Below are 57,069 nucleotides of genomic sequence, written 5' to 3'. Positions count from 1 at the left end.
GGCAGGGTGACGCTGTCGCCGGTGAGGCCGCGGGCAAACTTTTCGCCGTTGATAAAGATCTCATAGTCCAGGCTCTTCAGCGTCAGTTCCCGGTCATTGGGATTGCGGGCACGCAAAGTGAGCCCCCATTCCTGTTCAAACAGGCTGATACTGTTGAGGGCAATGCCGGATACGCTGACTTCCGGCGCCTCCAGCGACCCCAGTCGTTGACAGCCCGCCAGCACGATGGTGGCCGTGATCAGCCATAGCGAAAGTACTTTTTTCATTCCCGAACTCCTTGGCATTGGCTCTGTTAGAGGCAAGCATAGCGGGAAAGTTGCATCAATGAAGGGCAGATGATTCGTCGCGGGGGTGAAGCGGGATAGGTGCATGCCGAACGGCCCGATCTCCCGCCACGCCACCGCGCCCCTGATGGGGCGCGCATGGCGCGGCATCCTGACCGGGCCGCCGGCATGAGTGCTGATACACATTGTGTATCAGCCCGTTGATAGTGGCGCGAGCAGGCAGGGTATGGCAAGCGACAAGTGTGGAAAATTTGTATCTGCTACCAGGGTAGCGGATCGCCCCGCCAGTTAATAAAACTGCCGCTCTGTTCCGGTGTTGCCTGGTCCAGCTGAACTGTCAATTGCTCTGCCACCCAGTCTGCAGAAAACAGCTTTTCTTCCGGGACCCGGGACTGGAAGGGAGCGGATAGTGGGGTGTCAGTGGTGCCAGGATGCAATGCCAGCAGGGTGAGCTGAGGAGCCCGGCGTCGAGCCTCCACGGCAAAGGTGCGCATCAGTTGGTTCAGCGCTGCCTTGCTGCTGCGATAGCTGTACCAGCCGCCGAGATGGTTGTCGGTAATACTGCCGACCCGGGCAGAGATGGCGGCGAAGGTTGCCGGCTGGCGGCGTAGCTGTGGCAGCAGGCTGCGGGCCAGCAGCATCGGGGCCCAGGCGTTCAGTCGGAAACTGTATTCCAGGCTCTCTAGCGACAGATCTTCCAGTCGCTTTTCCGGTGACAGATTCCGGCGGGTATCGTGTAGCACCCCGGCACAATGAATCACTCGCGACAGATGCTCTGTGTGTGTTTTGACTTCCTCGGCGAGCCCTGCAGGCCCCTGTGGGTCGGTCAGATCCGCCGCCACCAGCGTCAACGTGTCATGCCGGGCGGTCAGTGCCGCCAGCGGCGAGCTGTCAGGGTCGCGGCTGCTGGCGATAACCTGATCTCCTCGCGCCAGATGAAGGCGAGTGAGTGCCAGACCGATGCCAGAGCTGGCACCGGTAATCAGTACTGGATAGGGAAGCGATGGGGGTGTCATGGACGAAGAATCGCCGTTGATCGGACAAGTTAACGTGAAGAACCGATCAGGTGTGACGATCGCAACAGTCAAAGTCGCATGGCTATGGTAGATTGCCAAAAAACCATCGGGATTGGGGGAGCGCAATGCGCCAAGTAGTAGTGTTGCTATTGATGCTGGTTGCCAGCCAGATTCAGGGGGCCGAGCTGGATCAGGAGCTGGCGGACTTCAAGCGCGACGTACTGGAAGTCAATAAGCGTCTGCTATTGCTGGAGGAGGAACTGCTGTTTCCTGCCGATACCCAGGTGGGCATCTATGTGTCCCTGGATGTGGGCCATTACTTCCAGCCGGACAGCATTACTCTGGAGCTGGATGGCGAAGTCCTGGCCAGCCATCTGTACACCGAGCGGGAAATCCGGGCCCTGAAAAATGGTGCGGTGCAGCGACTGGCGCTGGCCAACGTGAAAAACGGCGAGCACGAAATCACCGCCTTTGTGACCGGCATGGGGCCAGAGGACAGGGAAATTCGACGGGGTGTCACCGGGCAGTTTGAAAAGCGCCATGGCCGCCATTTCGTTCAGCTGCATATTGAGGATGACAAGGCCAAACAGCAGCCTCGTCTCCTGTTCCGTGACTGGCGCTGAGGCGAACATGCTGAAGTGGTCTGGCGTGGTGTTGTTGCTGATCAGCTCACTGGCCTGGGGGCGGCTGGACAAACCGCATCAGGTGCAGGAGTTGGCCTATGGGGAGGTGGCATATCTCTATCTGCAGGGGGATTACTTCGCTGCCCTGACGCGGGCACAGATGGCCCTTGAGCGCGGCGAGGTGGATGTGCACCGGGCAGATCTGGAAGTGCTGCTGGGCGCCATGTACAGCGCCTACGGTATGCCGGAGGATGCCGAGCGGGTGTTCAGTGCGTTGCTGGACCAGCAGGTCAGTGGCGAGGTGGCCCAGCGGGCCTGGATTCATCTGGCCGGGCTTTACTACCGACAACAGAAATACGCTCGCGCTTTGGAAACTCTTGAGCAGCAGGCCGGTACGCAGCCTGAGGACCTGCAAGAGGTTTACCACAGCCTGCGGGCGCGGGTGCTGATGCGTCTGGGCCGCTATGAAGAGGCGGCGGAATCCCTGGATGCCTTTGCCGCTAATCACCCGCTCAATGCCTACCTGCGCTATAACCTGGCGATCAGCTGGATCAACGGCAAGCACCCTGGTCTGGGCCAGGAATGGTTGTGGGAACTAGCCAACCTGCCGCCCGGTGCGCAGGAGGTAAACGCGATCAAGGACAAGGCCATGCTGGCGCTGGCGATTTACATGCTGCGCAGCGATCAGGAGGACCGTGCTTTGCAGCTGCTGCGCGATGCCCGCCTGGAAGGGCCGTTCGCTGATGTCTCCCTGCTGCTCTACGCCCGTGCCCTGTTGATCGAGAATCAGCCGGCCAGGGCGTTGCCGGTGCTGCAGAAACTGGACCGTAAATCGATCCAGCGTTCCACCGTGCAGGAAGCGCAGCTGGCGATCCCCTATCTGTACGAACAGATGGGCGATCAGCGTTCTGCTCGTCAGGCTTTCCAGACTGCGCTGGAACGCTTCGACGGGCTGGAAGAGTACCTGCTGGAAGTGGAGGCGCGGATTGCCAATGGTGACTGGTTTACGGAAATGGTCGGTGAGCCACGCTGGTCCACCGCCATGGACCCGGTGCCGCCGTTTTTACCAAAGCGGGTGAAGAGTTTTCCGACTTTCTACGAATGGTTTGCCACCAGGGAGTTCCAGCATGGCTGGCACAACTACCATGAGCTGATGCGCCAACGGAATCTGCTGACTCAATGGCAGAATACCTTGCCCTCCATGCAGACCATGCTCGACGCCCATGAGCGCAAGCATCAGGAAGTCAGGCCCCAGGCTCAGGCCCTGCTGCGGGAATTGTCACAGCAAGATTTTCAGGGTCGCCTTACCCGCCTGCAGGGTGATTACCGGACTGCTGTATCTGATCAGGAGCCGCTGCCTTTTGCCACTGACGATGAGCAGCGTCTTTGGCAGGCTCAGCAGGAGGCCGAACGCAAAACCCGGAGTTGGGGCAAGCGTAAACGGCCGGATATGACCGCCAAGCTGGATTTCTACAAGGGGGTTCTTTTGTGGGAAATGCAGCAGGATATCGTGCCTCGCCAGTGGCAGCGCCAGCAGGAACTGAACGACATCAGCGCCATGCTCGACCAGACCCGTGAATTGCGTAGCCGGGTCATGGTGGCGAGTAACCGGGTCCAGCGGCTGGATTTTTTCCGCCAGGAACTGCCCGCTCTGGAGCAGGAGCTGGCCAGCTTGCAAAAGCGCGGTGAGCGGCTGATGCGGCGTCAGCAATATTCCCTGCAGGCGTCCGCGTTTGAGCAGGTCACAGTGACCCGCAAGCGGTTGAAGCGTTTCAGTGCGGCAGCCCATGAAGGACTGGCCGATCTGTACAACAAGGCGTTGCGGACCCGGCGTGAGCCGCCGGCTGGTGGTTCCGAGGCGCCCATAGAGTAAGAGGGAATCGGCCTCTTCGCCTTGCCAGCAAGGCGCCAACGGTGTTGTTTGTGTCGAGACCAACGATTTAGTGGGGGTCTTGTTCGCAAGGCAACGGGTTTTATCGCAGGGCATGGCCATGGATGGATACGGGTTACTGTTACTGATGCCGGTGATGATGGTGCTGGCGGCACTGCCCAGCACCAGTGTGGCCCTGGTAGTGGTGCGTTCTGCCCGGCTGGGATTGTCGCAGGGCCTGTGGGTGGCCGCGGGTATTGTGGTGGCGGATCTGTTGTTCGCTGCGCTTGCCCTGTGGGGAATGAGCGAGCTGGCCCAGCAACTGGGTGGTTTGTTTGCCCTGGTCCGTATTGCCGCCGGGCTCTGGCTGGTGTGGTTCGGCATCAACCTGATCCGGCATCGTGGGGCTGCATTGCAAGTCGAACCGTTTGCCGGTGGTAGCAGGACCGTCAGTTTTCTCGCCGGCCTGGCGGTGACCCTGGGCGACATCAAGGCCATCGTTTTCTATGCCAGCCTGTTTCCCCTGTTTGTGGATATGCACTCGCCGGATGCGATGGATCTTGTCGCGGTGCTGCTGATTACGGTTTTCAGTGTGGGCGGGATTAAGGCTGTGTACGCATTACTGGCCCAACGGATTACCCGCCATCGCAATCCCGGTTTGCAACAACCTCTGAGCATCGTCGCTGGCGGCACCATGATCGGCGCCGGCACCTGGCTGGTCACCCGCCCGTAGACCCGTAGGATGGATTAGCCGTAGGCGTCATCCACCGTTACTCCGGTGTCGTTAAATCGTCGGAATAAAAAACATTGCCGTTGCGGTCGATGATGATGGCCGAGGTATCCGCTAGCCGGTTGATCAGCGCCAGGCCTTTTTCTACTCCCAGCACAAAGACACTTGTGGAGAGAGCATCCGCATCCAGGCTGTTGTCCGCGAGCACGGTAACGCTGGCCAGACCATCGATACTCTTGCCGGTCTGCGGTGACAGGATGTGGTGGATGCGGCGGCCATCACGGATGAAGTAGCGTTGGTAATCGCCGGAGGTGGACATGGCCAGGTCGCTGATGGGCAGGCGCATGGCCACCTTCTCCTGGTTACGAGGGTGCTGGATGCCCACTTCCCAGGGGCGACCCCGGTGGTCACCGAGCACATAACTGTCACCGCCCAGGGACAGCCAGGCATGCTTAATACCCGCCTCTTTCAACAGCGCGATACCCCGGTCGATGGCATAGCCCTTGGCGATGCCGCCCAGATCGATGCGGGTGCCGGGTGTGCGATAGCGCACCCGGTGATTCGGCAGTAACTCAATGCGGTCGGCGCCGATGTGCTCGGCCGCATCGGCTAGCTGGGAAGCGTTTGGCGCCTTACCTTCCCGGTAGTCATAGAGATGGCCGGCACTGGCAAAGGTAATGTCGAAGGCGCCGTCGGTGAGCTGATAGAAATGCAGGGACCGTTCCAGTAACCGATAGAACTCGGGGCTGATGGTTTGCGGTTTTTCATGGCCACGCTGGTTAAGCCGAGCCAGTTCACTGTCTTCCACCCAGGGCGACAGTAACTGGTTGAGCCGCTCCATTTCCGCTTCCAGTTGCTGGAAAAGGGGAGCGGCATTGCTCTCTGACCACAGGGAAACACTGGCGCGGGTGCCCATCACATCCCAATCGTGTTGTTGCCAGTCGGCGTGCACGGGGAGCGCCAGCAGCAGTAGCAGGCTGGCAAGCAGGGAGCGAAGCGGGCGAGGGCGATGCATCGGTGTATCCGGGACCAGTGTGTAGATATTGGAGCTTTGCTCGCAAAGCTCCAACGGTTGCCGTCAGGTAATGGTACCACTAACGATGGGCTCGAAGGCGGTAAGCCGGTCCATGGAGTCGCTGTTGCCCAGACTGTGATTGGGGAACTTCTCCGAGAACAAGCCCTGCTCACCATGAAGCGCCATGTAGTTCAGCCACACGGTTTCCGCTAACAGGTTGACGTTGTTGGCGGCCGGGGTGCCAGCGGTTTCCACCGAGGCATCCGGGCGCATCCAGCCCAGCTGCTGATGTTGTTCCGCCGTGCTGCCCGCCGTATTGAGGGTGGGGCGGCCATTGGGGTCGTAAACGAGAAAGAAGGACGCCGCGGTCGATGAATTATCGCCAGTCCATTCGCCCTTGCCACGTCCTTCGGCAGAGTCATCGATGCGCCCGTTGCTGGCCACGGAGCCATCACTGAACACATAAATCATCAGTGGCACTCCCTTGCGGCGAGCGTACTCCAGGCAGGCTCCCATGCACCGCCCGGCACGGCGGTCGCGGATTTCACCGGTTCCCCGTTCGCCGGTGTGATAGTCGAAACCACCCATGCTGATACAACCGGCACCGGCGTAGCCGTTGACCACCAGCTTCATCACCGAGGCCGTTTTCTCAAACTCCCGATCGTTCAACTCGGCGTCCGAGAAGATGCCGAGAATGTCCATGTCCTGGCGGATATCCAGGGTGGAAGGGTCGCCGTAGCGGTCGGTGATATCTGCCGCTTCCACATAACCACAACGCAGCAGGTTGCGCAGGTTGTCGCGGCGGTTGGTATTGGTAAGACCACTGTCGATGCGGTCGATGCGTTTGTGGCTGATGCGGGCGATGGATTCCATTACCGACACGGCATCGGCCTGATCGAGCAGTCCGACCAGTTTGCCGGTGTCTACCAGGCCGGTTACATCGGAGCGCCGGTCTACCTTGGTGGGACGGGCTGAGGCGATGATGGACGCATCCGGGGACATGGAGTTGCCACCGGATATGGAGCTGCGAGAGCCTATCAACGACAGTAGTTCGCCGTCCGCACCGGCATTGAAAATACCGTACATGGGGTTGTGGGGATTATTGGCGGTATCGTTTTCCGAGCGTGCCGGGATCACGCAGCCATTCACATTGGCGGTGGCGTTTGGTGCCTTGTCGAGAATGCCAAGCAGAAAAGGGGAGTCACTATGGAATGCCAGCCCCAGCTCGGTATTGATGGTGCCCGGGTCATTATTGGGTGCCAGGTTGCCCGGTAGCCCAAGCTTGGAATAACCCGCACTGCTGAGAAGGTCCTGTTGTCCTCCCTCGCCACCAACCAGCACGTTGGAGCCGGCAATGTTAGCGCCACCGGCGAGATCAAAACAGATGAAGGGGATCTTGCCGGCCCCGGCGGCGGCGATGCCGCAGTCGGTTTTCATGCCTTCCAGATCACTGGACAATGCCGCCATGGCTTCGCGAGGGTTACTGAACAGGCCGAACATGCCGACGCTGCCGAACGCTGCGCCGGTGAGCAAGCCGCGGCCCAGCATGTCCCGGCGGCTGACCGGTTTGCCGTGGCCCAGATTCAACAAGGGTGCATCCGGATGCAGGGGCTGGGTACGTTTTTTTAGAAAGTGACGTTTCATGATTTTCCCCTTATTGCATCAGCATGGTGGCACTGCCCAGCATGGCGGCACAGGCCGCCTTTGCCGCGGTGGCGGTGCGTTCCACGCAGTCACTGCTGCACTGTGTCAGATTGGTGTTGAACAGCAGGCTTTCCAGTTCCCCCTCCACATCGGCCCGGGCTGGCTGATCCGCCTGGCCGTTGCCGACCATGCGTTCAAACAATGGTGAAATGACCCAGTCCCGCCATTGTTGCTGGGTAATGGTGTCGGCACCAACGTTGTAGTTCAGCCCTGAGAACAGGGGTGTGATGCTGCCATCATTGGTGCGCTCGGCTTCCACCAGGGCGTTGCAGTACTCGATCGACAGCTGCGCCACGCCGACCTGATGAGCAGTGAGGAAGGCTTCAATGTTTTCCTCGCTGGGAAGCTGGGTGCGCAGGCGCTGATAGGTGTCCGGCACGTCTCCATAACCCTCTGGTACTCCGGTAAGCACACTCATGGTGGCGTTGATTTCGGCAAAGTTGCGTAGCCCTGCCAGTGGTTGTTCGCCGTATTCGTTAGGGGTCAACGGCAAGGGCTGCGGTTCAGTGTGCACATGGGTATGGCTACCCAGCCGCTCGAAGGTCAGGAAGAATTCATCGTTGTCCTGGCCCTGCTCCACCGGCAGCAAGGTGCCCAGGCGGGACAGGGTTTCTCCCTGTTCGCTGTAGCCGTCGCCGCCGATCTCTGTGTCCAGGGTGGCGAAGGCTTGTGCCACATCCGGTACCTGTCCATTGATGCCCAGACGTAGGCCGGCCAGGGGGACTTCTTCGCTGACGATGTCCTGCTCCAGGTTGATGAAGTAGGGCGCGGCGAACAGGTAGCTGAAGTTATCGAAGCGGGACACTTCGAACACCACATAGGCGCCGGGCTGGTCGATCAGATGACCGATGTAGAAGGGCAGGAAATAACGCTCGCCGACGCCGGCGTCGAAGTTGGTGCGAATCTGTTCTTCAGTGAGTGCCCGGTTATGGATGGCGGCGAAACGGATTACCCCTTCCCAGGGGCGGTCACTGGAGGCTTCGTTGCCCAGGACTAAAGCGAAGGTGTCATCCCAGGTGTTGAGCAGGGCGGGGATGACCGGATCGGTGGCGCCGTTGCGGGCACCATTGATATAGATCTGTCGGCCGTTTACCGGGTCGAAGGTCACCGCCACGTGCTGCAGGCTGGCCTGCAGCGGATCGTCAGCCGTTTCCAGCACCGGTTCGCCGTTGCCGTCAGTGGCTTCGCCGATACGCTGGAACAGCTGATAATTGCTGCCGCTTTGCGCCAGTGTCAGGTTGCGGGCATCCGGGCCGGCGGAGTAACTGATGATATGGGCATCATCCTGGCCGGTGCTGGCGGGCACCAGCCAGGCTTCCAGGGTCAGTTCGCCGGTGGTGCGGATCATGTCACTGAGCTTCTTGCTGGTGGCGGTGCTGCCCTGGGCTTTGCCGTTGTTGAGACGAATGCCCCAGCCGCCTTCCCAGGTGACGTCGCCATTGAATTGCAGGTGGATGGACGGGTCTACTCCGGAGCTGTCGAAGGCGGTGAGGCCTTCCCCGGTCTTGAATTCATAGCGGGCGATGATGTTGCTCTCGTAACGGCCGCCGCCGGCGGCCAGGGTGCCATCGTCCACATTGAGTGATTTGCTCAGCACCAGATCGTTATCGGGGGCGGTAGGGACAATGGCGTTCGCCATGGCGCGAATGGCATTTTCCATGGCCAGGGCATCACTGTCGCAGTTATCGCTCCAGCAGTTGTGGCTGTCTTCACCGAGACGCTCTACCAGACGGCTCAATTCCGGGCTGTTCAGGTCGATCTTGCTGCGCACGGCCGTGTATGCCTCGTTCACATCATCTGCAGCCAGATAGGGGCCCTGGGGGGTGTTGGCATCACTCTGGTGACAGTCGCTGCAATGGTCGTCCAGCAACGGATAGACATGGGTCTGGAACAGGCTCGGGTCCTGGGGGAAATTCTTGCTGTTGCCCGGGTCCTTGATCGGCGGTTCTTCCAGTTCCGTGGTGCCGCCCCCCAGCCCCAGACTTTCGCCAGCCCAGGCGCTGATCCAGGTACTGATCTGATCGGCGCAGAATTGCGAATCAGATTCCCAGCAGTTATGCCCACCGGCGACTTTCTGCACCATCTGCGAGGACGCTGGCTGGTTAAGGTTGATCAGCGGGTTGGCTGCTGCATAGGCCTGGTTGATATCGCCGGTCTGCAGGAAGGCAGGCTGCTGATCGCGGTGACAGGCGCCGCAGCGCTGCTCGCTGACCATATTGTTCCAGATATAGATCTTGAAAGCGGAGACGTCAGCATTGCGTGGTGCAGGGCCGTCGTAGTTGACGTTGTTGTTGCCGCCCCCATTGTTAACGTTCGGGGTGGTGTCGGAGCCGCTGCTGCTGCCGCCACAGCCGCTGATCAACGCGGCCAGGAGAGCGCTGGCAAGTGGTAAGTATCGCATCGCCTCAGTCCCCCATGCAGTAGGTGGCCGCATCGGCAAACAGCGTCTTCATGCGGTAGTTATCGTTTTTGAACTGGCTCGTCATGTTCTCAAGCTGAGAGGTGTCGGCACTGTCTGCGGGTTTGCGCAGGCACACCGCCTGAAAAACCTTCTCCGCCTGGCAAGTGGCGAAAACATCGCTGTGGGCCAGTTCCCGGCCCAGGCTGGCGGCGCCGCTGCCACTGCCGTTCAGATTCGGGTCCCAGCCCAGGTTGGCATTGGGGCCTTTTCGCCAGTAGTTGTCCCAGTTGTCGTCCGGGGTGATGTACCCCCAGGGGAAGTTGTTGCTGTTGATCAGATATTTGCCCTGCACCCGGGTGCCGGTATCCGGATCGGCGCTGGTGTTGTAGACCATGCGGCCACCATCGCCTTCCTGCGGGCCTTCCCAGTCGTAGTAGGCAAAGCCCTGGGCCAGCGGGTCCATGCCGCTGTGACAGCTGATGCAGTTGTTGCGGAAAATACGGCTGTCGCCGCCGGGGCTGCGGCTGACATCCTGACGGATGCGGTCGGAGGGGCGAGTGGTGTCCTGCACCTGTTCCAGGTCACGACAGAGATGGTTCATCAGGGTGAAGCGCAGCATGGCCCGGTTGGTGCCGGCATAGAAAAAGGCGTTGGCAGCGGCACGGGTGGTCAGCACCCCGGCAACGGCCTGTGACGGCGTGCCGTACTGGCTGGCCTGGCTGCTGGCGGAAAGCACATCGGCCAGATTGGCGTGCTGAATCTCCAGGTTGCGGTAATGGGCATTGCTGTCCGCAGACGCCGCTGGGGTGACGTTGCCCACGTAAAGCAGGTCATCGTAGAGGATTCGCCGAAAGTCCAGATCATCGCGAATGGCACCGATTACCGTGGCGGTATAGTCATTCAATGGCGCGAACACATCCTGGGCCTCATTGGTCCACGGTGTGGCGAACTGCTTGACAGTGACGTTATAGAACGCCGGGTGGTCCATGGCCAGTTCCGCCGCGTCACGGGGGCCGCTGGTAGGGTTGCCCTGGATCAGGTTGGCCATGGTAGTGAGCGTGGCAGCATCCGCCGGTACACCCGCCAGACGATTGTGAATGCGTTGTGCCTGGTCGCGACTGTTGGCCATGCCTGTCACAGGCAAGCTGAGAGCCAGCGTCACCAGAAATATCCCCCGATAGCCTTTCATGGCTGTATCCTTTTTCTTTGATACGCTGTCGTCCGTCTGTCATTGATTGGCAGTACAGATCGACCGTTTAACAGATTTCCCGTTTCCCGCAATCATTGTCCATGACATTCTGCATCAGGCTCTGTGAATTGGGGCCCAGAAAATCAACAACAGATTCGCGATACTGACACAAACCAGAAAAAAACGGACGAACGGTGAAAATAATGAGGGTACCTGTCCTGCTGGGTCTGCTTGTGGGGATAAGCGGCTGCGGAGGCATGGACGGGGGGGATCAGCAGAAGGACCCCACGGTAACCGATATCCCGGTGGCGTATGTGCAGCGTTCGCTGCCCAGGGATGACGACGGTGAGATTGTGGTTGAGTCCCTGGAAGAACCGGCAGCGTTCCAGGCCGGGGCCAGGCTGATGGTGCGTGATAGCGCTTCCTCCCGTGCTGTTACTCGTGATGTCTCCACGACGATCTTCGGTTCCGGCCACGACGTCCGTGATCTCACCATGAGCTACGACGGCAGTCGTCTGCTATTTTCCGCTCGGGCGCCGGAAATTGTCGATGCAGATGAGGATGAGCAGCCTACCTGGAACCTGTGGGAATATGATTTTCAAACGGGCGTCGCGCGACGGCTGATCAGCAGCGACCTGCGCGCAGAAGAAGGCCAGGATCGCTATCCGGCCTATTTGCCCGATGGCCGTATCGTGTTTGCCTCAACCCGCCAGCGCCAGGCCCGGGCCAGGTTGCTGGATGAGGGCAAGCCCCAGTTCACCCCGCTGGAAGAAGGCCGTGATACTTATGCCTTCGCCCTGCACGTGATGAGTGCGGACGGCGTGGAGATTGAGCAGATCACATTCAATATGAGCCATGATGTGGCGCCCCTGGTGGGCCGCGATGGGCGGGTGATCTTCCTGCGCTGGGATAACAAGGATAATGAAAACCGCTTTGATCTGTACCGGGTTAACCCGGACGGAACCGGGCTTACCCCCCTATACGGTGCCGATAGCCATGACGCCGGTAATAATCGCACTCGGGAATTCCTGCCCCTCTCGCTCATGGGCGATGGTCGTCTGCTCACCGCTGCACGTTTGCGCGAGGCCGGAGCCGGGCAGATGCAGCCGCTGGCCATCGATATTGGCAACTTCGTGAATCGTGAGGGCCCGCTGTTTGGTCGGGTTGGTAGTCAGGCAGAGCAGGCGTTGCCGGGCCCGGCCAGCTCTTTGGGTGATGCCGTGGCGGTGGAAGGGCGACTGGCGGATTTGGTGAGCATGGATGATGGCTCCGGTCGTTTTTTGATCGCCTGGTCTCCCTGTCGCTTGCGGGAGGGGCAAACCCTGCGGCCCTGTACCGCCGAGTATCTAAATCAGGGACTGCCGGAAGCACCGCCTGCCTTCGGTCTATGGATTCTGGACCCGGCCGAGGGAACTCAGCGGCCAGTGGTCACCCCGCAGGCGAATCTCTGGGTCACAGAACTGGCTGTGGCAACGTCGCGAACCCTGCCAACGCAGGCCGTGGCCAATGAGCGGGACGATGCCCTCGCTGAAGACAACCTGGCGCGACTGGATATTCGCAGTGTCTACGACATGGATAGCCGGTTTGTCAGTTTCAATAACCCTCGGCTTCCCGGTATTTCCACGCTCGAGCAGTTCCGGGATCCTTCCCTGGTGGCCCCGGAAGAGCGGCAGGTGCGTTTTCTGCGGATTACCAAGGGCGTGTTGATCCCCGACGAGGATGTCCGGGATATCGCCGGAGCCCAGTTCGGGCGGGCGGCTAATTTCGGCATGCGCGAAATTGTCGGCTATGTGCCGGTAGAGCCGGACGGCTCGGTGCGAGCGCGGGTACCCGCTGACGCGCCGCTGGGCCTGCAATTGGTCGATGCCACGGGCAAGGCGGTGTACAGCCGTCATGGTGCATGGATCAATCTGCGCCCGGGCGAAACCCTGCAATGCCAGGGCTGCCACGCCAACAATTCGCCGTTGCCCCATGGCCGTACTGATGGCATGGCACCTTCGATCAATGCGGGTGCTCCCCTGACCGGGCAGCCCTTCCCAAATACCCGCACCGATGTGGTCGGGTTTGCCGATGCCGGCGAAACCATGGCTCAGGCGCTCACCCGGCTCTATCCGGAACGGGAAATCCCGGCCATTGATATGCGCGGCTTTGATGCCTGGAGCGATCCGGCTCCGGCTGAAGACCTGTTGCTGGCCTATGCGGACCTGCAGACACTGGCGCCTGCCCCGGTGCCCTGTCAGCAGCAATGGCAGGCGGAATGCCGCACGGTGATTCATTATCAGGACCACATTCAGCCGCTTTGGGATCTGCCACGCCAGGCGGACGTGGGTGGCAGCCTGCAGGATGTTACCTGTTCTTCTTGCCATAATCGCCGGGATGCCATGAATGCGTTGCAGGTGCCGCCGGCGCAGCTGGAGCTCACTGGTGAGGCGTCTGCAGATCAGCCGTTACAGCCCACCAGCTACCGGGAACTGCTGTTCAATGACAACGAGCTGGTGCTGGAAGACGGCGCCTTGGTCGACCGGCTGGAGATCGTCACTGACGGTGAAGGCAATGTGGTTTACCAAACTGATGAAGACGGGGAGCTGATTCTGGATAACATGGGTAATCCTGTTCCGGTGACGGAAACCGTGCCGGTCTCGGCACTCATTCGGGCTGGCCAGGCGCGCAATTCCGACGCATTCTTTGATATCTTTGTACAGGGCGGTGCCCATGACGACTGGCTGAAGGTGGAAGAATTGCGGTTGCTGGCGGAATGGGCCGATCTTGGGGCGCAGCTCTATAACGACCCGTTCCGGGTGCCCGAAAACTGATAAAGCGCCAAGTCTGGATAACCTGACTGGTGCCGTTGGAGCCTTGTTCGCAAGGCGAATGGCGTAAAATTCTTGCCATGAAAACAAGCCCGGAATCGACATGCCGGGCTTATTTGATGTCCGATTGAAAGGGGAGACGCACCCGTTGCGCCTTGTAGTTGTGTTGTTATCCATGCTGGTGCTGTTACCGGTAAAAGCGGTTTCATCCGAACCGTCACCTCCCTTGCAAGTCAAGGTTGCGGAGCCCTATGTGGATATCCATACCGGGCCCGGTCGCGGTTACCCGGTTTTCCATGTGGTAGAGCGCCATGCGCCGCTGACCCTGCTGTTCCAGCGCGCCGGCTGGATCAAGGTTGAAACCGCCCGTGGCCGCATCGGCTGGGTGCCTCGCAAGGCGTTACTGTCTACCCTGGACGGCAGCGGTGAGACACCGGAACTGCAGAATCTGGGTCACGAGGATTTTACTGGTGGGCACTGGCAGGCATCGGTGCTGGCGGGAGAACTTGAAGGTGTCACCTCGCTGGCGGTGGGGCTTGGCTACCGGTTCACAGAAAACCTCACTGCCGAGGCGATGTTTACCCAGGCCAGTGGGAATTTTTCCAATACCAAGCTGATTGATTTCAACCTTCAGCATCAGCTGTTTCCGCGCTGGAGAATCTCTCCCTATACGATGCTGGGAACCGGCCGCGCCAGTATTGAACCCCGGGCGACATTGGTGCGCCCGGAAAATCGTGACGAAACGCTGGCTTTTGCCGGCGCCGGGCTGAAGGCCTACCTGGCTCGCGGTTTTGTATTACGGGGTGAATACCGAAGTTATGTGCTGTTCACCGAAGAAAACGACAACCGGAATCTGGAAGAATGGAAACTCGGTTTCTCCCTGCTTTTCTGATCCTGCCTCTATTACTCCCGGCAGGAGCAATAGCTGAAACGGCAGACGATACATCCGCTGTGCGCGACGCAGACCCGGAATCGGTACTGGATCCGCAAATCGAGCGGCGTCGTATCAAGGAAGCGGATATCGATAGCGAAAACTTCGAGGCGGGTGTGTACGCAGGCATTCTCTCGATTGAAGATTTTGGTGCTCAGCCAGTGGTGGGCGTGCGGCTGGACTATCACTTGTCCGAGGATGTGTTCTTCGAGGCAGTGCTGGGCCGCGCCGAGGCTGGAGAAACCAGTTTCGAAACCCTTAATGCGGGGGTGCGTCTGCTGAATGATGATGAGCGTGAGTTCACTTATTACCAGGCGTCGGTGGGGTACAACCTGCTACCCGGCGAGGCCTTTCTGTCTGGCGGACGAACGTTCAATAACGCCCTTTATCTGCTTGGTGGAGCCGGGATTACCGATTTCGCCGGCGAAGAGCATTTCACCCTGGGGGTCGGTGTGGGTTACCGCCTGCTGGTCAATGATTTGATCGCCGTGCGGGTGGATATGAAAGACCATATCTTTAATCTGGATGTGCTTGGCGAGGATAAGACCACGCACAATCTGGAGCTGACCGCGGGTGTCAGTCTGTTTTTCTGAAAATAAGAAATGGGGGGAGCAATAATGAAAAAGACACTGATGCTAGTGATAGGCGCGTTGGCGCTGATTTTTTCCAGCAATGCGCTTGCCGCAGAGGAAGGTGCGCCAGCACCGGACTTTACGCTCAAGACCCTGGATGGCAGCAACCTGAAGCTAAGCGAGCAGCGGGGAACCGTGATTCTGCTGAATTTCTGGGCCTCCTGGTGCGGACCCTGCCGTACCGAAATGCCGTTGCTGGACGATCTTTATCAGGAGTATCGCGACTACGGCTTCACCGTGCTGGGCGTTAACCTGGATGAGAATCGTGACCAGGCGGATCGTCTTTTGGACAAGATTCCGGTGACCTTCCCGGTGTTGTTTGATCCGCAGAACAGTACCAGTGAAACCTATGGCGTGGATGCCATGCCCACCACCGTACTGATTGACCGTAATGGTGTGGTCCGTCATCACCATCGTGGTTACAAGGACGGCTATATGGATAAATACGAAGACCAGGTGAAGGCGCTGGTGCTGGAATGAATGGAGTGGGAATGATGCGTCTCTCCGGTCTTGTGCTATTGCTGGCGTTCACCGCCAGCGGCTGTGCCGTAAAACCCTGGCTAAAGCCCTACGAGCGTGCCCGCCTGGCGGACCCGGTGATGAACGTGTCTGCCCATCCGGTGGCGGAAAGCTACATGGGCCATGTGCATCAGGCGCGGGAAAGCATGCGTGGGGCGGAAGGCAGTGCCGGTGGAGGCTGCGGATGCAACTGATGCGTACGTTGCTGGTGGGAGTGCTGATCTGTTCAAGCGCGTTGTTGCAAGCCTCGGTATTGCCGGAGGATCGGCTTGATGTGCTGTACCACCAGTACGAGGGGGGCGGTATGAAAATCAATGGCCCGTCGGTGCTGGTAAGAAAGTCGGTGGCCGACAAGGTAGCGGTGCATGCCAATTATTATGTGGATGAAGTCTCCGCTGCTTCCATTGATGTGCTGGTCAGTGCCAGTCCTTACTCAGAAGAGCGCACCGAGAAAAGTGTTGGCGTGGATTACCTGCATGGCAAGGCCATCTATTCGTTAAGTTACGCCAACAGCGAAGAAAATGATTTCGAGGCGAACTCGGTACACTTTGACATGAGCCAGGATTTCTTTGGCGATCTGACAACCCTGAGCTTTGGCTATTCGAAAGGCTGGGATGAAGTGTTTCGAAGTGATGATAATACCTTCGCTGAAGAAGCCGATCGGCAGCATTTTCGGATCAATATATCGCAGATTCTGACCCGCAATCTGAGGGCTAGCCTGGGCCATGAGCTGATCACCGATGAAGGCTACCTGAACAATCCCTACCGCTCCGTGCGTTATTTGACGGGTGGTGGCAATTACAGCTTTGAGCCGGAGCGCTATCCAGAAACCCGTACCAGTGAAGCTACCTCGTTACGGCTGTCCTACTACTTGCCCTGGCGGGCCGGCCTGCATGGCGAGTACCGGCTGTATAACGATTCCTGGGGTATTGATGCCAATAGCTGGCAATTGAAGCTGATACAGCCGCTGGGAGGAAAGTGGACTCTGGAAGGGCGTTACCGGGCCTACCAGCAAGGCCAGGCGGATTTTTATGCGGATCTATTTCCATTCCAGAATGCCCAGAATTTTCTTGCCAGAGACAAGGAACTCAGCGAATTCAGCTCTACCGTGGTGGGGGTGGGGATTGGCTTCGAATTCAGCAAATCAAACTGGGACACCTTCGACCGGGCGGGGCTGAATCTGTGGGTGGATCGCTTCAGCTTTGACTACGAGAATTTCCGCGACATTCGCGTCGCTTCCACCCCGGGCACCGAACCGCTGTACAGCTTTGATGCCACGGTAACCCGACTGCTGTTTACGTTGTGGTATTAGCTACGAGCTACGCTGGTTGGATAGGGAAAGGATGGAAAGTTCCTCGGACCTCGGTATTTCTACGAAGCCGCGGTAGGAGCCCATGCTTGCATGGCGAACCGCGCTTGCGCGGAAATCGGCCGGAGGGAGATCAGGAGTCTCAGAGCTCGACAGGTTTCAGAAAAGAATGGCGGCTAGGTTGATCTGTGCCGCCTCGCTACGCTCGGTTCGCCATGCAAGCATGGCTCCTACAGCGAAGCCCGGTTCTTTCGCCTGAATCGCGCCGCGAGCGGCGCTCCTGCAAAATTTTTCCGGCGTTGTCTCTTACAACGAGTCGGTCAGCAAAATCCCGAAGCTGAAACGGTTTTCGTAATCGTCGTAGTTGATCAGCGAATCCCCATAGCCACTGAACACCTGAACCAGCCCCTTGAAACGCTTGCTGAGCGGGAAAGAATAGTTGATGCGGCCGGCGCCCTTGTTGTCGGAGCGCAAGTTGTTACGCACCATCAGTTCCAGTACGTGGTTGCGGAATGGGTAGGCTACTTCCAGCTCGAAATTGCCCATGAACTTTTCGATGTCCGGGTTATCGTCACCGGAGGTCTCCAGGGGGTCGTCTTTCTCTTCTTCGGGAATCCGGTACCAGGGTTTCACGGACCAGTAGTAGTCGCCGGTCTTGAAGACGTAATTCATGAACACCCGGTTCCAGCTTCTCGACACCGGCACATCGCGGCCATTGGATTGGTGGTTGAAGCCGGCCACCAGCAGTTCGGAATCCAGTGGGCCAATCTGCCAGTCGATAGGCTTGGAAATAAAGATTTCCGGCTCGTAATTGGTTTCCCGAAACGGCGCGGAGATCTCGCTGTTGTAGGCCTGCCAGAAGAAGGTACCGGTGAACGCCATCCACAAGGTCACATCGTCGACGATGTTTTCCTTCAGGGGCGCCTTGAGTGAGAGCTGGAACTTCACCTCGTTGGGCTGCAGGTCCCGGTCATCCTTGTCGGGGTCATTCCACTGGCGGTTGGACCAGTAGCTGTACGGCAGCAGGTAATTGCGGCGGTGCGGGGTAATCACAAAGGGGTTGCCTCGGGTGGTGTTTTCCAGCGCCAGGCGGGCGCGCAGGGCATCCTCGTTGGTGCGATCCCCGGGCAGTTCTTCGCCGTTCTGGCACCAGCCGCGCAGCTCTTTCAGGGTGACCTGCTCATTGGCAGTCTGAGCACTTCGCAACAGGCAATCGTTCTGCTGCTGGGTTTTGCTCATGGCCTCCGTTGATTCATCCGGCACCGGGGCACTATCACTGTCTGATGCCTGGGCATTTTCCTCTTTCTCACGTTCGGATGCTTGCGGGCTTTCTTCGGCATGGAGGGTGGCGACACAGAGAGAGGCGCTGATCAATGTCAGGGCCAGCACCAGGGACTTGTACATGCAGTGATCCTTTACGTTGCCGATATTTCCGTCTGGCACGGCCAGCATCCAGTTACAGGTTGCTGACTTCCTCGTTGCTCATTGAGCGAGCCTGATCCTCCAGCATGACGGGAATACCGTCACGCACCGGATAGGCCAGACCACTGGCCTTGCACTTGAGTTCGCCGGCCTTGTCGTCATAGATCAGGGGTGCCTTGCTGACCGGGCAAACCAGGATGTCTAGCAGGTTGGTATCAATCATTGGCGGATTCCTAAGCAGTCATTCAGCAGTCTTTGGCGAGTATACCCAATGTCCACGGCAGGGGAGAGGATGCCGCCGCAACTCCGGCCTTTTTTTACGAAAAAGCTGTTAAAACAGTTAACTAGAGAGGCAAACGGTAGTTTCAAACGCTTGTTTGACTCACGGGTCACAAATAGGGGTAGAGCGGTGCAGGAGCCCTGACCTAAGATTAGCGTCCCAAATTATGGCGGGCCCATGGCCCGCCTCATTGTCACCGTTTCTTTAGGGAGATTTGAGATGCCGGATTACAAGGCTCCCCTGCGCGATATGCGCTTTGTACTGAATGAAGTCCTGGACATGGACGGCCACTACCAGGGTCTGGGTCTGGAAGAGATCAACAGCGAACTGCTGAATGCCTTTCTGGAAGAAGGCGCCAAGTTTTCCGAAAACGAGCTGGCTCCCCTGAACCGTTCCGGTGATGAGGAAGGCTGTGGTTTCGACAACGGTGTGGTAACCACGCCGAAAGGTTTCAAGGAAGCCTACGCCAAGTATGTGGAAGGTGGTTGGCCGGCCATGGGCGGCGATCCGGAATTCGGCGGTCAGGGCCTGCCCGGCTCCGCTGGCATCGCTATCTCTGAAATGACCGGTACCGCCAACTGGTCCTGGAGCATGTACCCGGGCCTGTCCCACGGTGCGGTGGCGACCATTGAAGAGCACGGTACCGACGAGCAGAAAAATGGCTACCTGCCGAAGCTGACCAGCGGTGAGTGGACCGGCACCATGTGCCTGACCGAACCCCACTGTGGTTCTGACCTGGGTATTCTGAAATCCAAGGCCGAGCCCAACGCAGACGGCTCCTACAGCATCACCGGCACCAAGATCTTTATCTCTGCTGGTGAGCATGACATGGCCGAGAACATCGTCCATATCGTACTGGCTCGCCTGCCTGATGCGCCCAAAGGCACCAAGGGTATTTCCCTGTTCATCGTTCCCAAGTTTCTCACCGACGGCAACGGCGGTGTGGGCGAGCGCAATGCGGTGACCTGTGGTTCCATCGAACACAAGATGGGCATCAAGGCATCCGCCACCTGCGTAATGAACTTCGACGGCGCCACCGGTTACCTGATCGGCCCGGAAAACAAAGGCCTGAACTGCATGTTCACCTTTATGAACTTTGCCCGTCTGGGTACCGCCATTCAGGGTGTTGCCCATGCCGAGCTGGGTTTCCAGGGTGGCCTGACCTACGCCAAGGATCGTCTGGCCATGCGCAGCCTGTCCGGCCCGAAAAACCCGGAAGGCCCCGCCGACCCGATCATCGTTCACCCGGACGTGCGTCGTATGCTGCTGACTTCCAAGGCGTTCGCCGAAGGTGGTCGTGCACTGGTGTACCTGTGCGCCCAGCTGGGTGACAAGGTGAAGCTGGAGAAAGATGAGGCGGCCCGCAAGGAAGCCGACGATCTGATGGCCCTGTTGACGCCAATCGCCAAGGCGTTCGTGACCGAAGCCGGTCTGGAAGCGGCCAACCACGGTGTGCAGATCTACGGTGGCCACGGCTTTATCCGTGAATGGGGCATGGAACAGAACGTGCGTGATGCGCGTATCTCCACCCTGTACGAAGGCACCACCGGCATTCAGGCGCTGGATCTGCTGGGTCGTAAAGTCATGATGACCCAGGGTCAGGCCCTGCGTAACTTCACCAAGGTCGTGCACAAGTTCGGCGAAACCAACGCGGACAATGCGGACCTGAAGGAACTGCTGGAGCCGCTGGCCGCTTACAACAAGGAATGGGGCGAGCTGACCCAGGCCATCGGCATGCAGGCCATGCAGAATCCGGATTATGTGGGTGCCGCTTCCGTGGATTACCTGATGTATTCCGGCTACGTGACCCTGGCCTACCTGTGGGCCCGCATGGCAGCCGTGGCACACGCTGCGCTGGAATCCGGTGCTGGTGATGAGGACTTCTACAAGGCCAAGATCAGCACGGCCAAGTTCTACTTCAAGCGCATCCTGCCGCGTGCGGCCGGTCACAAGGGCGCCATCGAAGGCGGCCTGGACTGCCTGATGGAACTGGACGCAGAACACTTCGCGTTCTGATCCGGCGTCAGTGCCAGAAAAAAAGCCCGCCCTTGTTCGGCGGGCTTTTTTTTGCCTGAAAACCGCCCAGGCTACGTAAACGGTGGTTTTTCGTTATAGTGTCGACACAAAAAAGACGTCACAGGGATGAGGGGGATATATCCATGAAGAAGGTTGTTGCACTGATTGTGGTGCTGGTTGTGGCGTGGCTGGGGGCCACGTTTTATGTGGGCATGCGCGCCGAGACGCTGGTTCGCGACGAAGTGGCCGGCCTGGAAGTGATTCCGGGGCAGAGCGATATTGTCTTTGACGTGCTTCGTTATGATCGCGGGCTGTTTCGGTCCGAGGCGGTGACCTGCCTGATCGCCCAGGGCGAGCTGGCATCCAATCCGAACATGGCGATGTTGTCCGGGCAAATCTGCTCCCTGAGCACCATTCACCACGGTCCCTTCGCCTGGACCGATGAGGGCCTGTTTGTGGGGATTGCCGCCAGTGAGGAAGTCCTGGATCTGAGTGAGCTGCCCCCGGAAATGGCGGCCATGGTCAATGAGATCTTTCAGGGCAAGCCGCCGGTGACCGGTTACAGCCGCTATGGCTTTGATGGCAGCCTGACCATGAAGGTGGCGGTGTCGCCGGTAAATCTGGAGGCACCCATGGGCAAGGTGGTGCTCGAAGAGTTGCAGCTGGACGTGTTGCGGCCAACCGCTGATACCTATCCGGTCAACACTTACCTGTCCCTGCAGGGGCTGGATGTGTCCTCCCCGAAAATGGGTTTCGCGGTGGATTCACTCACTGGCGCCGTGGATATCGTTGCCATGCTGGGCGGTGAGTTACCGCTGGCGGATATTAACCTGGCCGGCAAGCAGTTGCGCTGGTCCCAGGGGGAGCAGCCGATGCTGGCGTTTGATCTGACCCTGCAGGGCAACAGTAAGGATCACGGTGATACGCTTAGCGGCGACAGCCGCTTATGGTTGGAGAATATCAGCGGGCCAATGGTGCCGCTGCCCATGGACAGCGCTTACCTGGGCATGGACTACGCCGGTCTGGACCGGCAGGCACTGGTCAAGGTGCACGCACTCAACCGGGAGATGGATGAAATCCAGACCCGGGCACTGATGGGCGCCCTGACCGGCAATGGCGAGCAGGATATGGAACAGCAGATGGCTCGTATCCAGACCTTGCTGGCAGAAATGACCCAGGTGGCTGCGGAACAACTGCTGCATCCGGGTGACAGTGAGTTGTCACTGCAGATGCTGGTGGACCACCAGGGCGAGCGACAGCTCACCGTCGACAGCAAGGCCCGTTACCTGGGGCTGGATGGCAACAACCTGCCGGCTGACGAGCTGATGGCACTCAGTGAGGCGCAGATTCAGCAGATGCTGGATGTGCAGGTGCGCGTGGATATGCACGAGTCACTGGTGCCGGCGTCCTACGTCGCCAGGCTGACAGCCCTGGCCGAGCAGGGCGTGGTGGAAAGGCAGGGCGAGCGCTGGAGCAGTGTGATCAGCGCCAATGGCGGCGCCCTGAGCCTCAATGGCCAGCTAGTGAGCGCTGAAGAGCTGCAGGAGCGCATGAAAGCGGTTTCCGGGCCTGCTGGCACTCCGGAGGCGGCTGAAGCGGAGACGGCCCTGGACGATCCGTTGGCTTACCAAGTCGATTGATCCGCAAAACCCGCCGTTTGGCGGGTTTTTTTATTCCCCGAAAATCGGGCATGCTGTAATGACTCTCTCGCGGGGCGATTGCCTGTTCTAAGGAGGGGAGACATGGAGACAGTCAGGGTGCTTTGTTGGCGCTCAACGGCGATCCTGTTCGTTCTGCTGGGCATGATCGGTGTGGTGGTCCCGGGTATGCCGACCGTGGTCTTTCTGTTGCTGGCCGCCTGGGCGGGCAGCCATGGCTGGCCACAGCTTGAACACTGGTTGTTGCACCATCCCCGCCACGGTGGCCACATCCGTCAGTGGCGCGAACAGCGTGCCATTCCCCGCCGCGCCAAGTGCGCCGCCTCCACCATGATGTTAATCAGTATCGGCCTGATCAGCCTGTCTACGGCGCCGGATTACGTGAAAATCGCTGTTCCGCTGTTTCTCTGCGCGGTATTGCTGTGGATGTGGCGCCGACCGGAGCCGCTGGAATAGGCATAAGGCTTTATTTGAATACGGCGCAAATGAAGGCAAAAGTGCGTAAACAGCCCTCAATGTTCCCAATTTCACCCACAAAGCGTGATTCTTGCGTTAGCGGCGGCGCCCATGAACGGCGGGTCACAAATAACCCTGTTACCTGAGGCCCTGCCTGCCTAAAATTTGCGCCCTGCCAACTTTCGGGAGATGTGCAAATGGCGACCTATAAAGCGCCCCTCGAGGACATGCGTTTTGTTCTCAACGATGTGTTCAAAGCGGATCAGCTGTGGGCCTCCATGCCTGCCACCGCCGAGGTTACCCGCGACCTGTCCGACGCCATTCTGGAAGAAGCGGGCAAGATGACCGAAGGCCTGCTGTTCCCGCTGAACCGTAACGGTGACGAGCAGGGCTGCACCTGGAACGACGGTGAAGTGACCACCCCGGACGGTTTCAAGGATGCCTTCAAGACCTTTGCGGAAAATGGCTGGAGCGCGTTTTCCGGTAATCCGGAATTCGGTGGCCAGGGCATGCCCAAGTCCCTGGCGGTGCTGTTCGAGGAAATGATGCACAGCGCCTGTTCCTCCTTCGCCCTCTACCCAGCGCTCACCAGCGGCGCTTGCCTGGCCATCGATGCCCACGCCAGCCAGGAACTGAAAGAGCAGTACCTGCCCAAGCTCTACAGTGGTGAGTGGAGCGGCACCATGTGCCTGACCGAGCCTCACTCCGGTACCGATCTGGGTATTCTGCGCACCAAGGCCGAGCCCAACGACGACGGTTCCTTCAACATCACCGGCACCAAGATCTTCATCACCGGTGGTGAGCACGACATGACCAGCAACCACATTCACCTGGTGCTGGCGAAGCTGCCGGATGCCCCGGCTGGCTCCAAGGGGATTTCCCTGTTCCTGGTACCCAAATTCCTGCCCGACGCGGACAACAACGCGGGTGAGGGCAACGGTGCGACCTGTGGCTCCATCGAACACAAGATGGGCATCAAGGGCTCGGCTACCTGCGTGATGAACTTCGACGACGCCAAGGGCTGGATCATCGGCGAACCGAACCAGGGGTTGGCCTGCATGTTCACCATGATGAACTACGAGCGCCTTTCCATCGGCCTGCAGGGCCTGGGCCTGGGTGAAGTGAGCTACCAGAGCGCGGTGGACTATGCCCGCGAGCGCCTGCAGGGCCGCAGCGCCACCGGCGCAAAAAATCCCAATGGCCCGGCGGACCCGATCATTGTTCACGGTGACGTACGGCGCATGCTGATGAACATGCGTGCCATCAATGAGGGTGGCCGTGCGCTGGCTGCCTACGTGGGCATGCAGCTGGACACTGCCAAGTTCAGCGAAGACGCGGACGCCAAGAAAAAGGCGGAAGACCGGGTGGCCCTGCTGACACCGGTAGCCAAGGCCTTCTTCACCGATCGCGGTCTGGATACCACTATCACCGGGCAGCAGGTCTTCGGTGGCCACGGTTATATTCGTGAGTGGGGCATGGAGCAGTTCGTGCGCGATTGCCGGATTTCCCAGATCTATGAAGGCACCAACGGTATTCAGGCGCTGGACCTGGCGGGCCGTAAAGTCGCCCGTAACGGCGGTAAATCCGTGGATGCGTTCCTGGCCGATGCCCAGGCCTGGGTTGAAGAAAACAGCGGTAATGGCCAACTGGCTGCCATCAGCAGCGAGCTGCAGGCGGCACTGGCCCTGCTTAAGGACGCCACCCACGAACTGCTGTCCCAGGCAGGCAATAACCCGGACGCGATCAGCGCTGCCGCGGTGGAATATCTGGACCTGTTCGGCTATGTGCTCTACGCCTGGCTCTGGGCGCAGATGCTGGCGGCCACCGATGGTCGTGATGATGACTTCGCCAAGGCCAAGCGCATCACCTGCCAGTACTACTTCCAGCGCATTCTGCCCAAGGCCCATGCCTTGTATGCTCAGATCAAGAGTGGCGCGGATACCATGATGGGTCTGGACGGCGAGTTGTTCTAAATAGCTACGAGCTACGAGCTACAAAAAAACCGCACCCTCACGGGCGCGGTTTTTTTTGGGGTGGCGCGGGGCCAAAAGGCTGATCGTTAGCTGGATGCTTTCCTGAAGCTAGAAGCTAGCTGCTCGTAGCTGCCCTTACGGAAACTGCATATTCAGCGGCGAACTGCCCTGTAGTGAATCCGCCCGATTCGGATCATCTATGAAAGGGTTACGGTTACCCTGCACCTGCTCGATCACGTTGTTGCGGCGACGTTCCTCGTCGTCCACCGGGTCATCCCGGTGCCAGCGTTGGTACATCTCCAGGGTGCCAAGCAAGGGGATGTCATATCTGTCATACAGATACAGCATGGCCCTGGCCACATCTCCCTTGGCGGACTTTGGTGGCTCGAATACCTGAAAGGCTTGCTTGTAACCACACTGCGGATCCGTGGCTGTGGTGGCTGGCAGATCGCCCAAGAGGGTTCTGCGACGGTCAAGCTCTGCATGTCGAGTTACCGGAAATAGGCTGTGGCGGTCCCGTGAGACCTCGACAAACTGGTGACTGCTCTGGCACAACCGGCTGGTTCGGCAGCCGAAATGTTGCGCAAGCCGGCGCTCGTCATAGATGTGTTCTAAAGAAACCCGATCATCGGCCTGGAACGCTTCCTGGCAATACAGCGTTTTGCCGCCGTTGGCGTATACCTGCTCGAGAAACATCTTCTCAGGTGTGTCGCCAAAGCTGGTAGCTACAGGCAAGAAGAATGCCAGCAGCACCAGTGAAAACTTATTCATATTGTGAGCCCCGTCACATGTCTGCTCTTGCCATCTTAGCCCCCAAAGCCAGAGTGACATCTAATTATAATGTATACCGGGGTGATGAAAGGTGCCAATGGCAGGACTAACGGTTGTCTAACAAGAATGTTACGCAGTCCTGAACATGTGCGCTGATCGCACTCTTTGGTGGTAGTTGCTCCGGGGCCAGCAGGGCGCATAGTTGGAACTCCGCCTTGACCATGCCCAGGAACTGACGGGCGGTGTGTGGGGTAGGCAGCTTGGCAGGCAGTTGTCCCTCTCGCTGCAGGTGTTTCAAATATTGTTCCAGCTCACTCAGTAGTAATTCCGGCCCGGCCTGGTAGACCGTGCGTCCGAGATCCGGAAAGGTCGGGGCCTGGGTGATCAGTAGGCGGTATAACTCCAGATTGAGCGGCTCCAGCAGGGCGAACACAAAGTTATTTGCCAGCATCGTCAGCCCCTCGCGGGCAGACATGCCAGTGACATCGATAGAGCGGATTTCTTCGACCAACTTGTCGGCGTGATAACGAATCACCGCGCCGAATAGTCCTTGCTTGTCACCAAAATAGTCATAGAGACTGCGCCGGGAGCCGCCGGCCTGGGTGATGATCATATCCAGAGTGGTGCCTTCATATCCGTGCTGAAGAAAAGCATCGGTGGCGGCTTCAAGAATAGCTTCTCGGCGTTTCTGGCCGCGTTGGCTAAGGGGCTGCTGCTGCATTAAAAGGCCGAAGAGTTAATTTTGAGAAATGGTACTGAGCATGCGGTGTGTTAGCAATAAACCCTGTCTATTGTGCTTTGCCGGCCTTGGCTGAGTGTCGGCAGCCGCTAAGGTGATGTCGGTGATATCGATCCCGCAAGGCTCGCGGTAAAGAGTGGCTGAATGGCTAACGTGGCAAGGCAATCCAGCTGAGTACGCCCTGTTGACGTTCTCGCCAGCGAAAGGGCACCTCGGTACCGTGCTTCCATTGCGATGTCAGCGTTGTCAGCAGGGTGAGTGAGCGCGGGTTGCGGCGGGCGGCGTCATGGAAGTGAAAGCGTTTACCGGTCAGGGGGTAGAGCGCCTTGAACAGACATTCCTTGGCGGAAAAGATCAGGGTGATCCGGTTCGCCCGTTGTATCGGGGTGAGCCCTTTCAGGTTGTCCCTTTCCTCGCTGGTCAGCAATTCACGGCACAGGCGGTCTGCGCGTTCTGCAGTTAGCCATTGCTCGGTATCCACTCCCACTGCCAGCCAGTGCCGGGCATCTGCCACCATGACCTCGGCCGTGCCCTTGCTGTGGGTAATACTGCCTACGGTACCGCCAGGCCAGACGGGGGCTCTATCGGCGCCCATGCCCGGAATCCCCTCGAAGCCCAGAATCCGAAGCGCCTCCCGGGCGCACCAGCGCCCGGCCAGGTATTCGGTTTTGCGCTTGTCGACCGAAGATGTCAGCGAGGCCGGTAAAGGAATATCCGTCCGCAGGAAGCTGTCATCACGCAATTTTTCGATTTCATAGTGGCAGCCAACACGGACCAGTCCATCGGCAATTTCCTCGCGATGAATATTGGATAGGCATTGTGGGCGCTGATATTCCGGCATGATTTATGGGCTGTCGATGGCTTTGCTGCACTATAGCAAACTCGCGGCGTAAAGAGGGGGCGCGGTGCGTTGAGAAGTAAGTGCCGGTAGACTCGGTGCGGTATCTGCGCACAGACGTACTGATTATTGAAAGGAGAGTCTCATGGCCGGAACCAGCTTGCTGGCATTGCTTGATGATATTGCCACCATTCTCGATGACGTATCGGTAATGACCAAGGTGGCAGCAAAGAAAACCGCCGGTGTGCTGGGGGATGATCTGGCGCTGAATGCGCAGCAGGTGTCCGGTGTGAAAGCAGACCGGGAACTGCCTGTGGTTTGGGCGGTGGCCAAGGGATCTTTCGTCAACAAACTGATTCTGGTGCCGGCCGCGTTGCTGATCAGTGTGTTCCTGCCCTGGCTGATTACACCGCTGCTCATGGTAGGGGGCGCTTACCTCTGTTATGAGGGCTGTGAAAAACTGCTCCACAAGTTTCTGCATGGTCGAGATGAGAAAGAGGCAGAGCATCAGCATCGCCTGCAGGCGCTGAGCGATGAAAGCGTGGATCTGGTGGCCTTCGAGAAGTCCAAGATCAAGGGGGCAATCCGCACAGACTTTATTCTCTCGGCGGAAATCATCGTGATTTCTCTGGGGGCAGTGCAAAGCGCCACTTTTGGCGTACAGGTGGCGGCTATCTGCGCCATTGCAGTATTGATGACGGTGGGCGTGTACTCGCTGGTAGCGGGCATCGTGAAGCTGGACGATGCCGGCCAGCATCTGATGCAGACGCCCGCGGACAGGACCGCTGCAGGGGCCCGTATTGCCTTCGGGCAAGCCATTCTGACGGTGGCGCCGTGGCTGATGAAGACCCTGTCCGTGGTTGGTACCGCCGCCATGTTCCTGGTGGGTGGCGGGATTCTGGTGCACGGTATCCCCGGCTCCCATGACTGGATTCACGCTTTGCAGGAAATGGCGGGAGCCGTGTCATGGCTGGTGCCGTTGCTGATCAACCTGGTGGGCGGCGTACTGGCAGGAACTATCGTGCTGATGGCGGTTTCCGGAATCAGCAAGCTCCTCGATAAATAAGCTGTCAAAGCGTTGAGTATCAAATGATTGCGAGCGCTGAGCGTGTTCGTGCGTTTACATGCCCCGTCAGACTCTGTTGGGTGTGAGCATGATCGTTTCGGGAAAGTGGATTATTATGCACCCGGGGAAAAATAAACGAAGATGCGCGTCACCGGATTGATAAGGCGGCGCTGCCATTAAAAGTGACATCGCTGCTCGCGGCCATCACCATCAGTAGGCTGCTATTCAGCCTGACATCTCTCGGACAGCATTATGACAACAACACTGCGCTACAGCCTGGCATGCCTGGTCGCCCTGATGGCGACCGGCTGTGGAGGAGGCTCTTCATCCAGTGGCGGCGCCGTCACGGAAACCACAAGCAGCGCACCAAGCCGCGCCTATTTTTATGACGCTGACGGCGAGCCGGTGGCGCGTATGCAGTTCCAATACCCCGACGAACTGACGATTAACGTGCAGCTGCAATCTGTCGGGCCAGATATGGCCTGGGCTACCGGGGATGATACGTCTCATCCCTATCTTCAGTGCCAGTACATGTCGGCGTCGACCCCGTTGCTGCGCTATCCGGATCTGTATTTTCTCGGTATGTCAGGTTCGGCTACGGGCGCTACAGCACTGGCGGTACTAGGTCTTTCGAATAATGGCCCGATGAAGTGCCCGGTGCGTAGCGGACGACGGCTACAGCAAGAGTCCGGATACGTCACCGGCCTGTTCACGCCTAGCTCGGACTTTATTTTCAGTTACTCCATCAATGCCGACCTTGAGCATTTTGGCGGGACCGCAACGGAGGTGATCGACTACGAATTTGTCGGCCTGGACACGACGGTTGCGGAGATATTGGCGTTGTCAGAATTTACCTCTGATATCGACCTTGCGACTGTGGATGAGCCTGATCTGCCAGCCATCGTCGACCATACGCAAACTAATACCGTCATCTTCGATGCCGAGCAGCGCCCTTTGAGCATTGACCTCGCTGCCGATAGCACCTGGACGGCTGTGTTGGATGAGTACTGCATGGAGGTGGCTCCCATTGCCGTCTCCCTCAAGCTGCTGAGGGGATGCTCTTCCGCTCGCCAAACACGGTCCTATCGCTATCTGGGCGATAGCGTCGAACAGGATGTTCAACGCTACAACGGCTCAACGACCGCAGACTTGTACAACTACACCGCCACTCGCCTGGCCGATCGCGTGATCGTCCATCCCGGCACCGCCGATGCCGGTCCTGAGTCGGGACACTATTACGATTCTTATCTCTTCAATGCGTCAGAGCAAGTGACGTCCATGGTGCGGAGTTCCTACAGTAAAGACGGGATTTGGGACACAGAAGACGACCGGCATGAAACGCGTGAGAGTTATCACTATGACAGCAACGGCAGGCTCTCTGAAGTCGGCTACTTCGGCTCGATAATGCGCAGGTACAGTTACTACAACGATGGGAAATTGAAGCAGGTTGACCGTGTTGCTAGTGACTCCAACGTCCCCTGGGAGCGAACGCTGGTCTCCTACAGACAGGGCGCGCCAGCAAAGATCACCGTGCAGAAGCGTAAAGGTGACGAGAATGAGGGTTATGAATTGCAGACGCGTATTGTCATGGAGTTTGCGCCCAGCGAAGAAAACTGGCCCGAACTGTTTTCACCCGTTCCCCTGTTCTCCGAGTTCCGGACACCGCCCAGTATTGATGACCTGATGCGCTTCCAGCCGATAAGGTAATCAGTGAGTGGTATGCAAGCGGTCCAGATGGGGCCGCTTTTTTCTAAAGGGCGGCGATAACCTGTTAAAAATAAAGGTGTGGCGGTCACTTTATGCGGCCTGCGAAGTACAAGTCGCCAGTTTCGGGCAACTTATGCTTTACGCCACAAATGTGCGAGATAACAAGGGAATTGGTGGGCCCACCAGGACTTGAACCTGGGACCAATCGATTATGAGTCGACTGCTCTAACCAGCTGAGCTATAGGCCCGAAAAAAACGGAAGGACAATAAAATGCCGGCCGCCGATTATTCGGGGGCCGGCAATTTTTTTCAAGCGTTAAAGGTCGCCATCCAGGAAGCTGCGCAGGTGTTCGCTGCGGCTGGGGTGACGCAGCTTGCGCAGCGCCTTGGCCTCTATCTGACGGATACGCTCCCGGGTGACATCGAACTGCTTGCCCACTTCCTCAAGGGTGTGGTCAGTGTTCATGTCGATACCGAAACGCATGCGCAGGACCTTGGCTTCCCGAGCAGTCAGGTTGGCCAGCACGTCGCGGGTGGCTTCTTCCAGGCCCAGGGACGTGGCGGAATCCACCGGGGATTCCATGTTGCCGTCCTCGATAAAGTCTCCGAGGCTGGAATCTTCATCGTCACCGATGGGGGTTTCCATGGAGATCGGCTCTTTGGCGATCTTCAGTACCTTGCGGACCTTGTCTTCCGGCATTTCCAGGCGCACGCCCAGTTCTTCCGGAGTCGGTTCGCGGCCCATTTCCTGGAGCATCTGACGCTGTACCCGGTTGATCTTGTTGATCGTCTCTATCATGTGCACCGGAATCCGGATGGTGCGCGCCTGGTCGGCGATAGAGCGGGTAATGGCCTGGCGAATCCACCAAGTGGCATAGGTGGAGAACTTGTAACCGCGACGGTATTCGAACTTGTCCACGGCTTTCATCAGGCCGATGTTGCCTTCCTGAATCAGGTCGAGGAACTGCAGGCCGCGGTTGGTGTATTTCTTGGCGATGGAAATTACCAGACGCAGGTTGGCTTCCACCATTTCCTTCTTGGCACGGCGAGCCTTGGCTTCACCGATGGAAATGCGGCGGTTGATTTCCTTGATGTCACCTACCGGCAGGCCAATGATTTCCTCGACGGTGGTGATCTTGCGCTGCGCACGCTGAATGTCTTCTTTGACGACACTCAGCTTGTCGGCAATGCTCTTGCCTTTTTTGGTTTTCAGTTGCTGATCGACCCAGCCCATGTTGGTTTCATTGCCGGGGAACAGTTTGATGAAGTCCCGACGATCCATGCCGCCGCGGCGGATGGCGGAGGTCATGATCTGACGCTCGAACTTGCGCACCAGGTCCAGGTTGTTGCGCGCGCCGACCAGCATTTCGTCATAGATGCGCGGGACCAACTTGAACAGGGTGAAGTGCTCGGCCAGGGCTTCCAGGGCTTTGGCGGAGCTGGCATGATCACGGCCGTTGCGCTTGAGGGCGCGTTCGGCTTTCTCGTGCAGTTTTTTCAGCTCGGCAAAACGCTCTGCCGCCAGTACCGGATCCAGACCGCCTTCATCTTCATCGTCATCATCGTCGTCGCTGTCTTTTTTGTCAGCGTCGTCGTCATCGCCGTTCTCTTTGGCTTTCTCTTTCGCTTCAGCGGCTTTCTTGGCTTTTTCTGCGAAAGTCGGTTCCTTGTTGGCATTGGTGGCGGCGGCGCCGTCATCATTGGGATCAAGGTAACCGGCGATAATGTCGGTGAGCTTGCGCTCCTCGTTTTCCACGCGGGCATATTCGGTAATCAGCATGTCCACAGCGCCGGGCCAGAAAGCCAGGGCGTGCAGGACTTCCCGTGTGCCTTCCTCAATACGTTTGGCGATTTCAATTTCGCCTTCACGGGTCAGCAGTTCCACCGTGCCCATTTCGCGCATGTACATGCGCACCGGGTCGGTGGTGCGGCCGGGCTCGCTCTCTACAGAGGCGAGAACAGCGGCAGCTTCTTCGGCGGCAACTTCGTCGGTGCTGTCAGCACTTTCCTCGATCATCAACTGATCGGCATCGGCGGCTTTTTCCACCACGGTGATGCCCATGTCGTTGATCATCTGAATGATGTCTTCCACCTGATCGGTGTCGGTAATGGACTCCGGCAAGTGGTCATTCACTTCGGCGTAGGTCAGGTAACCCTGTTCCTTGCCGAGCGCGATCAACTGCTTCAGCTGGGATTGTTGCTGCTGCTTTTGAGTCGTCATGCAATAAAGCCCGTAACGTCGTGCTAGCTTGCCGTGGCTGACTAGCGGATTGTGGCGTGGGAAAACGGCGTATTATACCGGTATATGGGGATCTCGGCCAGTAATTGCAAGACTACCGGCCTGATGGTGCTGAATTATTGTCAGTTTGTTTTTCTAAGAAAATCATATATTTATGTGTTTTTCCTAGTTGAGAGGCTGGCGAGCGTGCTGGCGAGCTTCGGCCAGGGCTCTGTGCAGCTCCTGCCACTGGGCGGTGTCGGGGATGCCGGCCTGCTCCATTTCGTGAAGGGCGGCTTCCAGGCGGGCGACTTCCAGCTGGGATAGGGCATCCTGCCACAGTCGTGCGGCCATCTCTTTCTGCATGGGCGGTTTGAGGCTGGCCTTGAGCAGACGGGACAGGGTTTCGCCCTGTTCCAGTGCCATCAGGGCGCCCAGCAGGGCGGCGGGCCCATGATTCTGCCGGCACAGGCCGGCCACCTGTATCAGCAGGTCGATGTGGGGCATGGGGAGTAGCTCTACACCGTCGGGAAGAGGGTGCGCTTCCACCAGCTCCGGGTAATCCAGCAGTACCAATACCAGCCGTTCCGGCAGGGTCATGGGGCCCTTGCGGCTGCCATCCTGGTAGCGGGCGGGGCGGCTGGGAGGTCGTGGCGAGTAGTGGTTATCTGCCGGGTAGTAGTCGTCCGGTGGCGGCATCGATTCACCGCCATCCATGGGCATGAAGTCGTCATGCGGTGCCGGCTCGGGCCTGGGGCGCGGGGCTGGAGCAGGCCCCGTTTTGGGGGCCGGCTTCAATTGCGTCAGCGACTCCTTGTCCAGACGAGTCAGCTGCGACAGTTCCTGGGTAAGCAGTGCCCGGTAGACCGGTCCGGCGGGCTTGTCCAGGTAGGGCAGGGCCAGTCGGGCCAGACGGGCGCGACCGTCCACCGTGGCCAGATCCAGGCCTTCGGACAAATGCCGGAACAGGTAGGTGGAGAGCGCGTCGGCCTTATCCGTGAGCGCCCGCAGGGCTTCCGGGCCCTGTTGTCGGACCAGAGTATCCGGGTCCTCGCCGTCCGGCAGGAACAGGAAGCGCACCTGTTTGCCGTCGTCCAGTGCCGGCAGCAGGGATTCCAGGGCGCGCCAGGCGGCACTGACCCCGGCCTTGTCGCCGTCAAAGCAGAGCACGACTTCGTTGACCTGGCGGAACAGCTTGCGGGCGTGATCTTCGCTGGTGGAAGTGCCCAGGGTGGCGACCACATTGGGCACTCCGTGCTGGGCCAGGGCGATCACGTCCATGTAGCCTTCCACCACGTAGAGCCGGTCGCTGCGATCGCGGCTCTGACGCCATTCCCACAGACCGTAGAGCTCCTGGCCCTTGTGAAAGACCGGGGTTTCCGGGCTGTTCAGGTATTTGGGTTTGCCGTCGCCGAGTACCCGTCCACCAAAGCCGATGGTACGCCCACGGGAGTCACGGATCGGAAAGATAATGCGGTCGCGAAACTTGTCATAGGTGCGCCCGGTGTCGTCCCGGCGCACCAGCAAACCGGCGGTCAGGGCCTGCTCCAGACCGGCTTCGGTAAGCGACAAACCGCCAATCAGATTGTCGTAACCCGGTGGCGCAAAGCCGACCCCGAAGCGTTTGGCGATTTCCCCGCTGAGTCCCCGCCCCTTCAGATAGGTGACCGCTTTCTGCTTTTCCGGCGCCTGGCGCAGTTGCTGGCAATAAAACTTTTCGGCCCGGCTGAGCAGGTCGTAGAGGGACTGCAGGCGGTCTTTTTTCTGACGGTCGGCGGGGGTTTCCGGGCGGCTTTCCGGCACTTCCATGCCGGCGCGGCCAGCAAGCTGTTTCACTGCTTCCGGGAAGCTCTGATGTTCGTATTCCATCAGGAAGCCCACCGCATTGCCGGAAGCGCCGCAGCCAAAGCAGTAGTAGAACTGCTTGTCCGGGGCGACCGTGAACGACGGGGTCTTTTCCTGATGGAAGGGGCAGCAGGCGCTGTAGTTGCGGCCGGTTTTTTTCAGGGGCACGCGGGAGTCGATCAGCTCCACCAGGTCGGTGCGGGCTAACAGGTCCTGTACGAAATTTTCCGGAATGCGTGCCATGGGTCAGATTCTGCCAGATGGGAGGCTATTCAAACAGAAAGCGGTAACTGGCGGTAGTTCCGTTCGCCGTACGAAGTCAGTATGGATTGAGAGGAAAAGAGTCGAATAAAACCGGTCAGGCTGGGTGACCGTGGGGATCAGTTCAGCTTGGCGCGAACCTTGCCACTGGCGGCGCCCATGTCGGCACGGCCCTGCAGTTGCGGCTTGAGGATGCCCATTACCTTGCCCATGTCCTGCATGCCAGCGGCACCGGTCTGGGAGATGGCATCATCAATTAGAGCGTCCACTTCTGCGTCGCTCAGTTGGGTGGGGAGGAATTCCTGGAGTACTACGATTTCCGCTTCTTCGGTTTCCGCCAGTTCCGGACGGCCCGCATCGCGGTATTGAGTCGCAGAATCCTTGCGCTGCTTGATCAGCTTGTCGAGCAACGCCAGTACACGGGCGTCATCGGGCTCGATGCGCTCATCTACTTCGATTTGCTTGATCGCTGACAGCGCCATACGAAAAACGCCAAGACGTGCCTTTTCTTTAGCACGCATGGCGTCTTTCATGGCTGCAGTGAGCTGCTCTTTGAGCGCACTCATTCAGACGTCTACCTTAGTAGAGACGTTTGCGTGCAAGCTGCTCACGCTGCAGTTTCTTAAGGTGACGCTTGACGGCTGCGGCACGTTTGCGCTTACGCTCTTGGGTGGGCTTCTCATATTGCTCGCGACGACGCACTTCAGAGAGAACACCCGCTTTTTCACAGCCACGCTTGAAACGGCGCAGGGCCACATCAAACGGTTCGCCTTCTTTCACCTTCACCTGAGGCATGAAGAATCACCTTCCTAAAAGTCTTTGGGTTATATGGATTCGCCGCGGGCTCAGGTGGTCCCGGGTGCGGCGAAGGCGGGGATTCTACCTGAGTTAGGAATAAATGCAAATCCGGTCGTCCGGCGCTATCATGGCGCCCGTATTTCAAGGGGTGAGCATCATGCGTGTATTGGGTATTGAATCAAGCTGTGACGAGACCGGGGTGGCCATTTATGACACCGATGCCGGTCTGCTGGGACAGGCCCTGTACAGCCAGGTGGAGATGCATGCCCGCTTTGGCGGCGTGGTGCCGGAGCTGGCCAGCCGCGACCATGTGCAGCGGGTACTGCCCCTAGTGAAACAGGTGATGGCGGACGCCGATACCACTGCGGATCAGCTTGATGGTATTGCCTATACTGCGGGTCCGGGTTTGGCGGGAGCGTTGCTGGTGGGCGCCGGCGTGGCCCGTTCACTGGCCTTTGGCTGGGGGATCCCCGCCGTGGAAGTGCACCATATGGAAGGCCACCTGCTGGCGCCATTGCTGGAGCCCGATGCGCCGGCCTTTCCCTTTGTCGCCCTGCTGGTCAGTGGTGGCCATACCCTGTTGCTCGAGGCCCGCTCACTGGGTGATTACGCCATTCTCGGTGAATCCGTGGATGATGCCGCCGGTGAGGCCTTTGACAAGGCGGCCAAGATGATGGGGTTGGGCTATCCCGGTGGCCCGCGCATTGCCGCGCTGGCGGAAAAAGGGACACCGGGGCGGTTCCGCTTCCCTCGACCGATGACGGACCGCCCTGGCCTGGATATGAGCTTTTCTGGCCTGAAGACGTTCACACTCAATACCATCAACGACCTGGGCGGCAAGGATGCGCTCAGCGAGCAGGACAGGGCAGATATTGCCCTGGCGTTCGAAGAAGCGTCAGTGGATACCCTGGTAATCAAGTGTCGCCGGGCGGTGGAGCAGACTGGCGACAAGCGGCTGGTAATGGCTGGCGGCGTCAGTGCCAATCGGGCGTTGCGGGCCAAGCTGGCCGAGCAGATGAAGAAGCGTGGAGTGCAGGTGTTCTACCCCGCGCCTCAGTACTGCACCGACAATGGCGCCATGATCGCCTTTGCCGGCGCCCTGCGCCTGCAGGCGGGGGAAAGTGCGGAGTTACCCATCAAGGTCCGGCCGCGCTGGCCGCTGACGGAGCTGGAGAAGTTGCAAGTTGAAAGTTGAAAGCCGCAAGGCGCGAGCCAATTCCGGTGCTATTCGGCAACTTCTGATCCGCGCCGCCAGGCACTAAAGAAACGAGCACAAAGATACGAGGGAGCGCTTTCCTTCCCCAGAGGCGCGGCGATACTGGTTAACGGTTGGCTGCTGCCGTGATCCGCGCCTTGTAACTTTCAACTTGAAACTTGCAACTCAATCCTTCTTCCTGAACCCCAGTTCTTCCCCGCGCAGGAGTTTTTGCAGGTTGCTGCGATGGCGCAGGATCATGACCAGTGACAGTGCCAGCATCGGCCAGAAGGCCTGGGGCAGCCAGGCGAAGATGCAGGCCGGGGCAACCACGAAGGCGCTTAATGAGGCCAGGGACGAAATGCGGGTGAGGGCGAAGACCAGCAGCCAGACGACACCCGCCACCAGGCCGCTGGGCCAGTGCAGGGCAAACAATAGGCCGAAGGCTGTGGCCACACCCTTGCCGCCCTGGAAGTGGAAAAACACCGGAAACAGATGGCCGAGAAAGGCAAAGGTACCCACCAGTGCGGCCACGAACGGGCCCATGCCCAGGTAGTGGGCCAGCACCACCGGGACCACCCCTTTGAGTACGTCCCCCAGCAGTGTCAGCGCTGCGGCGGGCTTGCCGCCGATACGCAGCACATTGGTGGCGCCGGGGTTGTTGGAGCCCTCGGTGCGCGGGTCCGGGTAGCCGAACAGTCGGCACACCAGAATCGCACTGGAAATGGAGCCCATCAGATAGCCGGCCACGCACAATGGCAGCAACCAATACCACACATCCTGTAATGTCCCTGCTTGCACCGGCTATAATCTCCCTTCACATCGCCGGGGTGGCGAATTCTGCATGCTTGGCAGGCGTTAATTGTACACATGGCGACACGCCTGCCTGCGTTGCAAGCGTAACATCTGATTGCCCAAAGTGGGATTCATGAAGATGGAAAGTCGCTTCCCCGTGAAATCTGCGCCAAGAGGGCGAGTATGGACATTGTTTATATCAATGATTTGAAAGTGGATACCGTGATCGGGATTTTCGACTGGGAGCGGCGTATTCGTCAGACTGTCAGCCTGGATCTGGAAATGGCAGCGGATATCCGCAAAGGCGCGGCGTCGGACCATATCGACGATGCGCTGGACTACAAGGCCATCGGCAAGCGTGTGATTGCGTTTATCGAAGGCAGCGAATTCCAGCTGGTGGAAACCCTGGCGGAAAACGTGGCTCAGCTGGTGATTGGTGAATTCAATGTGCCCTGGCTGAAACTGCGGCTGAGTAAGCCCGGCGCCCTGCGTGGGTCGCGGGATGTGGGCGTGATCATCGAAAGGGGTCAAAAACCCAATGGGTAATACGGATCAATCCGCCCGGGTGTACCTTAGCCTGGGCTCCAATATCGACCGGGAGCACAATATCCGTTCCGGTCTGCAGGCACTGGCTGCCGCCTTCGGTGAGTTGGCGGTCAGCCCGGTGTACGAAAGCGAAGCGGTGGGTTTTTCTGGCGATGCCTTCTACAACCTGGTGGTCGGAATCGACACTGCCTTGTCCGTGGGTGAGCTGGCCGCCGTCTTGCGCGATATGGAAAAAGACCATGGCAGGGTGCGTGGGGAAAAGAAATTTTCCAGCCGGACCCTGGATATCGACATTCTCACTTACAACGACCTCACCGGCGATATCGACGGGGTGCAACTTCCCCGTGACGAAATCCTCAAGCACGCCTTTGTTCTCAAGCCCCTGGTGGATCTGGCTCCCGACGCCATCCACCCGGAAATCGGCAAATCCTACCGGCAGTTGCTGGAAGAGACAGATTTTTCCGGACAGGCATTGTGGGTGGTGGAGCTGGAGGCGTAGCTACGAGCTAGGCTTTTGGGATAAGGAATGGCCAGAAATTGATCCGCCCCCTGTTCTCTACAAAGCCTCTGTAGGAGCTATGCTTGCATGGCGAACCACGCTTGCGTGGAAATCGCCCGGAGGGCGATCAGGAATCTCAGGACTCGACAGGTTTCAGAAAGAATGGCCGGCACCTCGATCTCTGTCGCCTCGCCCAGGCTCGGATTCGTCCCTCAAGAGGTGTTATTCGCTGCGCTCACCCTTCGGGCCGCACGGAACTTCGTGCGTTACTCCGCTACGCTCCGTTCCTACAGCGGCTTTGTAGCCAGCTTTATAGGGCGCTGAACCTGTGTTCGCTGGCAGGACGGTGATCGTTTTACTGAACCTTTCTCGCGTTGCAGCCTACCGCTGTGTTCAATACCAATGCGGTGCCATGTCACTCTGCGCCCAGCGGAAAAAATCATACTCCAGCCGTGTCAGCCCACCCGGATAGATCTGGTCGATCCTTCTCAGCGTGGGGCGGCGGTCGGTTTTTTCCAGTTCCTGAAGCAGCTTGCGCAATGTGCTGCGACCGACAGGCTTTGACATCAGAAAAGCCGTAGTTGCCCAGGCGACCGTGTAGGGGATGGCATCGAGTTGGTGGGCCATGCGCCGCCACTGGGCATCATCCAAAGAAAGGTATTGGCGGAGGGTGATCAGCCGCCCCTCATCTATCCATTGCTGGATGCGGGCTTGAGCGTCGGGCAGAGTACCCACTTTCAGACGGCCATCGGGCTGCACTTCCAGGGTCTGGAAATACTGGGCCAGTCCTTCATGCAGCCAGACCGGGGAGGCCGGGGATAACTGATACAGAAGCACATGGCTGCTTTCATGGAGGATAGTTTGTGCCACTTGCTGATCGTTTCCCCAGCGCCACACGGCCACTTCATTGCTGGCGGGAATAAAGACGCCCGCATAGTTGGGGTTGCTGGTACCGATGCGATCGACCATCCACTGTCGGAAATCTGCTTGTCGTTTGAACAGGTACAGGTTCACTTCAGCGGTGCCATGCAGGTCCAGACCGAAATCGCTGCGATAACGCCGGTAGATGCTGCGGATTGCCTGCAAGGTGCCGTCATGAAGACCATCGGCATCGGGCAGGGTGAAGTCTTGGTGCAGAACCGTAATGTCCAGTTCCTGTATGGCAGGTGATGTTTTCGGTGTGATTTTTTCGCTGGTCGACTGCTCCGGTGGGCGGTCACCAAAGTGCAGCTTGCCGTTGTCGTCGCGCCACTGGTAAATATCCCCATAGGCAACCAGTGACGTTGCCAGCGTCACCATGCAGAGAAAGAGCCGCATCAGGATGTGCAGTTTTGTTGAATCCACTGGCGGACCTCTTGCTTGTCGATTTCCACCTGGTCCAGCGTGGGATGGCTCACGGAGCCATCCTCATCATGATAGACGAAACGGCCGTGCAAGCGTTTCAGCCGTGCTTTGGCCTCCCGGCATTGCCTGGCTATGGCGTTCTGTTGTTTTTGCTGTTCTGAGGCTTGCTCTTTTTGCTGTGCCTTTTCGCTTTGTCGAAGTCTTAAGGCGCGTTCATTGATTTCGCGGACTCGCTCGCCCTGGCCGATCTTGGGCGGCGCCTTGATGTCCAGTGTCTCGTGCTGTTCCTGCGGCGGCTGATCGCCAAAGTGCCAGTTACCGTCGGCATCCTGCCAGCGGTACACCTCTGCACTGGCGAGCAGTGGCAGCAATGCCAGTAGTGTAATGAGTCCTTTCATTCTGCTCCCCCTGAAAACGTTTAACTTCCCTGTAATGTGAGTGAGCGTCCCCCGTCTACAGCCAGAATCTGGCCGGTCACAAACGGCGCCTGTGTACCCAGCCACAAGACGGTTTGGGCAATATCCTGCGGTGTGCCGCAGCGTTTCAGTGCAGTGGCATCCTGAATCTCTTGCTGATTCATCTGCCCGGCCTCCGGCCACAGTATGGGACCCGGTGATACGCCGTTGACGCGGATATCCGGACCCAGTTCGCGGGCCAGGCTGCGGGTCATCATCGCCAGTCCGGCCTTGGCCATGCAATACAGGGTATGGGTTTGTAGCGGTTTTTCCGCGTAGACATCCACAATATTGATAATACTGCCTTGCTGCTGGCGCAGTGCGCCGGCCAGTTTCTGGCTGAGAATAAAGGGGGCGCGCAGGTTGCTGTGAACCAGTCTGTCCCAGTCGGCATCATCGGCCTGATCGACGGGGGTCGGATAGAAGCTGGAGGCATTGTTGACCAGCAGATCCATGCGACCGAAGCAGGCCAGGGCATCCTGGGCCAGTTGCCGCACCTGGTCGGGCTGATCCAGATCCGCCTGAAGAATGGCTGCGCTATCCGGGCGCGAGGTATTCAGGCTGTCCGCCAGGGCCTGAGCCTCTTGTCCGCTGTTGCGATAATGAATGATGACCCGCATGCCATTGGCATGCAGGGTACGAACGATTTCTGCGCCGATGCGACGGGCGCTACCGGTAATCAGGGCAACGGGGTCTGCCATGTTTTTTTAAACTCCGAGATTGCATGAATGCGAGCTTTTTCAATGGCCTCGCCCAGTTCGGGCCCTTCGATACCGCTCTGGCGCAGTGCGGCAACATCAATATTGCTGGCTGCCTGCGCCGCACCACGCAGGTAATCCACCTGGGGGTAGGGGCGATTTTCCAGGCCGGTACGACCGCGAGCATCGGCTTCGCAGGCGAGCAGAAAACCCTCCAGCCGTTCCGGTCGGCGTATTACGTCCAACGTTTTCAGCAGCTTCCAGACCGTGGCGGGTTTCAGCTCCAGGGCCCGGTGGCAGTGGGTATGGTATTCCGCCACCAGGGCCGCCAGGGTGGCGGCGTCCTTGGGGACGCGCCAGCGCTTGGACACGGTTTTTGCCAGCCGGGCGCTACGAATTTCGTGGGCGATATGCCGGGGCCATTCTTCCTCGGGCGTTTTGCCCTTACCCAGATCATGACAAAGCACAGCGTAACGGGCCGTCAACGGCAGGTTCAGTCGACTGGACTGTTGCAGACACAGCCATTGATGCACCAGCGTATCCACTTCCGGATGGTGCTGCTCCGGTTGCGGAACCCCATCCAGCGCGGCCAGTTCCGGTAACAGTACTTTCAGGGCGCCACAGGCATGCAACACCTGAAAGAACACCTGCGGGTCCCGCTCCATCAGCGCCCGGCTGGTTTCCTTCCAGACCCGTTCCGGCACCAGATAATCCAGCTCGCCGCTGTCAGCCAGCTGCCGCATCAGTGCTAGGGTGTCATCGGCTATCCGAAAACCCAGCCAGTGGTAGCGGGCAGCAAACCGCGCTACCCGCAATACCCGCAAGGGGTCTTCTGCAAAGGCAGGGGAGACATGGCGGAGCAGGCGGGCCTTCAGGTCCATGCGGCCGTTGAAGGGATCAAACACCTGGCCGCCTTCTTCCTGGGCCATGGCGTTGATGGTCAGGTCACGGCGCACCAGATCGTCGTCCAGGCTGACATCGGGGGAGGCATGGAAGGTAAAGCCGCCATAGCCATGGCCGGATTTACGTTCCGTGCGGGCCAGAGCGTATTCCTCCTGGGTTTTCGGGTGCAGAAAGACGGGAAAATCCTGCCCCACCGGGCGAAACCCCTTGGCTTGCATCTCGTCCGGCGTGGCACCGACGACGACCCAGTCTCTTTCTGTCACCGGCAGTCCCAGCAACGCATCCCGCACGGCACCACCCACCAGATAAATTTTCATCTTGTGCGCTCTCGTTATCTTGGACAGAATGGTCGCATGCTTTCTATCGTACTGAAACTACACAGGCTGGTCGCAGACCGCTGTGCACGCAAATGGCGTGCGCAGGGATTGCGGCTGTGTGACTGATAATTTCAGTTCTGCAAAAAGGCCGCAGTGTCCCTGACCTGCGGCCTTTTTTGTGTTTTTGGAAAGGTGGCAGGTCGTTAATCAGTTGCAAGTTGAAAGTTCAAAGTTGAAAAGCGCGTGCAAGGCAGCTGCCAATCATTGATCGCGACCACCTCGCCGCAAAGGTAAAGAGTGTGAAACATGGTTTTCTCGCTTTGCGGCGTGGCTGAGGAGGTTGTCGGTTGGCACCAGTATCCACCGCGTCTTTCAACTTTGAACTTTCAACTTGCTCCTCAACCAAGGAGAACGACATGCCAACCCTGGCAGCGTATTTGATCGTAGTGGCGGTGTGGGCAACCACGCCGCTGGGGATTAAATGGAGTGGTGATGCCATGGCACCGCTGGCGGCAGCCGGCGTGCGTATGGCGATTGCTGCGCTGCTGGGTTTGCTGTGGTTGTGCTGGAAGCGTCAGCGTCTGCCCCTGCATGGTCGCGCTGTGCTCAGTTATACCGTTGCCTTGCCCGGTATTTTCGGTGCCATGGCGTGTAGCTACATGGCGGCCACACACCTGCCCTCCGGTCTAATTTCGGTAATTTTCGGTTTGGCGCCATTGCTTTCCGGGCTGATGATGCAATCTTTGCCGGGCAGTGTGCGGCTGAATGGCTGGCACTGGAGCGCCTGCTTGCTGGGTTTGCTCGGGCTGGCACTGGTGTTTGATGAAAGCCTGGCGGGCCTGTTGGCCGGCGCTGACCTGGGCGAGCGTGGTACGGGGCTGTTGTGGATGTTGTCTGCGGTGACCCTGTTTGCCGGTGGCGGCATTGCCGTGCAGCGGGTGGGTGCCGGTCTGCAGCCCATGCAGCAGACCGTTGGCGGCCTGATATTGTCATTGCCGTGCTACGCATTGGCCATGCTGATTGCCGGCCAGTCCTTTGCCTACAGCGGTGATCTGCGCGGGCTGTCCGCCATTGTCTATCTGGCGCTGTTTGGGTCACTGCTGGGCTTCTATTGTTATTTCCAGATTTTGTCGCGGCTGCCTGCGGCCACCGTGGCTCTGGTGACGTTGATCACCCCGGTGTTGGCCCTGACGCTGGGGAGTTTGCTTAATGGGGAAAGTCTGGGCGGTATGGTGCTGATCGGTGCGGCTGTGATTGTATTGGCGTTGTCTCTGTTTGTTCTGGGGGATCATCGGGTACGACGGTCGCTCAGGCAGCTGCAAATTGACAGTTGAGCGTTGCAATGGGGTCCAGGACTATTGCCAGCCGGGAAGGGCTTTTGGTTGTGTTCGGTTTAACTATTGCTGTGGCGGTTTCGAAATCGGTAGGCGTTACAAGGAATTGTCTGCGACTGGTTCCGGCTGGCTGATGTGAATAGCGGTCTCTGGGGATGGCGGCCGCTGATGGCAGGTTGTCTTCAGTAGTGTGAGGCGTCAGCAGTGGCACGCAATCCGCGTCAGGTCATCCAGGCGCAGGGCGGTGAGGCTGCCGCCCCAGACGCAACCGGTGTCCAGCGCTTCTACCTGCAACATGTCTGCGTGGCCTTCAAGGGCGGCCCAGTGCCCGAACAGGATGCGCGTGTCGCCGCTGAGACGACGGGGATGGTGGAACCAGGGCATGAAGCCTTCCGGGGGGGCATCGGGTTCGCCCTTGCTGGTCAGGTCCAGCTCGCCAGCCTCGTTGACAAAACGCATGCGGGTAAAATGATTGGTGATTACCCGCCAGCGCTCTGATCCTGCCAGGCCGTCGTCCCAGCCCGCCGGTTGGTTGCCGTACATATTGGCAAAAAACTCGTTGGCCTGTGAACTGCGAAGTACCTGTTCCACTTCTCTGGCCCGGCCTCGGGCCTGTGCCAGTGTCCATAGTGGTGGAATGCCGGCATGGGTCATCACCGCCTGATGTTCCGGTATATCCACCATTAGCGGGCAGTTCTGCAGCCAGCCCAGTAGCGCATCGCGGTCCGGTGCCTCGAGGATATCCGTGAGGGTGTCCTTGCGGCGGCTGTCGGTGCTGCCCTGGGCTACCGCCAGCAGGTGCAGGTCGTGGTTGCCCAGTACGGCGTGCACATTCTCGCGCAGCTCATAAACCCGGCGCAGGGTCCCCAGGGAATCCGGGCCCCGGTTGACCAGGTCGCCTGCCAGGAACAGCCGGTCGCGATCCGCATTGAAACCGATACGCTCAAGCAGACAGTTGAAAGGCTCCAGGCAACCCTGCAAATCACCGATGGCGTAATCGCTCACAGGGCGCCTCCGGCATAACGCGGGACGCCTGACGCGCTTAACTCTCCCCGGCAAGATGGACAGGGTCTTGGCAGGATAAGGCGTCTGGCGTTTTGAGTCTGGCGTCCCGGGTCAATGCAACGCATGCGGTACCGCCAGGGTGAACATGGGAACGTGTGCGTCGAAGTGTGTGCCATCTTCTCCAATCATCTGGTAACTGCCGCGCATACTGCCCACTTCGGTTTCCAGAATGGCACCGCTGGTGTAGGAAAAGGTCTGCCCCGGTGCGATGTGTGGCTGTTCGCCGATGACGCCTTCGCCGTGGACTTCCTGAACGCGCTCTTCGCCATCGGTGATCACCCAGTGGCGGGTCAGCAGACGGGCGCTGACGCTACCCTCGTTGCGAATGGTGATGTGGTAGGCAAACACCCAGCGCAGGCTGTCCGGATCGCTCTGATCGGCGAGAAACTCGGTATCTACCGAAACCTGGATATTGTGGCGCGGGGTCATGTTTGCTCCGTTGATGTGAATCGCTCTGAATGGATTGTGAGCCGATGTTGTCAGGCTTAGGTGTAGCAGAGAACGGTCAGGCCTTGGCGCTGTCCGGTCGGGTGATATTGGCCAAGGCCACATAGTCTGCCACGGAGAGCTGGTCCGGACGCAGGCCGGCGTCAATGCCAGCCTGCTCGAACTGATCCAGCGTGACCTGTGATTTTAGACTATTGCGGATCGCCTTGCGTCGTTGAGTGAAGGCCTGGGCCACCAGCCGGCGCAGGTGCTCTTCGTCGTCCGCCGGGTGGGGCGGGCTGGCATGGGGAATCAGCCGGACCACGGCGGAATCTACCCGGGGCGGCGGGCTGAAGGCTTCCGGGGGCACAAAGAACAGGTAATCCGCCTGGCAGTGGTACTGCACCATGATCGACAGGCGCCCCCAGTCACGGGTACCGGGGCTGGCGGTGAGGCGGTCTACCACTTCTTTCTGCAACATGAAGGTCATGTCGCTGATGGCGTCCGCCTGGCTGAGCAGGTGAAAGATCAGCGGGGTGGAGATGTTGTAGGGCAGGTTGCCGATCACCCGCAGCGGCTTGTCCGCCGGCTTCAGGGTGCGGAAATCGAAGCGCAGGGCGTCGCTTTCGTGGATGGTCAGCCGCTCCGGGCTGTTTTCCTGGCGCAGCAGGGCGATCAGGTCCCGGTCCAGCTCGACCACATGCAGGTGAGGGATATCTTCCAGCAGCGGGTAGGTGAGCGCGCCGCGGCCGGGGCCGATTTCCACCAGGGTGTCGTCTTTCTGCAGCCCCAGGGTACGCACCATCAGGTCCACCAGATTGCGGTCGTGCAGAAAGTGCTGGCCGAAACGTTTGCGGGTGCGGTGTTCTGTCATGTGGCGGCAAGCTCCAGAGCGAGTCGGGTGGCGGCGATCAGGCTGCCGGCCTTGGCCTGGCCGGTGCCGGCCAGATCGAAGGCGGTGCCATGGTCCACGGAAGTGCGGATAAAGGGCAGCCCCAGGGTGATATTGATGGCTTCGCCAAAGCCGGCGTACTTGAGCACGGGCAGGCCCTGGTCGTGGTACATGGCCAGCACCGCATCGTGTTGTGCCAACAGGTCGGGCTGAAAGGCGGTATCCGCCGGCAGCGGGCCGGTGAGCGCCATGCCCTGGGCGCGCAGGGCGTCCAGAGTGGGGATAATCACATCCAGTTCTTCGCGGCCCAGATGGCCGCCTTCACCGGCATGGGGGTTAAGCCCGAGCACCAGAATGCGGGGCTCCTCAATACGGTACTTGCCGATCAGGTCGTCGCGCAGAATGGTCAGGGTGCGGGTCAGGCTATCTGCGGTGACTGCCCGGGACACCTGACTGAGCGGCAGATGAGTGGTGACCAGGGCCACCCGCAGTTCGCGGGCGGTGAGCATCATCACCACCTGGTCCACCCCGGCCTGCGCGGCGAGAAACTCGGTATGGCCGGTAAAGGCCGGATCGGCACCGTCGCAGATCACATTCTTTGCCACCGGAGCGGTGACCATGGCAGCGAAGGTGCCATCCAGGCAGCCCTGAGCGGCACGGGCCAGCATGGTGATCGTGCCGTTGGCGGTCGCCGGATCGGGCTGGCCGGCGGTCACCGGCGCCCCGGCCGGGGTGTGCCAGACCGGCAGGGTGCCCGGTGTCAGCGGTTGCCCTGGCTGCCAGTCGGAAAGCGGCGCCTCCAGGCCCAGCTGCGTGGCCCGCTGGGACAACACCTCACGGTCGCCGATGGCAACAAGCGGGGCATCCGGGAAGGAGGCGGGCAGTGTCAGGACCAGATCGGGGCCGATACCTGCGGGGTCCCCGCAGGTGATGGCGATGGGACGCTCTAGCGTCAGACGTCCGACGTCAGACGTCAGACTCATAAGCGAATATCCACGTAGGATTCGCTGCGCTGCTCCTGCAGCCAGGTTTCCAGCTCTTCCTCGAAGCGGCGTTTCTGCAGGGCCTGGGTGGCCTGCATGCGACGGAATTCTTCGCTCATGTCCGCGTCGCGGGTGCCGTCCACGCGCAGGAAGTGAAAGCCGAACTGGCTCTCGAACACCGGCGACAGCTCGCCCACCGGAGTATTGAGCATCATGTCCTCGAATTCCGGCACCATCTCGCCCTGGGTGATCCAGCCCAGCTCGCCACCGTTACGGGCACTGCCCGGATCGTCGGAATGCTCTGCTGCCACGGCGGTAAATTCTTGCTGGCCTGAGGCAATGCTGTCGTGCAGGCGCATGGCTTCTGAGCGCGCCTCCTGGGCAGTGGTCAGGGCATCGGCCTTGATCAGTACATGGCGGACCTGGTACTGGGTGACCACTTTTTCGATGCCGCCCTTGCGGTCCATCATCTTGATGATATGGAAGCCGGCCCCGGAGCGTAGCGGCTGGGAAATCTCGCCCTTGCTCATGTCGATGGCGGTTTCTGCGAACAGGCTCGGCCATTGGGCCGCCGGGCGCCAACCCAGGTCGCCGCCTTCCAGCGCTTTGGGACCGTCGGATTCCGACGTGGCCAGTTGCTGGAAGTCACTGCCCTGGTTCAGGCGCTCCACGAGGCTCTCGGCTTTCTGCTTGGCGGCCTGGACTTGCTCCGGGCTGGCGCCGGCAGGGAGCCGCACCAGAATATGGCCAAGGCGGAAGTCGGCTTCGAACATCTTCTTGCCCATTTCCGAGCTCAGGAAACGGTCCACTTCCCGGTCGGTGATGCGGATGCGCGAGGCAACGCTGCGCTGCTGCAGGCGGGAAATCAGCATGTCCTGGCGGATCTGCTCGCGGAACTGGGCCCAGTCGTAACCGTCCTGGCGCAGGGCGGCGGCGAAATCTTCCAGGGTCATGCCGTTCTGGCGGGCAATGCCGGCCAGGGCCTGATTGAGGGTGGCGTCGTCTACCTTGATGCCGCCCCGTTCGGCCAGCTGCAGCTGCATGCGCTCAAGGACCATGCGGTCGAGCACCTGCTCACGCATCACCGCCGGGGGCGGTAGTGGCTGGCCCTTTTCCTGAAATTGCAGGGCAATGGTGTTGATGCGCTCGTCCAGCTCGCTGGCCATGATGGCGCCGTCGTTGACCACGGCCACGATGCGGTCAAGCATCTGCACCTTGGCATGGGACCAGGCCGGCAACATCAGCACGGCCATGGCCAGCAGGCCAAGCAGGGTGTGTCTGGCGTGCAGCGTGCGTCGTGCAGCGTGCAGCGTTTTCTCAATCATACTGTCTCCTGTATCCCGGAATACTGCGCTCCAGCAGGGAATCCACCTGGCCGCCGAAGCCACCCAGGCCAACCATCTGGATTTGTATCCAGAGGGTGCTGTCGGCTTCGAGATCGCCATCGCCATCATCATCCACCAGTTCCCGCTGACTCAGCAGGCGCAGTTTCCAGCAGCAATTGCGGTATTCGGCCCCGGCTATGGTTTCCAGGGTGCGCTTGTTTTCCAGGTCGTACATCCAGCGGCCTACCATGCGCCAGTGGCGATGAATTGGCAGGATGCCGCTGAGTTCCGATTCGCGGATGTCGTCTTCGGGGCGGTCGTGATAGCCCACATTGACCACCCGGCGTTCCCGGTCGTTGTAACCAATCTGGAAGCTGGAGCGTTCCCGCTCGTTTTCTTCCAGATCCCATTGGGCTTCAGTGTAGAGGTACCAGTCGCGGGCAAAGTTCCATCGGGCGTCACCCACCAGCGGTGTCTGGTCATCGGTGGGGTCTTCCACGGTCTGCTCGGTGATAACCCTTCGGTCATCGAAGTAGAAGCCCTGGGCCAGTCGCAGCCGAAGTTGTTCGCGGCCGGTGGCATCATGGAGGAAACGGCTGGTCAGGCCCAGCGCCAATTTTTCCTCGTCACCAATGCGGTCGTAGCCGATAAAGCGGTTTTCCCGGAACAGCGAGTTGTAGGAAAAGGTGAGCTCGCGACTGTCAAAGTTGGGCAGGAAGTCCTGATTCTTGAATTCCACCTTGTTAACGAACAGGCGAGGCTCCAGGGTCTGGGTGAAGTCCTCTCCAAACCAGCGGCTGGGGCGCTCGAAGAACAACCCGGAATCCACGCTGGCGCCCCAGGTGGTGACATCCGGGTTGTCTTTCTCGTTGGCCTCCACGCTGCTCAGCTCATAGCGAGTGTGGTAAAGCCGGGCGCGGGGCTCCAGGTAAGCCCAGGAATTCTGCAGGCGCAGGTTCAGGGCTGGAGCCATGTGAGCCCGCAGGCCAGTAGCTTTGCCGCTTTCATCGGAGCCACTGCGTTCAAAGGCGGTGATATCGGACAGCCACAGCCCTTTCAGAGGGCCATACAGGGTCGGGTCGCCGGTGAGCTGCAACTGGGGCAGGCGGCGGTAGGGCAGATCCTGATCCGCCAGGGTCGGGTCGATGGTCTGCCAGGACTGCATGCGCCCCAGTACCTGCCAGGTACGGCCGTAATAGCGGGCCTCCGCCAGCCTGGGCAGGTGGGTCTGGGAGCTGATTTCCAGGCCGGTGTCCAGGTCCTTGAAATAGAAGTCATCGGACACGTAATTGAAGTCGGTCTTCAGGTTCCAGCGGTTGATATTGCCGCTATGGGTCCAGCGGGCCACCTGCCTGTCTTCGTCATCGAATTTGCGGTCGTTGAAAAGCACCCCATAGCTGATGTCGCCCTGGCCCCAGGGCGTCAGGTAGCGGAATTCGGAGTCCACCCCCTGGCCACGGCCATCAATAAAGCGGGGGCCGATGGTGGCATCCAGCTGTGGGTGGATGTTCACGTAGATCGGCTGGGTAATGTCCAGGCCGCCGCTGCTGTCACCGATAGCAATGGTGGGGAACAGCAGGCCGGTCTTGCGGCGGTCGTCGATGGGGAAGGTCATCCAGGGCAGCCAGAAAATCGGCATGCTCTTTACCTTCAGCACCACATTGTTGGCTTCGCCCCAGCCCTTTTCCCGGTCCAGATAAATCCGTTCCCCTTCCAGCGACCAGCCGCTGGAGCCCGGCGCACAGGTGGTGTAGGTGCCGCGGGTAATGGTGGTGGAGGTTTCGTTGAGGAAGATATAGTCGGCGCTGCCGCGGGCGGCGGTATTGAACAGGGAATAGCGCACACCCAGCAGGCTGCCTTCCTTGCGGCGGGTCTGGCCGCTCATGCTGGAGGCAATAAAGGTGGCCTGGTCGCTTTCCAGGCGCATGCCGTTTTCCAGCTGGAATTTGCCGGTGGCCTGGTCCAGTTGCGCACTGTCAGTGGTAATGCGGCTGCCGGGCTGTTCGATCAGCACGTCGCCGTCCAGCTCGATCAGGCCGTTCTGCGACATGGTGGAGTGGTCGGCGGTGACCACGGTGTCGCTGCCTGCCACGGGGATGCCCACGGCCGGGTTATAGTAGATGCCGCCACACCATTCCGGGATGCTGCGCTGTTGCACGGCAGGGAACGTGGCCATTTCTTCGCGGTCAACCCAGTTCAGGTCGTTGTCCGCGGTGCTGGTGCCTGCCAGAAGCAGCAGGCCGGGGATAAGAATTCGTGGTACGGGCAGTGGCATCGGCTGCTCAGAACAGGTAAAAAGGCCGTTTTGTACAGCGGCGGCAATTCCGCCCTGTAAAAGCGGCAGTGTAATCGAACAAGGAAGGCAATGCAGCCTGATAAAAGTAAATCCGACAATAAGGCCGACCCCCGCAAGGTCGCCCTGGACCAGTGGGTAAGTACTTACCTCGGTGCCAGTGTGGCGGGTGAGCCGGCTTCCGCGGATGCCAGTTTCCGTCGTTATTTTCGCTATCAGCATTGTGGCCGCAGCCTGATCGCCATGGATGCGCCGCCGGCCCAGGAAGATTGTCGCCCCTTTATCGACGTGGCCCAGCGTCTTCAGCGTGCCGGCCTGCATGTGCCCGAGATCGTCCATCAGGATCTGGACCAGGGCTTTTTGCTGCTCACCGATATGGGCAATGAAACCTGGCTGACCGCCCTGAACGAGAACAATGCGGATGCCTGGTACAGCGCCGCCATCGATACCCTGATTACCCAGCAGTTGCATACCGATGTGAGCGGCCTGCCAGTCTATGACGAAGCCCTGCTGCAGCGGGAGCTGGAGCTGTTCCCCCAGTGGTACCTGTTTCGCCACCGGGAAAAGGTGGTCACCGGCGAACTGCGCCAGCGCCTGGACCGGGTGTTCACTGTGCTGATCGAATCGGCCCTGGCCCAACCGCAGGTGTTCGTGCACCGGGACTACATGCCCCGCAACCTGATGGTGTCCGATCCTAACCCCGGGGTGCTGGACTTTCAGGATGCGGTGGCCGGGCCCATCAGCTATGACGTGATCAGCCTGTTCAAGGATGCCTTTATCAGCTGGCCGGAAGCGCGGGTGCTGGGCTGGCTGCGCCAGTATTTCGACAAGGCCACCGTCGCGGGCCTGCCGGTGCCGGCGGACTTCGACACCTTCCTGCGCGATTGCGATCTGATGGGCGCCCAGCGCCACCTAAAGGTGATCGGTATCTTTGCCCGCATCTGCCACCGGGACGGCAAACCCAAATACCTGGGCGATGTAGCCCGATTCTTCGCCTACCTGCGCACCGCCATCGCCCGCCGTCCGGAGCTGGTGGACCTGGAATGGATCCTGGATCAGCTCGAGGACAACGAGTGAAGGCCATGATCCTGGCCGCCGGCTACGGCAAGCGCATGCGGCCACTCACCGACCACACCCCCAAACCGCTGCTGCAGGCGGGGGGCAAGGCGTTGATCGAATACCATATAGAGAAACTGCGCGATGCCGGCATCGACTCCCTGGTGATCAACACCGGCTGGCTGGGCGACCGGCTGGCCGCCACCCTGGGCGACGGCCGGCGCTTTGGTATCCCGATTCTCTATTCCCACGAAGGCACCCCGCTGGAAACCGCCGGCGGCATTCGCCGGGCGCTACCGCTGCTGGGCGATGCGCCCTTTGTGCTGGTCAACGGCGATATCTGGACCGACTACGACCTGTCCCGGCTGGTGGCAGACCGGCCCGACCCGGTGCATCTGGTGCTGGCGGATAATCCGGACCACCACCCGGGCGGCGATTTTCATCTGACAGAAGGGGGCCGGGTGCGCGATAATGGCGAACCCAGGCTGACCTATGCCGGTATGGGCCGTTTTGACCCGGCCCTGTTCGCCGAAATGCCCGATGGCGAAGCGAAACTGGCGCCGCTGCTGCGCGCCGCCATGGCAGACGATGCCGTCAGCGGTGAGCACCACCCCGGCCAATGGTGGGACATCGGCACCCCGGAACGCCTGGACGAACTGGACCGATTGCTGGCCCGACCCTGAAACGATTTTTTGTGTGGGAGCGGTCGAACGACCACTCCTACAGTGACGCTGTCGCGACAAACGAATTTTAAGGAACCCTCATGCCCAAGCAGGATTATCTGATCGCCCCCTCCATTCTCGCGGCCAACTTCGCCCGTCTCGGGGAAGAGTGCGATAACGTGCTGGCCGCCGGGGCGGACGTGATCCACTTCGACGTGATGGACAACCACTACGTGCCCAACCTGACCATCGGCCCCATGGTCTGCAAGGCCCTGCGCGACCACGGCATCACCGCCCCCATCGACGTGCACCTGATGGTCAGCCCGGTGGATGACCTGATTACCTCGTTCGCCGAAGCCGGCGCCAGCTACATCACCTTTCACCCGGAAGCCAGCCAGCACGTGGACCGCTCCCTGCAGCTGATCAAGAGCCACGGCTGCAAAGCCGGCCTGGTCCTCAACCCGGCCACCCGCCCGGACTGCCTGGAATACGTCATGGACAAGCTGGACATGATCCTGCTGATGAGCGTGAACCCGGGCTATGGCGGCCAGAAGTTCATTCCCACCACCCTGGACAAGACCCGCGTCGTACGCCAGATGATCGACGCCAGCGGCTACGACATCCGCCTGGAAGTGGACGGCGGCGTCTCCGAGAAGAACATCCGTGAAGTGGCCGCCGCCGGCGCCGACACCTTCGTGGCCGGTTCTGCCATCTTCGGCAAGGACGACTACGCCGCGGTCATCCAGCAAATGCGCGAGGAGCTGGCGCAGGCCTGAGGGCCTACACCGCTCAGGAGGGAACCGAATGGCCCTGCCACTGCCTTATCCCTCCATGCGCCACACCCTTCCTCTTTTGAGTTGTTTGCTGCTCCTGCTGGCCGGCTGTGCCGGCAGGATGCCCGCTGGCGCGGAATCGGCCCCTGAAGGCCCAGCAACAACCCGTGCCAAGCAAAAAACCAGCCCGGGCAACACGGCCCCGGATATCCAGTCCCAGCAGGAAATGGATGCGCTGGTGGCAGAGGTAATGTCCGAAGCGCCGCCCCTGCGCGTTTCCCTGCAAGCCCAGCACGAAGACTGGAAAGGCGTCCCCTACCGCTACGGCGGCCTGAGCCCCCGCGGCGTGGATTGCTCCGGCTTCGTCTACCTCACCTTCCTGTCCCGCCTGGGCATGGAAGTACCGCGCACCACCCTCGAACTGCTAAGAAGCGGGGAAAAGGTAAAGCGCGACGACATCCGCGTGGGCGACCTGGTGTTCTTCCGCACCGGCCCCGGCAACCGCCATGTGGGCATCTACATGGGCAACGGCGATTTCCTCCATGCGTCCTCCAGCCAGGGCGTGATGACTTCCTCTCTGAGCAATCCCTACTGGCGCCAGCGTTACTGGCAGGCACGGCGTCTGGCAGGCCTGTAATGCACTCCATCTCGTGCGCGCCTAGCGTTACCGCACCTACCCCTCTACCGAACGAGTAGGGTGCACTGAGCCTAAGGCGAACTGCACCATTCCCCGCCCATGCCGTGCAGTTCACCCCAGGCTCAGTGCACCCTACGCAAACCGCAATCCATCCGTTGTACCCGAAGCGTCCCGCTTATTGTCGGCCTGATATGTGGCCACTCCACCGCCCGTTTTTCATCCGCGCGCAAGTTGAATTTGTAGGATATGGCTTACATATTTTTGTAAGTTGCTGAGATAAAGTGAATTTTCGAGTTTGGGGGTGCAAGAAAAGTCCGAACTCAATTTCCCGTTCAACACGAAAATGCAAGAAAAGTCAGGTGAGAGTGGTTGCTGTTTTGGTGGTAATCCATTGAGCCCGTGGGGTTTTGGCGTGATTTGAGCAAAGAGTTGGGTCGGGGATATATTGGAAAGTGATATATCGCATCTGCAATTGAATACGATGTTAGGAATCTGGATAGGGGGAGCAGCTTTGAGAAAGGTAATCCGAGTAATTTTAGCATTTCTTCTGCTTCTTGCTTTTGGTGCGGCTGTATGGTTCGGCGTCGGTGCCTTGTTTGACTTGATAAAGGGTTTTGGTAAGGAGGCTGTAACGGCATCAATAACAGCACTTTTTGGTCTTTTCGGAATTCTTTATGCTCAATGGCACTCAAAAGCTAAAGAAATTTCCGATAGTCACAGGCCTGCGAAAATCGAGGTCTATGAAACGTTCTTCGATATTGTTGAGCGTTTTATGACAGAGGAAAAAGCAGCGGAGTTCGATCCAGAAGGAGATGAATTTCCTGACGACTTTAGGGAGCAGTTCATGAAGCTCTCTAGAGGTATGATTATCTGGGCTTCTCCCCAGGTTATTAGGGCTTGGAGCGGCTTTAGAGAAAATTCTGGGACTGGATCGGCCAAGGATACATTGCTGGCAGTTGATGCTGTTTTGCAAGCTATTAGAGCAGATTTAGGCAATAGTAATTGGGGGCTTTCCCGTGGGGATGTTGTAAAAGTCTACTTGAAAAATCCTCGCGAAGTAGATGTTTAGGTCGCGCAAATTCCTAACAATGCCATGCATGCGACAAGCACATGATGGCGGGCGTTATAGCACTTGCATATTCTAACAAAGGATGATGAATGTTTGTAAATGAAGCTGAGATGCAACGTAAATTGTCAGAATATGCGAGAAAATTCGGAGGCTTTAGTGAAATTGTTGAAGATCACGACTTCTACAAAGGGACTTCCCTAGAGGAAGATTTGATTATCGACGCATACGATTATTGTCTAGAGTCTCTGTATGAAACGGTGCTAATTACCGAGGAAGAGAATATTTCGCTATTTAAAAAGGAACAGTTAAAACCAGATTTTCTACTATTTGACCCGGGTTTTGAAAAATTTGTTATTGTTGAGCTAAAGAATGAAAAAAATGCAACAAGACAAGCAGGGACGGAGTTAGGTGCTTATGCAAATGCTATAAAAACTCACTTCCCAATGATTGCTGATACAGATGTGGTTTTTATAGTAATTTCTTCTGAGTGGCCGACACTGCTTAAAAATTATTTGTTTAATGAAATATTTTGGCATAAGAAAAAAATTTTGTGCCTGCGGCCAATATTAATTGAGAGTGATTTTTTAAGGCTGGAGTGCTTGCCACCAAATATATTGTTTACGAATAAGCTGCAGACTAAATTCCGATCTAATAGTTTTTCTGGAATGCAGTACTGCATATACGGAAAAGGTATACATCAAGGTGACCCTATAGAAGAGTTAGACAAGCATATACTTCAAGTAAAGGCGTCGTTTGAAAGAATTATCCGTAAATCTCAACAAAAAAATTCTCATGGATTCGCATTTTTATGGAAAGACCTTAGAAACGGCACTCTTGCTAGATATAGTGTCACATTTGTGGATATAAACCCTTTTGAGAAATTTCATCGACAAACTATAGAGATTGAAAACGATTTTTCTGAAAAACTATATCGATGTATAAGTGAATGGGGGGCGAGTGGCATGACGGGTACAGCCATTGAATCAATGAGAAGTGGAGGTTATTTTCTCGATTCTATAGCCAACCCAGCCCCAGAAGGAGCTCATTCATGGGAAATATTGAAAGAATTCATGCTTGAAAGAAGTAAGTTAATTTCGTTTAAACCATTTGGGATCATTGCAGATCTATATGAAGAGCATCTAAGTAGGGTTTATGCGGAGAATGGTTCTGGTTTGCAATATGATGATCCGCATTTTGGGCTTGCCTTTACAGAAGAAATAATGGTGAAAGAAGTGTTATAACAAAGCATAGCGCCGGACTAGCCGGTGAGCGCGGCGTTATGAGCTTAGTAACCGTTCCGCGAGTATGGAAATTAAATTTCAAAGGATTCAATAATGAGTGAGATTAAAAAGCCCATTGCATTATCTATTTATGCGAACTTATTTAGAAATCCTGCGGCAATGATATTTTTAATTCTGTTCTTGCTTATCTACACAGTAATATTGTCGGTAGCCGCTTCTGAAAAAAATATCGATATATTGGAATTGGTTAAGGCTGCTCCATTTGCTGTATCTGCTGGAGTGTTAGGTATTTTTTCTATTATTTTCTGGGCATTAAACTATATTGGCAGGGCTCAGAAAATTGAGTTGACAATTAAGGAGTCGGAAGAGCTGTTTCGTATTCGGAAACGCCTAATAGATGAAGTTTTTGACGAACCCTCTCCAGAAGCAACTATTGAACTGGCAGCCTTGAAAGCACATCTTCTTCTGTCTGGAGGTGAGCTAAATGCAGAACCCGAGACTCCTTCAGCAAAACTAGGGTTTGAATATTCCGATGCAGTTAAAGCCCTGCTAAAACGCTCATAACAAGGCGCTGCTGCCGACAAGCGGCAGTAATCTAAGGAGACTTTCGGATGCCCTCGCGTATCTCTGGACAAGATTTGATCCAGCTCAAGGACGCTATTGTCCAGGATTTCGATTCGTCAAATTGGCGCGAGCTTGGTGCCCTCACAAATATGATTGATGAGGTCGAGAGGCACCCTCGACTGCTGCGGAGCCTCTCTTTTGGCGATCCTGATTATGACGGCTTGGCATTGACCTTTCTGCGAAGGATGATAGGTCAAGAAGACGAGAATCTTGATACTGTCGTGAAATATGTTCACAAAACATGCGGCAATGCTGGGGAGAACGTTTCTAGTGAGGTAGCGCAAGGCCGGAAAATAGTTTTCTCCCCGACCATCTTCAATGTTCCCAGCGATCCTGTTGATACAAACCTGATCTCGGTCATGATGCCGTTCGACGCGTCAATGGCCGGAGTCTATAACGCTATTGTATCGGCTGCCCAACAAGCAGGTTTCGAGTGCCAAAGAGCGGATAATATTTGGGATCATTCGACCGTAATCCAAGATGTGTTTTCACTCATTTTCAAGTCTTACATCGTCGTATGCGACTTCACAGGCAAGAATCCGAACGTATTTTACGAAGCTGGTATCGCACATACGTTGGGAAAACATGTGGTGCCAATTACTCAATCAGAGCAGGATGTACCGTTCGACTTAAGGCACCATCGTTTTGCCAAATATTTGAACAATGGTGAAGGCTTGGAGAGTTTAAAAGAGGGTTTAGCCAGCCGCTTTTTAACGTTGGCTACAAAGCGACCGAATTCAGGCTGGATATAACCAAAGAGCAGTGGGGTCACAAAAGCAGTGGGGTCAGGTCTCCCAATTCCCATCGGCCATGGAAAATGGGTGGCCTGCCCCTGTTGGCTAAATAAAGATAGTGG

The 57,069-nt window shown here is 58.5% G+C and carries 53 protein-coding genes and 1 tRNA gene (1 of these 54 only partly in view); 27 read left to right on the top strand and 27 right to left on the bottom strand.

Going from position 1 to position 57,069, the window contains the following annotated elements; genetic code table 11:
* On the bottom strand, positions 1 to 266 hold the 5' portion of the coding sequence (locus T9A_RS02745) for an LEA/WHy family protein (protein ID WP_035244930.1). 196 nt of this gene lie to the left of the window's left edge; 266 of the gene's 462 nt are visible here — the first part of the coding sequence; its start codon is at positions 264 to 266; its stop codon lies off the left edge, out of view.
* Between the two features lie 278 nt (positions 267 to 544).
* Complete coding sequence (locus T9A_RS02740) at positions 545 to 1,300, bottom strand: SDR family NAD(P)-dependent oxidoreductase (RefSeq protein WP_035244929.1); 756 nt, start codon at positions 1,298 to 1,300, stop codon at positions 545 to 547.
* 125 nt (positions 1,301 to 1,425) lie between these two features.
* Here T9A_RS02740 and T9A_RS02735 point away from each other — a divergent pair, with 125 nt between their 5' ends.
* The 3 genes from T9A_RS02735 (at position 1,426) to T9A_RS02725 (ending at position 4,526) form a co-directional block, all read left to right on the top strand.
* Positions 1,426 to 1,923, top strand: a complete 498-nt coding sequence (locus T9A_RS02735) for a hypothetical protein (protein WP_035244928.1) — start codon at positions 1,426 to 1,428, stop codon at positions 1,921 to 1,923.
* Between the two features lie 7 nt (positions 1,924 to 1,930).
* Positions 1,931 to 3,796 (top strand): tetratricopeptide repeat protein, encoded by a 1,866-nt coding sequence (locus tag T9A_RS02730; protein WP_035244927.1) that lies wholly within the window; start codon positions 1,931 to 1,933, stop codon positions 3,794 to 3,796.
* 118 nt (positions 3,797 to 3,914) lie between these two features.
* Positions 3,915 to 4,526, top strand: coding sequence for a LysE family translocator (locus T9A_RS02725; RefSeq protein ID WP_035245488.1), 612 nt, complete (start codon positions 3,915 to 3,917; stop codon positions 4,524 to 4,526).
* 37 nt (positions 4,527 to 4,563) lie between these two features.
* Here the strand turns inward: T9A_RS02725 and T9A_RS02720 are convergent, their stop codons facing one another.
* The 4 genes from T9A_RS02720 to T9A_RS02705 form a co-directional block, all read right to left on the bottom strand.
* Entirely contained in the window at positions 4,564 to 5,538 is a 975-nt protein-coding gene (locus T9A_RS02720) for an FAD:protein FMN transferase (RefSeq protein WP_035244926.1), read from the bottom strand.
* A 63-nt stretch (positions 5,539 to 5,601) separates the two neighbouring features.
* Positions 5,602 to 7,182, bottom strand: a complete 1,581-nt coding sequence (locus T9A_RS02715; protein WP_035244925.1) for a hypothetical protein — start codon at positions 7,180 to 7,182, stop codon at positions 5,602 to 5,604.
* Between the two features lie 10 nt (positions 7,183 to 7,192).
* A complete protein-coding gene (locus T9A_RS02710) occupies positions 7,193 to 9,643 on the bottom strand; it encodes a LamG domain-containing protein (RefSeq protein WP_035244924.1) in 2,451 nt (816 codons plus the stop codon).
* Between the two features lie 4 nt (positions 9,644 to 9,647).
* A complete protein-coding gene (locus tag T9A_RS02705) occupies positions 9,648 to 10,832 on the bottom strand; it encodes a DUF1585 domain-containing protein (protein ID WP_035244923.1) in 1,185 nt (394 codons plus the stop codon).
* Between the two features lie 203 nt (positions 10,833 to 11,035).
* On the opposite strand from T9A_RS02705, the gene T9A_RS02700 reads away from it, so the two are divergent.
* The 6 genes from T9A_RS02700 (at position 11,036) to T9A_RS02675 (ending at position 17,036) form a co-directional block, all read left to right on the top strand.
* On the top strand, positions 11,036 to 13,645 hold the full coding sequence (locus T9A_RS02700) for an HzsA-related protein (RefSeq protein ID WP_035244922.1): 2,610 nt from the start codon (positions 11,036 to 11,038) through the stop codon (positions 13,643 to 13,645).
* A 145-nt stretch (positions 13,646 to 13,790) separates the two neighbouring features.
* Positions 13,791 to 14,534 (top strand): outer membrane beta-barrel protein, encoded by a 744-nt coding sequence (locus T9A_RS02695; RefSeq protein WP_035245487.1) that lies wholly within the window; start codon positions 13,791 to 13,793, stop codon positions 14,532 to 14,534.
* 59 nt (positions 14,535 to 14,593) lie between these two features.
* Entirely contained in the window at positions 14,594 to 15,166 is a 573-nt protein-coding gene (locus T9A_RS02690) for an outer membrane beta-barrel domain-containing protein (protein ID WP_232221976.1), read from the top strand.
* A 24-nt stretch (positions 15,167 to 15,190) separates the two neighbouring features.
* Positions 15,191 to 15,685, top strand: coding sequence for a TlpA disulfide reductase family protein (locus tag T9A_RS02685; RefSeq protein WP_035244920.1), 495 nt, complete (start codon positions 15,191 to 15,193; stop codon positions 15,683 to 15,685).
* Between the two features lie 11 nt (positions 15,686 to 15,696).
* Positions 15,697 to 15,918, top strand: coding sequence for a DUF4266 domain-containing protein (locus T9A_RS02680; protein WP_084573375.1), 222 nt, complete (start codon positions 15,697 to 15,699; stop codon positions 15,916 to 15,918).
* On the top strand, positions 15,909 to 17,036 hold the full coding sequence (locus tag T9A_RS02675) for a DUF3570 domain-containing protein (RefSeq protein WP_035244918.1): 1,128 nt from the start codon (positions 15,909 to 15,911) through the stop codon (positions 17,034 to 17,036). The genes T9A_RS02680 and T9A_RS02675 overlap by 10 nt, the downstream gene beginning before the upstream one ends.
* A gap of 303 nt (positions 17,037 to 17,339) precedes the next feature.
* Here the strand turns inward: T9A_RS02675 and T9A_RS02670 are convergent, their stop codons facing one another.
* Positions 17,340 to 18,476 carry a phospholipase A gene (locus T9A_RS02670; protein WP_232221974.1) on the bottom strand — a complete coding sequence of 379 codons (1,137 nt, stop codon included), beginning with the start codon at positions 18,474 to 18,476 and terminating at the stop codon, positions 17,340 to 17,342.
* 13 nt (positions 18,477 to 18,489) lie between these two features.
* Positions 18,490 to 18,678: a Trm112 family protein gene (locus T9A_RS02665; RefSeq protein ID WP_035244917.1), complete on the bottom strand. Its 189-nt coding sequence runs from the start codon at positions 18,676 to 18,678 to the stop codon at positions 18,490 to 18,492.
* Between the two features lie 276 nt (positions 18,679 to 18,954).
* Here T9A_RS02665 and T9A_RS02660 point away from each other — a divergent pair, with 276 nt between their 5' ends.
* The 4 genes from T9A_RS02660 to T9A_RS02645 all read left to right on the top strand — a co-directional run bounded on the left by T9A_RS02660 (position 18,955) and on the right by T9A_RS02645 (position 24,838).
* Entirely contained in the window at positions 18,955 to 20,751 is a 1,797-nt protein-coding gene (locus T9A_RS02660) for an acyl-CoA dehydrogenase C-terminal domain-containing protein (RefSeq protein ID WP_035244916.1), read from the top strand.
* Between the two features lie 143 nt (positions 20,752 to 20,894).
* Entirely contained in the window at positions 20,895 to 22,391 is a 1,497-nt protein-coding gene (locus tag T9A_RS02655) for a DUF945 family protein (RefSeq protein WP_035244915.1), read from the top strand.
* Positions 22,392 to 22,493: 102 nt separating this feature from the next.
* Positions 22,494 to 22,865 (top strand): YbaN family protein, encoded by a 372-nt coding sequence (locus T9A_RS02650; RefSeq protein WP_035244914.1) that lies wholly within the window; start codon positions 22,494 to 22,496, stop codon positions 22,863 to 22,865.
* 197 nt (positions 22,866 to 23,062) lie between these two features.
* A complete protein-coding gene (locus tag T9A_RS02645; RefSeq protein ID WP_035244913.1) occupies positions 23,063 to 24,838 on the top strand; it encodes an acyl-CoA dehydrogenase C-terminal domain-containing protein in 1,776 nt (591 codons plus the stop codon).
* A gap of 135 nt (positions 24,839 to 24,973) precedes the next feature.
* On the opposite strand, the gene T9A_RS02640 is transcribed toward T9A_RS02645, so the two are convergent.
* From T9A_RS02640 to T9A_RS02630, 3 genes are all read right to left on the bottom strand, one after another.
* Positions 24,974 to 25,609 carry an endonuclease gene (locus tag T9A_RS02640; RefSeq protein ID WP_035244912.1) on the bottom strand — a complete coding sequence of 212 codons (636 nt, stop codon included), beginning with the start codon at positions 25,607 to 25,609 and terminating at the stop codon, positions 24,974 to 24,976.
* A gap of 106 nt (positions 25,610 to 25,715) precedes the next feature.
* The gene (locus T9A_RS02635; protein ID WP_035244911.1) at positions 25,716 to 26,330 is read right to left on the bottom strand and encodes a TetR/AcrR family transcriptional regulator; all 615 of its coding nucleotides are present in this window, start codon (positions 26,328 to 26,330) and stop codon (positions 25,716 to 25,718) included.
* 166 nt (positions 26,331 to 26,496) lie between these two features.
* On the bottom strand, positions 26,497 to 27,189 hold the full coding sequence (locus T9A_RS02630; RefSeq protein ID WP_035244910.1) for a 4'-phosphopantetheinyl transferase family protein: 693 nt from the start codon (positions 27,187 to 27,189) through the stop codon (positions 26,497 to 26,499).
* A gap of 142 nt (positions 27,190 to 27,331) precedes the next feature.
* Here T9A_RS02630 and T9A_RS02625 point away from each other — a divergent pair, with 142 nt between their 5' ends.
* Together T9A_RS02625 and T9A_RS02620 are read left to right on the top strand one after the other, a co-directional pair.
* Complete coding sequence (locus tag T9A_RS02625) at positions 27,332 to 28,252, top strand: DUF808 domain-containing protein (RefSeq protein WP_035244909.1); 921 nt, start codon at positions 27,332 to 27,334, stop codon at positions 28,250 to 28,252.
* Positions 28,253 to 28,504: 252 nt separating this feature from the next.
* The gene (locus T9A_RS02620) at positions 28,505 to 29,959 is read left to right on the top strand and encodes a hypothetical protein (RefSeq protein ID WP_156964810.1); all 1,455 of its coding nucleotides are present in this window, start codon (positions 28,505 to 28,507) and stop codon (positions 29,957 to 29,959) included.
* 171 nt (positions 29,960 to 30,130) lie between these two features.
* On the opposite strand, the gene T9A_RS02615 is transcribed toward T9A_RS02620, so the two are convergent.
* The 5 genes from T9A_RS02615 to rpsU form a co-directional block, all read right to left on the bottom strand.
* A tRNA-Ile gene (locus tag T9A_RS02615) sits at positions 30,131 to 30,207 on the bottom strand.
* Positions 30,208 to 30,275: 68 nt separating this feature from the next.
* Positions 30,276 to 32,180: an RNA polymerase sigma factor RpoD gene (rpoD, locus tag T9A_RS02610; RefSeq protein WP_035244907.1), complete on the bottom strand. Its 1,905-nt coding sequence runs from the start codon at positions 32,178 to 32,180 to the stop codon at positions 30,276 to 30,278.
* 183 nt (positions 32,181 to 32,363) lie between these two features.
* Positions 32,364 to 34,265 carry a DNA primase gene (gene dnaG, locus T9A_RS02605; RefSeq protein ID WP_035244906.1) on the bottom strand — a complete coding sequence of 634 codons (1,902 nt, stop codon included), beginning with the start codon at positions 34,263 to 34,265 and terminating at the stop codon, positions 32,364 to 32,366.
* 137 nt (positions 34,266 to 34,402) lie between these two features.
* Positions 34,403 to 34,849: a GatB/YqeY domain-containing protein gene (locus T9A_RS02600; RefSeq protein WP_035244905.1), complete on the bottom strand. Its 447-nt coding sequence runs from the start codon at positions 34,847 to 34,849 to the stop codon at positions 34,403 to 34,405.
* Between the two features lie 13 nt (positions 34,850 to 34,862).
* Positions 34,863 to 35,078 carry a 30S ribosomal protein S21 gene (rpsU, locus tag T9A_RS02595; RefSeq protein ID WP_035244904.1) on the bottom strand — a complete coding sequence of 72 codons (216 nt, stop codon included), beginning with the start codon at positions 35,076 to 35,078 and terminating at the stop codon, positions 34,863 to 34,865.
* A gap of 160 nt (positions 35,079 to 35,238) precedes the next feature.
* On the opposite strand from rpsU, the gene tsaD reads away from it, so the two are divergent.
* Entirely contained in the window at positions 35,239 to 36,276 is a 1,038-nt protein-coding gene (gene tsaD / locus T9A_RS02590; RefSeq protein WP_035245483.1) for a tRNA (adenosine(37)-N6)-threonylcarbamoyltransferase complex transferase subunit TsaD, read from the top strand.
* 186 nt (positions 36,277 to 36,462) lie between these two features.
* Here tsaD and plsY read toward each other — a convergent pair whose 3' ends face one another.
* On the bottom strand, positions 36,463 to 37,077 hold the full coding sequence (plsY, locus tag T9A_RS02585) for a glycerol-3-phosphate 1-O-acyltransferase PlsY (RefSeq protein WP_084573374.1): 615 nt from the start codon (positions 37,075 to 37,077) through the stop codon (positions 36,463 to 36,465).
* A gap of 177 nt (positions 37,078 to 37,254) precedes the next feature.
* Between plsY and folB the strand changes: the two genes are divergently transcribed.
* Together folB and folK are read left to right on the top strand one after the other, a co-directional pair.
* Positions 37,255 to 37,617, top strand: coding sequence for a dihydroneopterin aldolase (gene folB / locus T9A_RS02580; protein WP_035244902.1), 363 nt, complete (start codon positions 37,255 to 37,257; stop codon positions 37,615 to 37,617).
* Positions 37,610 to 38,116, top strand: a complete 507-nt coding sequence (gene folK, locus T9A_RS02575; protein WP_035244901.1) for a 2-amino-4-hydroxy-6-hydroxymethyldihydropteridine diphosphokinase — start codon at positions 37,610 to 37,612, stop codon at positions 38,114 to 38,116. The genes folB and folK overlap by 8 nt, the downstream gene beginning before the upstream one ends.
* A 393-nt stretch (positions 38,117 to 38,509) precedes the next feature.
* Here the strand turns inward: folK and T9A_RS02565 are convergent, their stop codons facing one another.
* From T9A_RS02565 to T9A_RS02550, 4 genes are read right to left on the bottom strand one after another with little or no spacing between them, the layout of a single operon-like run.
* Positions 38,510 to 39,460: a DUF4124 domain-containing protein gene (locus T9A_RS02565; protein ID WP_232221972.1), complete on the bottom strand. Its 951-nt coding sequence runs from the start codon at positions 39,458 to 39,460 to the stop codon at positions 38,510 to 38,512.
* On the bottom strand, positions 39,433 to 39,858 hold the full coding sequence (locus T9A_RS02560; protein WP_035244898.1) for a DUF4124 domain-containing protein: 426 nt from the start codon (positions 39,856 to 39,858) through the stop codon (positions 39,433 to 39,435). Before T9A_RS02560 ends, T9A_RS02565 begins: the two co-directional genes overlap by 28 nt.
* A gap of 20 nt (positions 39,859 to 39,878) precedes the next feature.
* On the bottom strand, positions 39,879 to 40,616 hold the full coding sequence (locus T9A_RS02555) for a pteridine reductase (protein WP_035244897.1): 738 nt from the start codon (positions 40,614 to 40,616) through the stop codon (positions 39,879 to 39,881).
* A complete protein-coding gene (locus tag T9A_RS02550; protein ID WP_035244896.1) occupies positions 40,595 to 41,833 on the bottom strand; it encodes a multifunctional CCA addition/repair protein in 1,239 nt (412 codons plus the stop codon). The genes T9A_RS02555 and T9A_RS02550 overlap by 22 nt, the downstream gene beginning before the upstream one ends.
* Before the next feature lie 416 nt (positions 41,834 to 42,249).
* On the opposite strand from T9A_RS02550, the gene T9A_RS02545 reads away from it, so the two are divergent.
* Positions 42,250 to 43,167, top strand: a complete 918-nt coding sequence (locus T9A_RS02545; protein WP_035244895.1) for a DMT family transporter — start codon at positions 42,250 to 42,252, stop codon at positions 43,165 to 43,167.
* 198 nt (positions 43,168 to 43,365) lie between these two features.
* Here the strand turns inward: T9A_RS02545 and T9A_RS02540 are convergent, their stop codons facing one another.
* From T9A_RS02540 to T9A_RS02515, 6 genes are all read right to left on the bottom strand, one after another.
* Positions 43,366 to 44,172: a symmetrical bis(5'-nucleosyl)-tetraphosphatase gene (locus T9A_RS02540; protein WP_035244894.1), complete on the bottom strand. Its 807-nt coding sequence runs from the start codon at positions 44,170 to 44,172 to the stop codon at positions 43,366 to 43,368.
* Between the two features lie 111 nt (positions 44,173 to 44,283).
* Positions 44,284 to 44,661 (bottom strand): Co2+/Mg2+ efflux facilitator ApaG/CorD, encoded by a 378-nt coding sequence (gene apaG, locus T9A_RS02535; RefSeq protein ID WP_052042452.1) that lies wholly within the window; start codon positions 44,659 to 44,661, stop codon positions 44,284 to 44,286.
* Positions 44,662 to 44,737: 76 nt separating this feature from the next.
* Positions 44,738 to 45,532, bottom strand: a complete 795-nt coding sequence (gene rsmA, locus T9A_RS02530) for a 16S rRNA (adenine(1518)-N(6)/adenine(1519)-N(6))-dimethyltransferase RsmA (RefSeq protein ID WP_035244893.1) — start codon at positions 45,530 to 45,532, stop codon at positions 44,738 to 44,740.
* Positions 45,529 to 46,533, bottom strand: a complete 1,005-nt coding sequence (gene pdxA, locus T9A_RS02525) for a 4-hydroxythreonine-4-phosphate dehydrogenase PdxA (RefSeq protein WP_052042451.1) — start codon at positions 46,531 to 46,533, stop codon at positions 45,529 to 45,531. Before pdxA ends, rsmA begins: the two co-directional genes overlap by 4 nt.
* A complete protein-coding gene (locus tag T9A_RS02520) occupies positions 46,530 to 47,858 on the bottom strand; it encodes a peptidylprolyl isomerase (RefSeq protein ID WP_052042450.1) in 1,329 nt (442 codons plus the stop codon). Before T9A_RS02520 ends, pdxA begins: the two co-directional genes overlap by 4 nt.
* Positions 47,851 to 50,133: an LPS-assembly protein LptD gene (locus tag T9A_RS02515; RefSeq protein ID WP_035244892.1), complete on the bottom strand. Its 2,283-nt coding sequence runs from the start codon at positions 50,131 to 50,133 to the stop codon at positions 47,851 to 47,853. Before T9A_RS02515 ends, T9A_RS02520 begins: the two co-directional genes overlap by 8 nt.
* A gap of 90 nt (positions 50,134 to 50,223) precedes the next feature.
* On the opposite strand from T9A_RS02515, the gene T9A_RS02510 reads away from it, so the two are divergent.
* The 8 genes from T9A_RS02510 (at position 50,224) to T9A_RS02475 (ending at position 56,965) form a co-directional block, all read left to right on the top strand.
* Positions 50,224 to 51,228 (top strand): aminoglycoside phosphotransferase family protein, encoded by a 1,005-nt coding sequence (locus T9A_RS02510; protein ID WP_035244891.1) that lies wholly within the window; start codon positions 50,224 to 50,226, stop codon positions 51,226 to 51,228.
* Positions 51,225 to 51,890 carry an N-acetylmuramate alpha-1-phosphate uridylyltransferase MurU gene (murU, locus tag T9A_RS02505; protein ID WP_035244890.1) on the top strand — a complete coding sequence of 222 codons (666 nt, stop codon included), beginning with the start codon at positions 51,225 to 51,227 and terminating at the stop codon, positions 51,888 to 51,890. The genes T9A_RS02510 and murU overlap by 4 nt, the downstream gene beginning before the upstream one ends.
* A gap of 80 nt (positions 51,891 to 51,970) precedes the next feature.
* On the top strand, positions 51,971 to 52,645 hold the full coding sequence (gene rpe / locus T9A_RS02500) for a ribulose-phosphate 3-epimerase (RefSeq protein WP_035244889.1): 675 nt from the start codon (positions 51,971 to 51,973) through the stop codon (positions 52,643 to 52,645).
* A gap of 28 nt (positions 52,646 to 52,673) precedes the next feature.
* Positions 52,674 to 53,279, top strand: coding sequence for an NlpC/P60 family protein (locus tag T9A_RS02495; RefSeq protein ID WP_232221971.1), 606 nt, complete (start codon positions 52,674 to 52,676; stop codon positions 53,277 to 53,279).
* 445 nt (positions 53,280 to 53,724) lie between these two features.
* A complete protein-coding gene (locus T9A_RS02490; protein ID WP_156964809.1) occupies positions 53,725 to 54,348 on the top strand; it encodes a hypothetical protein in 624 nt (207 codons plus the stop codon).
* A gap of 89 nt (positions 54,349 to 54,437) precedes the next feature.
* Complete coding sequence (locus T9A_RS02485) at positions 54,438 to 55,589, top strand: hypothetical protein (protein ID WP_035244887.1); 1,152 nt, start codon at positions 54,438 to 54,440, stop codon at positions 55,587 to 55,589.
* Positions 55,590 to 55,682: 93 nt separating this feature from the next.
* The gene (locus tag T9A_RS02480) at positions 55,683 to 56,153 is read left to right on the top strand and encodes a hypothetical protein (RefSeq protein WP_035244886.1); all 471 of its coding nucleotides are present in this window, start codon (positions 55,683 to 55,685) and stop codon (positions 56,151 to 56,153) included.
* Between the two features lie 47 nt (positions 56,154 to 56,200).
* Positions 56,201 to 56,965, top strand: a complete 765-nt coding sequence (locus T9A_RS02475) for a hypothetical protein (protein ID WP_035244885.1) — start codon at positions 56,201 to 56,203, stop codon at positions 56,963 to 56,965.
* Positions 56,966 to 57,069: the final 104 nt, after the last annotated feature.

It is taken from the genome of Alcanivorax jadensis T9, from assembly GCF_000756655.1.
Classification (GTDB): Bacteria; Pseudomonadota; Gammaproteobacteria; order Pseudomonadales; family Alcanivoracaceae; genus Alcanivorax; species Alcanivorax jadensis.
Note: the sequence above shows the minus strand (reverse complement) of the source record. Positions and strands in the feature narration are given on the sequence as shown.

Coding starts and splice junctions, on each gene's coding strand:
- T9A_RS02680 (WP_084573375.1), top strand. CDS start 15,697: ATGATGCGTCTCTCCGGTCTTGTGCTATTGCTGGCGTTCACCGCCAGC.
- T9A_RS02545 (WP_035244895.1), top strand. CDS start 42,250: ATGCCAACCCTGGCAGCGTATTTGATCGTAGTGGCGGTGTGGGCAACC.
- T9A_RS02650 (WP_035244914.1), top strand. CDS start 22,494: ATGGAGACAGTCAGGGTGCTTTGTTGGCGCTCAACGGCGATCCTGTTC.
- T9A_RS02655 (WP_035244915.1), top strand. CDS start 20,895: ATGAAGAAGGTTGTTGCACTGATTGTGGTGCTGGTTGTGGCGTGGCTG.
- T9A_RS02730 (WP_035244927.1), top strand. CDS start 1,931: ATGCTGAAGTGGTCTGGCGTGGTGTTGTTGCTGATCAGCTCACTGGCC.
- rpe (WP_035244889.1), top strand. CDS start 51,971: ATGCCCAAGCAGGATTATCTGATCGCCCCCTCCATTCTCGCGGCCAAC.
- T9A_RS02710 (WP_035244924.1), bottom strand. CDS start 9,643: ATGCGATACTTACCACTTGCCAGCGCTCTCCTGGCCGCGTTGATCAGC.
- T9A_RS02715 (WP_035244925.1), bottom strand. CDS start 7,182: ATGAAACGTCACTTTCTAAAAAAACGTACCCAGCCCCTGCATCCGGAT.
- T9A_RS02620 (WP_156964810.1), top strand. CDS start 28,505: ATGACAACAACACTGCGCTACAGCCTGGCATGCCTGGTCGCCCTGATG.
- T9A_RS02520 (WP_052042450.1), bottom strand. CDS start 47,858: ATGATTGAGAAAACGCTGCACGCTGCACGACGCACGCTGCACGCCAGA.
- dnaG (WP_035244906.1), bottom strand. CDS start 34,265: ATGGCACGCATTCCGGAAAATTTCGTACAGGACCTGTTAGCCCGCACC.
- T9A_RS02735 (WP_035244928.1), top strand. CDS start 1,426: ATGCGCCAAGTAGTAGTGTTGCTATTGATGCTGGTTGCCAGCCAGATT.
- T9A_RS02705 (WP_035244923.1), bottom strand. CDS start 10,832: ATGAAAGGCTATCGGGGGATATTTCTGGTGACGCTGGCTCTCAGCTTG.
- T9A_RS02510 (WP_035244891.1), top strand. CDS start 50,224: ATGCAGCCTGATAAAAGTAAATCCGACAATAAGGCCGACCCCCGCAAG.
- T9A_RS02635 (WP_035244911.1), bottom strand. CDS start 26,330: ATGCAGCAGCAGCCCCTTAGCCAACGCGGCCAGAAACGCCGAGAAGCT.
- apaG (WP_052042452.1), bottom strand. CDS start 44,661: ATGACCCCGCGCCACAATATCCAGGTTTCGGTAGATACCGAGTTTCTC.
- T9A_RS02640 (WP_035244912.1), bottom strand. CDS start 25,609: ATGAATAAGTTTTCACTGGTGCTGCTGGCATTCTTCTTGCCTGTAGCT.
- rsmA (WP_035244893.1), bottom strand. CDS start 45,532: ATGACAGAACACCGCACCCGCAAACGTTTCGGCCAGCACTTTCTGCAC.
- T9A_RS02555 (WP_035244897.1), bottom strand. CDS start 40,616: ATGGCAGACCCCGTTGCCCTGATTACCGGTAGCGCCCGTCGCATCGGC.
- T9A_RS02645 (WP_035244913.1), top strand. CDS start 23,063: ATGGCGACCTATAAAGCGCCCCTCGAGGACATGCGTTTTGTTCTCAAC.
- folB (WP_035244902.1), top strand. CDS start 37,255: ATGGACATTGTTTATATCAATGATTTGAAAGTGGATACCGTGATCGGG.
- rpoD (WP_035244907.1), bottom strand. CDS start 32,180: ATGACGACTCAAAAGCAGCAGCAACAATCCCAGCTGAAGCAGTTGATC.
- T9A_RS02550 (WP_035244896.1), bottom strand. CDS start 41,833: ATGAAAATTTATCTGGTGGGTGGTGCCGTGCGGGATGCGTTGCTGGGA.
- T9A_RS02740 (WP_035244929.1), bottom strand. CDS start 1,300: ATGACACCCCCATCGCTTCCCTATCCAGTACTGATTACCGGTGCCAGC.
- T9A_RS02495 (WP_232221971.1), top strand. CDS start 52,674: ATGGCCCTGCCACTGCCTTATCCCTCCATGCGCCACACCCTTCCTCTT.
- T9A_RS02485 (WP_035244887.1), top strand. CDS start 54,438: ATGTTTGTAAATGAAGCTGAGATGCAACGTAAATTGTCAGAATATGCG.
- rpsU (WP_035244904.1), bottom strand. CDS start 35,078: ATGCCTCAGGTGAAGGTGAAAGAAGGCGAACCGTTTGATGTGGCCCTG.
- T9A_RS02480 (WP_035244886.1), top strand. CDS start 55,683: ATGAGTGAGATTAAAAAGCCCATTGCATTATCTATTTATGCGAACTTA.
- T9A_RS02720 (WP_035244926.1), bottom strand. CDS start 5,538: ATGCATCGCCCTCGCCCGCTTCGCTCCCTGCTTGCCAGCCTGCTACTG.
- T9A_RS02475 (WP_035244885.1), top strand. CDS start 56,201: ATGCCCTCGCGTATCTCTGGACAAGATTTGATCCAGCTCAAGGACGCT.
- T9A_RS02600 (WP_035244905.1), bottom strand. CDS start 34,849: ATGAGTGCGCTCAAAGAGCAGCTCACTGCAGCCATGAAAGACGCCATG.
- T9A_RS02560 (WP_035244898.1), bottom strand. CDS start 39,858: ATGAAAGGACTCATTACACTACTGGCATTGCTGCCACTGCTCGCCAGT.
- T9A_RS02665 (WP_035244917.1), bottom strand. CDS start 18,678: ATGATTGATACCAACCTGCTAGACATCCTGGTTTGCCCGGTCAGCAAG.
- T9A_RS02515 (WP_035244892.1), bottom strand. CDS start 50,133: ATGCCACTGCCCGTACCACGAATTCTTATCCCCGGCCTGCTGCTTCTG.
- T9A_RS02725 (WP_035245488.1), top strand. CDS start 3,915: ATGGATGGATACGGGTTACTGTTACTGATGCCGGTGATGATGGTGCTG.
- T9A_RS02625 (WP_035244909.1), top strand. CDS start 27,332: ATGGCCGGAACCAGCTTGCTGGCATTGCTTGATGATATTGCCACCATT.
- pdxA (WP_052042451.1), bottom strand. CDS start 46,533: ATGAGTCTGACGTCTGACGTCGGACGTCTGACGCTAGAGCGTCCCATC.
- T9A_RS02675 (WP_035244918.1), top strand. CDS start 15,909: ATGCAACTGATGCGTACGTTGCTGGTGGGAGTGCTGATCTGTTCAAGC.
- T9A_RS02660 (WP_035244916.1), top strand. CDS start 18,955: ATGCCGGATTACAAGGCTCCCCTGCGCGATATGCGCTTTGTACTGAAT.
- T9A_RS02700 (WP_035244922.1), top strand. CDS start 11,036: ATGAGGGTACCTGTCCTGCTGGGTCTGCTTGTGGGGATAAGCGGCTGC.
- tsaD (WP_035245483.1), top strand. CDS start 35,239: ATGCGTGTATTGGGTATTGAATCAAGCTGTGACGAGACCGGGGTGGCC.
- folK (WP_035244901.1), top strand. CDS start 37,610: ATGGGTAATACGGATCAATCCGCCCGGGTGTACCTTAGCCTGGGCTCC.
- T9A_RS02685 (WP_035244920.1), top strand. CDS start 15,191: ATGAAAAAGACACTGATGCTAGTGATAGGCGCGTTGGCGCTGATTTTT.
- T9A_RS02630 (WP_035244910.1), bottom strand. CDS start 27,189: ATGCCGGAATATCAGCGCCCACAATGCCTATCCAATATTCATCGCGAG.